This is a genomic window from Aquabacterium sp. A7-Y, assembly GCF_026153205.1.
GTDB lineage: Bacteria > Pseudomonadota > Gammaproteobacteria > Burkholderiales > Burkholderiaceae_C > Caldimonas.
Window position 1 is genome coordinate 1 of the sequence record NZ_JAPFBW010000021.1, and the last position, 56,280, is coordinate 56,280.

52 protein-coding genes and 1 pseudogene (1 of these 53 only partly in view) are annotated in these 56,280 nt (G+C 69.0%); 27 read left to right on the forward strand and 26 right to left on the reverse strand.

Features of this window, described 5'->3' with window-relative positions; translation table 11 throughout:
* Positions 1-142 precede the first annotated feature (142 nt).
* Complete coding sequence (ptsP, locus tag OOT46_RS18625) at positions 143-1,933, reverse strand: phosphoenolpyruvate--protein phosphotransferase (RefSeq protein WP_265405129.1); 1,791 nt, start codon at positions 1,931-1,933, stop codon at positions 143-145.
* A 176-nt stretch (positions 1,934-2,109) separates the two neighbouring features.
* Between ptsP and OOT46_RS18630 the strand changes: the two genes are divergently transcribed.
* The 6 genes and pseudogenes from OOT46_RS18630 (at position 2,110) to OOT46_RS18655 (ending at position 6,767) form a co-directional block, all read left to right on the forward strand.
* Entirely contained in the window at positions 2,110-3,345 is a 1,236-nt protein-coding gene (locus OOT46_RS18630) for a class I SAM-dependent methyltransferase (RefSeq protein WP_265405130.1), read from the forward strand.
* Positions 3,346-3,348: 3 nt separating this feature from the next.
* Positions 3,349-3,672, forward strand: coding sequence for a DUF1840 domain-containing protein (locus OOT46_RS18635; RefSeq protein ID WP_265405131.1), 324 nt, complete (start codon positions 3,349-3,351; stop codon positions 3,670-3,672).
* A gap of 52 nt (positions 3,673-3,724) precedes the next feature.
* Positions 3,725-4,351, forward strand: a complete 627-nt coding sequence (locus OOT46_RS18640) for a YbhB/YbcL family Raf kinase inhibitor-like protein (protein WP_265405132.1) — start codon at positions 3,725-3,727, stop codon at positions 4,349-4,351.
* A 70-nt stretch (positions 4,352-4,421) separates the two neighbouring features.
* Entirely contained in the window at positions 4,422-5,093 is a 672-nt protein-coding gene (locus OOT46_RS18645; RefSeq protein ID WP_265405133.1) for a histidine phosphatase family protein, read from the forward strand.
* A 111-nt stretch (positions 5,094-5,204) separates the two neighbouring features.
* Positions 5,205-6,209, forward strand: a pseudogene (locus OOT46_RS18650) (sterol desaturase family protein); the annotation flags it as partial.
* Positions 6,210-6,362: 153 nt separating this feature from the next.
* The gene (locus OOT46_RS18655) at positions 6,363-6,767 is read left to right on the forward strand and encodes a hypothetical protein (RefSeq protein WP_265405134.1); all 405 of its coding nucleotides are present in this window, start codon (positions 6,363-6,365) and stop codon (positions 6,765-6,767) included.
* Positions 6,768-6,799: 32 nt separating this feature from the next.
* Here the strand turns inward: OOT46_RS18655 and ruvB are convergent, their stop codons facing one another.
* From ruvB to OOT46_RS18675, 4 genes are all read right to left on the reverse strand, one after another.
* Positions 6,800-7,867: a Holliday junction branch migration DNA helicase RuvB gene (gene ruvB, locus OOT46_RS18660; RefSeq protein WP_265405135.1), complete on the reverse strand. Its 1,068-nt coding sequence runs from the start codon at positions 7,865-7,867 to the stop codon at positions 6,800-6,802.
* A 7-nt stretch (positions 7,868-7,874) separates the two neighbouring features.
* Positions 7,875-8,447 (reverse strand): Holliday junction branch migration protein RuvA, encoded by a 573-nt coding sequence (gene ruvA, locus OOT46_RS18665; RefSeq protein WP_265405136.1) that lies wholly within the window; start codon positions 8,445-8,447, stop codon positions 7,875-7,877.
* 73 nt (positions 8,448-8,520) lie between these two features.
* On the reverse strand, positions 8,521-9,186 hold the full coding sequence (locus tag OOT46_RS18670; RefSeq protein WP_265405137.1) for a response regulator: 666 nt from the start codon (positions 9,184-9,186) through the stop codon (positions 8,521-8,523).
* 144 nt (positions 9,187-9,330) lie between these two features.
* Complete coding sequence (locus OOT46_RS18675; protein ID WP_265405138.1) at positions 9,331-11,145, reverse strand: sensor histidine kinase; 1,815 nt, start codon at positions 11,143-11,145, stop codon at positions 9,331-9,333.
* Between the two features lie 154 nt (positions 11,146-11,299).
* Here OOT46_RS18675 and OOT46_RS18680 point away from each other — a divergent pair, with 154 nt between their 5' ends.
* From OOT46_RS18680 to OOT46_RS18690, 3 genes are all read left to right on the forward strand, one after another.
* Positions 11,300-12,262: a PhoH family protein gene (locus OOT46_RS18680; protein WP_265405139.1), complete on the forward strand. Its 963-nt coding sequence runs from the start codon at positions 11,300-11,302 to the stop codon at positions 12,260-12,262.
* Entirely contained in the window at positions 12,262-12,723 is a 462-nt protein-coding gene (gene ybeY / locus OOT46_RS18685; protein WP_265405140.1) for an rRNA maturation RNase YbeY, read from the forward strand. The genes OOT46_RS18680 and ybeY overlap by 1 nt, the downstream gene beginning before the upstream one ends.
* 214 nt (positions 12,724-12,937) lie before the next feature.
* Positions 12,938-14,641: a hypothetical protein gene (locus OOT46_RS18690; protein WP_265405141.1), complete on the forward strand. Its 1,704-nt coding sequence runs from the start codon at positions 12,938-12,940 to the stop codon at positions 14,639-14,641.
* Positions 14,642-15,581: 940 nt separating this feature from the next.
* Here the strand turns inward: OOT46_RS18690 and OOT46_RS18695 are convergent.
* From OOT46_RS18695 to OOT46_RS18730, 8 genes are all read right to left on the reverse strand, one after another.
* Positions 15,582-16,613, reverse strand: coding sequence for an ABC transporter ATP-binding protein (locus OOT46_RS18695; RefSeq protein ID WP_265405239.1), 1,032 nt, complete (start codon positions 16,611-16,613; stop codon positions 15,582-15,584).
* A gap of 38 nt (positions 16,614-16,651) precedes the next feature.
* Positions 16,652-17,641 carry an ABC transporter ATP-binding protein gene (locus OOT46_RS18700; RefSeq protein WP_265405142.1) on the reverse strand — a complete coding sequence of 330 codons (990 nt, stop codon included), beginning with the start codon at positions 17,639-17,641 and terminating at the stop codon, positions 16,652-16,654.
* A gap of 11 nt (positions 17,642-17,652) precedes the next feature.
* The gene (locus OOT46_RS18705) at positions 17,653-18,567 is read right to left on the reverse strand and encodes an ABC transporter permease (protein ID WP_265405143.1); all 915 of its coding nucleotides are present in this window, start codon (positions 18,565-18,567) and stop codon (positions 17,653-17,655) included.
* Between the two features lie 64 nt (positions 18,568-18,631).
* Positions 18,632-20,203, reverse strand: coding sequence for an ABC transporter substrate-binding protein (locus OOT46_RS18710; protein ID WP_265405144.1), 1,572 nt, complete (start codon positions 20,201-20,203; stop codon positions 18,632-18,634).
* Positions 20,200-21,435, reverse strand: a complete 1,236-nt coding sequence (locus OOT46_RS18715) for a M20 aminoacylase family protein (RefSeq protein WP_265405145.1) — start codon at positions 21,433-21,435, stop codon at positions 20,200-20,202. The genes OOT46_RS18710 and OOT46_RS18715 overlap by 4 nt, the downstream gene beginning before the upstream one ends.
* A gap of 5 nt (positions 21,436-21,440) precedes the next feature.
* Positions 21,441-22,424: an ABC transporter permease gene (locus tag OOT46_RS18720; RefSeq protein WP_265405146.1), complete on the reverse strand. Its 984-nt coding sequence runs from the start codon at positions 22,422-22,424 to the stop codon at positions 21,441-21,443.
* Positions 22,425-22,556: 132 nt separating this feature from the next.
* Positions 22,557-24,152, reverse strand: coding sequence for an ABC transporter substrate-binding protein (locus OOT46_RS18725; protein ID WP_416136224.1), 1,596 nt, complete (start codon positions 24,150-24,152; stop codon positions 22,557-22,559).
* Positions 24,153-24,425: 273 nt separating this feature from the next.
* Positions 24,426-25,520 carry a porin gene (locus OOT46_RS18730; protein ID WP_265405147.1) on the reverse strand — a complete coding sequence of 365 codons (1,095 nt, stop codon included), beginning with the start codon at positions 25,518-25,520 and terminating at the stop codon, positions 24,426-24,428.
* Between the two features lie 266 nt (positions 25,521-25,786).
* Here OOT46_RS18730 and coq7 point away from each other — a divergent pair, with 266 nt between their 5' ends.
* Positions 25,787-26,434, forward strand: coding sequence for a 2-polyprenyl-3-methyl-6-methoxy-1,4-benzoquinone monooxygenase (coq7, locus tag OOT46_RS18735; protein WP_265405148.1), 648 nt, complete (start codon positions 25,787-25,789; stop codon positions 26,432-26,434).
* A gap of 44 nt (positions 26,435-26,478) precedes the next feature.
* Here the strand turns inward: coq7 and OOT46_RS18740 are convergent, their stop codons facing one another.
* Positions 26,479-26,901: an OsmC family protein gene (locus OOT46_RS18740; protein WP_265405149.1), complete on the reverse strand. Its 423-nt coding sequence runs from the start codon at positions 26,899-26,901 to the stop codon at positions 26,479-26,481.
* Positions 26,902-27,249: 348 nt separating this feature from the next.
* On the opposite strand from OOT46_RS18740, the gene ilvA reads away from it, so the two are divergent.
* Complete coding sequence (gene ilvA / locus OOT46_RS18745) at positions 27,250-28,851, forward strand: threonine ammonia-lyase, biosynthetic (RefSeq protein ID WP_265405150.1); 1,602 nt, start codon at positions 27,250-27,252, stop codon at positions 28,849-28,851.
* 190 nt (positions 28,852-29,041) lie between these two features.
* A complete protein-coding gene (locus OOT46_RS18750; RefSeq protein ID WP_265405151.1) occupies positions 29,042-30,085 on the forward strand; it encodes a nicotinate-nucleotide--dimethylbenzimidazole phosphoribosyltransferase in 1,044 nt (347 codons plus the stop codon).
* Between the two features lie 22 nt (positions 30,086-30,107).
* Here the strand turns inward: OOT46_RS18750 and OOT46_RS18755 are convergent, their stop codons facing one another.
* Entirely contained in the window at positions 30,108-30,644 is a 537-nt protein-coding gene (locus OOT46_RS18755; protein WP_265405152.1) for a hypothetical protein, read from the reverse strand.
* A gap of 131 nt (positions 30,645-30,775) precedes the next feature.
* Here OOT46_RS18755 and gspG point away from each other — a divergent pair, with 131 nt between their 5' ends.
* The 12 genes from gspG to OOT46_RS18815 all read left to right on the forward strand — a co-directional run bounded on the left by gspG (position 30,776) and on the right by OOT46_RS18815 (position 42,744).
* Positions 30,776-31,228, forward strand: coding sequence for a type II secretion system major pseudopilin GspG (gspG, locus tag OOT46_RS18760; protein ID WP_265405153.1), 453 nt, complete (start codon positions 30,776-30,778; stop codon positions 31,226-31,228).
* 19 nt (positions 31,229-31,247) lie between these two features.
* Positions 31,248-31,706, forward strand: coding sequence for a prepilin-type N-terminal cleavage/methylation domain-containing protein (locus tag OOT46_RS18765; protein ID WP_265405154.1), 459 nt, complete (start codon positions 31,248-31,250; stop codon positions 31,704-31,706).
* Entirely contained in the window at positions 31,703-32,101 is a 399-nt protein-coding gene (gspI, locus tag OOT46_RS18770; RefSeq protein WP_265405155.1) for a type II secretion system minor pseudopilin GspI, read from the forward strand. Before OOT46_RS18765 ends, gspI begins: the two co-directional genes overlap by 4 nt.
* Positions 32,098-32,784: a PulJ/GspJ family protein gene (locus tag OOT46_RS18775; RefSeq protein ID WP_265405156.1), complete on the forward strand. Its 687-nt coding sequence runs from the start codon at positions 32,098-32,100 to the stop codon at positions 32,782-32,784. Before gspI ends, OOT46_RS18775 begins: the two co-directional genes overlap by 4 nt.
* Before the next feature lie 8 nt (positions 32,785-32,792).
* Positions 32,793-33,791 (forward strand): type II secretion system minor pseudopilin GspK, encoded by a 999-nt coding sequence (gene gspK / locus OOT46_RS18780; RefSeq protein WP_265405157.1) that lies wholly within the window; start codon positions 32,793-32,795, stop codon positions 33,789-33,791.
* Between the two features lie 97 nt (positions 33,792-33,888).
* Complete coding sequence (gene gspL / locus OOT46_RS18785; protein ID WP_265405158.1) at positions 33,889-35,136, forward strand: type II secretion system protein GspL; 1,248 nt, start codon at positions 33,889-33,891, stop codon at positions 35,134-35,136.
* The gene (gene gspM / locus OOT46_RS18790) at positions 35,133-35,636 is read left to right on the forward strand and encodes a type II secretion system protein GspM (protein ID WP_265405159.1); all 504 of its coding nucleotides are present in this window, start codon (positions 35,133-35,135) and stop codon (positions 35,634-35,636) included. Before gspL ends, gspM begins: the two co-directional genes overlap by 4 nt.
* Positions 35,633-36,496, forward strand: coding sequence for a type II secretion system protein N (gene gspN / locus OOT46_RS18795; protein WP_265405160.1), 864 nt, complete (start codon positions 35,633-35,635; stop codon positions 36,494-36,496). The genes gspM and gspN overlap by 4 nt, the downstream gene beginning before the upstream one ends.
* A 2-nt stretch (positions 36,497-36,498) precedes the next feature.
* Positions 36,499-38,817 (forward strand): type II secretion system secretin GspD, encoded by a 2,319-nt coding sequence (gene gspD / locus OOT46_RS18800; RefSeq protein ID WP_265405161.1) that lies wholly within the window; start codon positions 36,499-36,501, stop codon positions 38,815-38,817.
* A 15-nt stretch (positions 38,818-38,832) separates the two neighbouring features.
* Complete coding sequence (gspE, locus tag OOT46_RS18805; RefSeq protein WP_265405162.1) at positions 38,833-40,254, forward strand: type II secretion system ATPase GspE; 1,422 nt, start codon at positions 38,833-38,835, stop codon at positions 40,252-40,254.
* 31 nt (positions 40,255-40,285) lie between these two features.
* On the forward strand, positions 40,286-41,500 hold the full coding sequence (gene gspF / locus OOT46_RS18810; protein ID WP_265405163.1) for a type II secretion system inner membrane protein GspF: 1,215 nt from the start codon (positions 40,286-40,288) through the stop codon (positions 41,498-41,500).
* Between the two features lie 248 nt (positions 41,501-41,748).
* Complete coding sequence (locus OOT46_RS18815) at positions 41,749-42,744, forward strand: AAA family ATPase (protein WP_265405164.1); 996 nt, start codon at positions 41,749-41,751, stop codon at positions 42,742-42,744.
* 21 nt (positions 42,745-42,765) lie between these two features.
* Here the strand turns inward: OOT46_RS18815 and OOT46_RS18820 are convergent, their stop codons facing one another.
* Entirely contained in the window at positions 42,766-43,746 is a 981-nt protein-coding gene (locus OOT46_RS18820; RefSeq protein WP_265405165.1) for a hypothetical protein, read from the reverse strand.
* Positions 43,747-43,994: 248 nt separating this feature from the next.
* Here OOT46_RS18820 and OOT46_RS18825 point away from each other — a divergent pair, with 248 nt between their 5' ends.
* Complete coding sequence (locus tag OOT46_RS18825; RefSeq protein ID WP_265405166.1) at positions 43,995-44,900, forward strand: 5'-nucleotidase; 906 nt, start codon at positions 43,995-43,997, stop codon at positions 44,898-44,900.
* 2 nt (positions 44,901-44,902) lie between these two features.
* Here the strand turns inward: OOT46_RS18825 and OOT46_RS18830 are convergent, their stop codons facing one another.
* Positions 44,903-45,412 (reverse strand): hypothetical protein, encoded by a 510-nt coding sequence (locus OOT46_RS18830; RefSeq protein ID WP_265405167.1) that lies wholly within the window; start codon positions 45,410-45,412, stop codon positions 44,903-44,905.
* A 176-nt stretch (positions 45,413-45,588) separates the two neighbouring features.
* Here OOT46_RS18830 and OOT46_RS18835 point away from each other — a divergent pair, with 176 nt between their 5' ends.
* Positions 45,589-46,467 carry a response regulator gene (locus OOT46_RS18835; RefSeq protein WP_265405168.1) on the forward strand — a complete coding sequence of 293 codons (879 nt, stop codon included), beginning with the start codon at positions 45,589-45,591 and terminating at the stop codon, positions 46,465-46,467.
* Between the two features lie 65 nt (positions 46,468-46,532).
* Here the strand turns inward: OOT46_RS18835 and OOT46_RS18840 are convergent, their stop codons facing one another.
* The 9 genes from OOT46_RS18840 to OOT46_RS18880 all read right to left on the reverse strand — a co-directional run bounded on the left by OOT46_RS18840 (position 46,533) and on the right by OOT46_RS18880 (position 55,851).
* Positions 46,533-48,374, reverse strand: a complete 1,842-nt coding sequence (locus tag OOT46_RS18840) for a hybrid sensor histidine kinase/response regulator (RefSeq protein ID WP_265405169.1) — start codon at positions 48,372-48,374, stop codon at positions 46,533-46,535.
* Positions 48,371-48,880 carry a molybdopterin-dependent oxidoreductase gene (locus tag OOT46_RS18845; protein WP_265405170.1) on the reverse strand — a complete coding sequence of 170 codons (510 nt, stop codon included), beginning with the start codon at positions 48,878-48,880 and terminating at the stop codon, positions 48,371-48,373. The genes OOT46_RS18840 and OOT46_RS18845 overlap by 4 nt, the downstream gene beginning before the upstream one ends.
* 37 nt (positions 48,881-48,917) lie before the next feature.
* The gene (locus tag OOT46_RS18850; RefSeq protein ID WP_265405171.1) at positions 48,918-49,646 is read right to left on the reverse strand and encodes an SDR family oxidoreductase; all 729 of its coding nucleotides are present in this window, start codon (positions 49,644-49,646) and stop codon (positions 48,918-48,920) included.
* Positions 49,647-49,757: 111 nt separating this feature from the next.
* Positions 49,758-50,465 carry an SDR family NAD(P)-dependent oxidoreductase gene (locus OOT46_RS18855; RefSeq protein ID WP_265405172.1) on the reverse strand — a complete coding sequence of 236 codons (708 nt, stop codon included), beginning with the start codon at positions 50,463-50,465 and terminating at the stop codon, positions 49,758-49,760.
* A gap of 1 nt (position 50,466) precedes the next feature.
* Positions 50,467-51,348, reverse strand: a complete 882-nt coding sequence (gene phhA, locus OOT46_RS18860; RefSeq protein WP_265405173.1) for a phenylalanine 4-monooxygenase — start codon at positions 51,346-51,348, stop codon at positions 50,467-50,469.
* Positions 51,345-51,665, reverse strand: a complete 321-nt coding sequence (locus tag OOT46_RS18865) for a 4a-hydroxytetrahydrobiopterin dehydratase (protein WP_265405174.1) — start codon at positions 51,663-51,665, stop codon at positions 51,345-51,347. The genes phhA and OOT46_RS18865 overlap by 4 nt, the downstream gene beginning before the upstream one ends.
* 152 nt (positions 51,666-51,817) lie before the next feature.
* Positions 51,818-53,002: a GAF domain-containing sensor histidine kinase gene (locus tag OOT46_RS18870; protein WP_265405175.1), complete on the reverse strand. Its 1,185-nt coding sequence runs from the start codon at positions 53,000-53,002 to the stop codon at positions 51,818-51,820.
* A gap of 102 nt (positions 53,003-53,104) precedes the next feature.
* On the reverse strand, positions 53,105-54,967 hold the full coding sequence (locus tag OOT46_RS18875) for a M48 family metallopeptidase (RefSeq protein WP_265405176.1): 1,863 nt from the start codon (positions 54,965-54,967) through the stop codon (positions 53,105-53,107).
* Between the two features lie 161 nt (positions 54,968-55,128).
* The gene (locus tag OOT46_RS18880; protein ID WP_265405177.1) at positions 55,129-55,851 is read right to left on the reverse strand and encodes a Crp/Fnr family transcriptional regulator; all 723 of its coding nucleotides are present in this window, start codon (positions 55,849-55,851) and stop codon (positions 55,129-55,131) included.
* A 140-nt stretch (positions 55,852-55,991) separates the two neighbouring features.
* On the opposite strand from OOT46_RS18880, the gene OOT46_RS18885 reads away from it, so the two are divergent.
* Positions 55,992-56,280: the beginning of an AMP-dependent synthetase/ligase gene (locus tag OOT46_RS18885; RefSeq protein WP_265405178.1), read on the forward strand. Its footprint extends 1,646 nt past the window's final position; the window shows 289 of its 1,935 coding nt (coding positions 1-289); its start codon is at positions 55,992-55,994; its stop codon lies beyond the right edge, outside the window.

Below are 56,280 nucleotides of genomic sequence, written 5' to 3' on the forward strand. Positions count from 1 at the left end.
GGCTCGCTTATCTTTCCTCACCTCCCGCCTCAGAATCCCTTCGGATCCTCCGCCGCCCTCCCCCGTCACCGGTGGTTTGCAGCGCTGCGCTCAGCGAAGGGCGTGACTATAGCAACAAATCGCCAGGCCGCAAGAGATTTTTTCACGCCGCCAAGCTGGCCGGCCGCACACCGTCTCCCGCCACCAGTTCCCGATAGCGGGCCTGAGGGTCGTCGCTGTTCAGGATGTCGTTCAGGTAGTGCATCAGCTTCTGCGTGTCGGACCGAAGAATGCGTTGCTTCACCGAGGCGATCTGCGACGGGTGCATCGAGAATGAGCGCAGGCCCATCGCGAGCAGCAGCGGCGCGAAGCTGCTGTCGCCCGCCATTTCACCGCACACACAGACACCCTTGCCGGCAGCGCGCGCCTGCGAGATGGTGCCGGCCACCAGCCGCAGCACCGCCGGGTGCCACGGGTCGTAGAGATAGGACACGCTTTCGTCCGCCCGATCAATCGCCAGGGTGTACTGGATCAGATCGTTCGTGCCGATCGACACGAAGTCGAAGTGCCGCAGGAACAAGGGCATCAGCAAGGCGGCCGCCGGCACCTCGATCATGGCGCCGACCTGGATGTCGGCGAAGGGCACGCCCGCGTCCCGCAACTGCTGCTTCGCCCGCTCGATCATCTCGAAGGTTTGCCGGATCTCGCTGCGGTGAGCCAGCATGGGCACCAGCAGCTTGACCGGGCCGAAGACGCTTGCGCGCAGGATGGCGCGCAACTGCATCCGGAACATGTTGGGCTCCGACAGGCTCCAGCGGATGGCACGCAGACCCAGGGCAGGATTGAGCGTGTGTTCGTGCCGCAGTTCGTTGATGGACATGCGCTCCAGCGACTTGTCGGCGCCGATGTCCACGGTGCGTATCGTGACAGGCAGGCCTTGCATCGCCTGCACGGCGGCGCGGTAGGCTTCGAACTGCTCGTCCTCGCCGGGCAGCTCGCCGTTGCGGTTCATGAACAGAAACTCGCTGCGGAACAGTCCGACACCCACGGCACCTGACTCGAAGGCGCCCGGCGCATCCTGAGGCAACTCGATATTGGCCAGCAATTCCACCCGCTCGCCGTCGAGCGTCACCGCCGGCGTATGGCGCAGTCGCGCCAGGCGCTCGCGTTCCAATTCACTCTGGCGCTGACGGAAGCGGTATTCCTCCAGCACCATCGGCGAGGGATCGACGATGACGACACCGGCGTCGCCATCGATGATGACCCAGTCGTCCTGCCGGATCAGCCGGCTGGCCTCGCGGGCGCCGACGATCGCGGGGATGTCCATGCTGCGCGCCACGATGGCGGTGTGCGAGGTCTTGCCGCCGACGTCGGTGACAAAACCCTTGAACACGCTCTTTTTGAACTGCAGCATGTCGGCCGGGGCGATGTCATTGGCGATCAGCACCAGCGGCTCCTCGCCGCCCCAGTCCTCCGTGCTCTTGCCCGGCGCTGGCGCGAGCGCCGAGGTGGCGCCCCGCGCCAGCGCGCGCAGCAGGCGCTCGACCACCTGCTCGACGTCGGCCTTGCGCTCGCGCAGGTAGTCGTCCTCCATCTCGTCGAACTGGCGTGCCAGCACTTCCAGCTGGGCCGACAAGGCCCACTCGGCGTTGTAATGGCGGTCGATGATCCACTGCTTGGTGGCGCCGGTCAGCGCCTCGTCGTGCAGCAGGAGCAGGTGCACGTCGAGCAGGGCCGCGAGCTCGCCAGGCGCGTCGTCCGGCATGTCGCGCTTGAGCATTTCCAGCTCGCGAGCCACCACGTCGCGGCCCTCGCGCAGACGCACGATTTCGGACTCGACCTGATCGGCGTTGATGAAGTAATGGGCCACATCGACCCGGCTGGAAGAAACCAGGACCGCCTTGCCGATGGCCACCCCGCGAGAAACGGGCAATCCGAAGACCTGCAGTGTCATTCCCGGATGCTAGCGCGCAAACGCGATGCTTCCATCGGGTTTAACGCGCTGACTCGGGTGCCGGCCGGACGCGCCCGGGAACACCCCACCTCTGCTTACAAGAAAGCTCGTCAATCCACTCGGCTTAGGTTATAGCGCATATCCACGGCTTACTCACCGCAACGGAGGCATGACCGATGGATGCATGGACCGGAATCCTGGAACAGCGCCTGGCACAGTTGCCTTGCCGGGTCGCCCTCGAATGGCCGGGCGGCCGCGCGGGCCCGCTGCCGGCCGAAGTCAGGTTGACGCTGCGGGCCGCGCGCTGGGTCGGCTCGCTGGCACGAGGCCAGCTCGGCGCCCTGGGCGACGCCTATGTGCAGGGCCACCTGGACATCGAGGGCCGCATGCGCGATGTGATGCAGGTCGCCGCACGGCTGGTGCGCAACCCGGTGCGGCAGCAGGCCCCGCGACCCTGGCTGCGCTGTTGGCAGCATCTGCGCTCGCTGCGACGGCATCGCCAGGAGCAGGATGCGCGCCAGGTGCAGTTCCACTACGACGTGTCGGACGACTTCTACGCGCTGTGGCTCGATCCTCGACGGGTCTACTCCTGCGCCTACTACGCGGCTGCCGACATGTCCCTGGCCCAGGCGCAGGAAGCCAAGCTCGAGCACATTTGCCGCAAGCTGCAGCTGCGGCCCGGGCTGCGCTTGCTGGACATCGGGGCGGGCTGGGGCGGCCTGCTGCTGTGGGCGGCCGAACACCACGGGGTCGAGGCGGTCGGCATCACGCTGTCGCACAACCAGGCCGAGCATGTGCGCCGCCTGATCGACGCGCGCGGGCTCGCCGGCCGCGTGGAGGTCCACCTGATGGACTACCGCGACCTGCCCGAGACGCAGGGCTTCGACCGCATCGCCTCGGTGGGCATGTGCGAGCACGTGGGCCGGGCCAAGTTGCCGGGCTATTTCGCCAAGATCGCGCGGCTGCTCAAGCCGGGCGGCCTGCTGCTCAACCACGGCATCACCTCCGGCGGCCTGCACCACCACCAGCTCGACGCCGGCATGGGCGACTTCATCGAGCGGTATATCTTTCCCGGCGGCGAACTGGCGCATGTCTCCCGCCTGGCGCAATGCCTCGGCGGGGCCGGCCTGGAACTGCTCGATGCGGAAAACCTGCGACCGCATTACGCTCGCACCCTGTGGGACTGGTCCGATGGCCTTGAAGCGCACCTCGACGAGGCGCGCGCCGTGACGGACGAACGCACCGTGCGAGCCTACCGGCTCTATCTGGCCGGGTGCGCGATGTGCTTCGAGAGGGGCTGGATCTCGCTGTATCAACTGCTCGCGTCGCGCCCCAGCGGCTCGGAAACCGACGGGCCGATGCGCGGCGCACAATGCGACTTCCCGTTCAACCGCAGCTACATGTACGGATAAGGCATGCTCTACAAGTTCAAGTCCAAGGCCGCCGGCGACGTGATCATGACGGGCCCGGCAGGCGACCACATCGTGCGCCTGATCGGCAAGGAACCGGCCCCCAAGGGCATCATCGAACCGTCCCAGATGCCGGCCGCCACCGCCGCCCTCGAGCGCGCCGTGCTCGAGGACGAAGCGGCGCGCGAGCGCGCCGAGGAAGAAGCCCGCGCCGAGGGACGCACCCTGCCCCCGCGAGAAGGCGTGACCCTGAGGCAGCGCGTCTGGCCCCTCATCGAGATGATGCGGCGTGCCCACGCCGCCGACCAGGAGATCGTCTGGGGCGTGTGAGGTGGCTGAACCACCTGCGCCCCGTCCTGCAGCCAGAGAACCAGGAGACCCGATGAAACTCGTCAGCAACAGTTGGCCCAACGGCGGCCGCATTCCGCAGCGCTACGCCGCAGGTCGGCCCGATGAGCACGGCGGCGTGACTTTCGCCGACAACGTCAATCCGCAACTCGCCTGGGACGCCGCCCCCGAGGGCACGCGCTCCTTCGTGCTGATCTGCCACGACCCCGACGTGCCGAGCCGCGGCGACGACGTCAACCAGCCGGATCGCGAAGTGCCGGAATCGCTGCCCCGCGTCGACTTTTTCCATTGGGTGCTGGTCGACCTGCCGGCGACGTTGAGGGAGATCGCCGAAGGCGAATTCAGCCGGGGTTTCACCCCGCGTGGCAAACCCGGCCCAGCCAGCCTGCACGGCTCACGCCAGGGGCTCAACGACTACACCGGCTGGTTCGAGGGCGACCCGCAGAACGGTGGCCAGTATTTCGGCTACGACGGCCCATTCCCGCCCTTCAACGACGCCCGGGTGCACCGCTACGTGTTCACGCTCCATGCCCTGGACCTGCCGCACTGCCCGGTCGACGGCAGCTTCACCGGCTCGCAGGTGCGCGAAGCGATCCGGGGTCACGTGCTGGGCCAGGCCTCCTTCTCGGGAACTTACACGCTGAACCGCCGACTGCTGTAGCGCTTGGCGCCGGCCGCGGCGAAAATCGCCACGGGCGGGCCGCCGGCCCGCCGTCCTGGATCCCTCCCAAATGCCCCATCGCGACCTCACCCGCGTCATTGCCATCCGGCATGGCGAAACCGCCTGGAACGCCGACAGCCGCATCCAAGGCCACCTCGACATCCCGCTCAACGACAAGGGCCTGTGGCAGGCCGAGAGGCTGGCCGAGGCGCTGGCCGACGAACACATCGACGCGATCTACTCCAGCGACCTGACCCGTGCCCACCAAACGGCCCAGGCGGTCGCCGCGACCCGTGGCCTGTCCATCGAGCGCGACGCCGGTCTGCGCGAACGCGGCTTCGGCGAGTTCCAGGGCCAGAGCTTCCGTGAGATCGAGGCCCGCTGGCCGGAGCAGGCGCTGCGCTGGCGCAGGCGTGACCCGGCCTTCGGCCCGGCGGGCGGTGAGGCACTGCAGGTCTTCTACGACCGGGTCGTCACGACGGCCAGCCGCATTGCCGCTCGGCACCCCGGCCAGAACATCGCGCTGGTGGCGCACGGCGGGGTGCTGGACTGCCTCTATCGCGCCGCCACCCGGGTCGACCTGCAGGCTGCGCGCACCTGGGAACTGGGCAATGCCAGCATCAACCGCCTGCTCTACACCGGCGAGGGTTTCATGCTGGTCGGCTGGGCCGACACCTCGCACCTGAACGAAACCAGCCTGGACGAAAACTCGGACGGTGATCGCGTCGGCAGCGCCGCCTAGCAGTCCGGGCACGTCGATCACGAGTCGGGCAGACCCGCTCCACAAGCGCGCCCGCTTGCCGCAAGATGGAAGTCCCGCCCCGCCACCGCGCGAGCCTTCCTCTGCGACACCATGCAAGCCGCCCAGATCATCGTTCTTGCGACCCCCGTTTTCCTGCTGCTGATCGCCCTCGAATACGCAGTCGGCCTGGTCCGCGGCCGCAACACCTACCGCCTCAACGACGCGCTCAGCAGCATCGGGCTGGGCATGATGAGCCAGCTCACCGGGGTCTTCACGACGCTGATGACGGTGGGCATCTACAGCTTCGTCTATCACCATGCCGCACTCTGGCAGCTACCGGGCAACGTGTGGTGGATCTGGCCGCTGGCGCTGGTCTTCTACGATTTCTGCTACTACTGGCATCACCGCCTGGGTCATGAATGCGCGCTGTTCTGGGCCGCGCACGTGGTGCACCACCAGAGCGAAGACTACAACCTTTCGACGGCGCTGCGCCAGACCAGCACCGGCTGGATCGCCGGCTGGCTGTTCTATCTGCCGATGGCGCTGGTCGGCGTGCCGCCGCTGGTGTTCGGCGTGGTGGCCCTGGTCGACCTGCTCTACCAATACTGGGTCCACACCCGGCAGATCGGCCGCCTCGGATGGTTCGACCGGGTGTTCTGCTCGCCGAGCAACCACCGCGTCCACCACGCCGTCAACGACCCCTACCTCGACAAAAACTACGGCGGCATCCTGATGCTGTGGGACCGGTGGTTCGGGACCTTCCGGGACGAGGACGACGAGGAGCCCTGTGTCTGGGGCACGCGCGGTCCGCTGCGCAGCTGGAACCCCTTGTGGGCGAACCTGCAGGTCTATGCCGAGCTGGCCCGTGACAGCTGGCGCACCCGCCGCTGGTCCGACAAGCTGCGCATCTGGTTCAAGCCCCCCGGTTGGCGGCCCGCCGATCTGCAGCAGCTCGACCCCAAACCTCCCTTCGACGTTCGCCGCGTGCGCCGCTGGGACCCGCCGATGAGCCGGCGCGCGCAGTGGCTGGCGGGCGGGCTCTTCCTGGTGGTGCTGAACGCGACTGGCGCTTTCCTCTGGTTCGCCCACGAATTGGCGCCGAGCGCCAGCGCACTGGCGGCGCTGGGCATCGTCGCCAGCCTGGTGCTGATCGGAATGATCTGCAGCGGCGAGCCCAGTCCCCTGAGCTCAGAAGGGACACCGGCCCGCGGCTTGCCAGCGGAGCCACCCTCACTACACTGAAACGATCTCCTCACGGAGGATTTCGCCATGGCACTCAAGCGGATGGTCAAGGAGGACATGCCTTTGTCCTTCGGCGCATTCAATCCGGTCGGTCATATCGTCATCGGCTTCGACTCCGACGAGCGGGCCAGCGAAGCGGCCCAGGCCCTGCGGGAAGCCGGCTTCGATGCCGAAGACATCGTCCAGTACAGCTGCGAGGAAGGCGCACGCGAGATGGAGCAGCGACTGGCCAGGGCCGGCGGGGCGGCCGAGTTCGGTCACGAGATCCGGCTGATGCGGCGCTACAAGCAGCTGGCCGACGAAGGCTGCGGCTGGCTGGTGGTGTTCGCGCCCGACGCTACGCATGCGCAGCGGGTGTCGGACGTTGCGCTGCGCTTCCAGGCCCGCATCGCCGAGCGTTACGGCCGCCTGGTCATCGAAGACCTGATCTGAGCCGCGATCCGCCCGGTCCGCGCGGCTTCGGCTTATTCGGGAAACAGGTCACCGCCGGCCTCGGCCCGCCCCGGCGGGGCCATGCCCAGGTGCCGGTAGGCCGCGACCGTCGCGATGCGTCCGCGCGGTGTGCGCTGCAGGTAACCCTGCTGGATCAGATAGGGCTCGATCACGTCCTCGATCGTGTCGCGCTCTTCGCCGATGGCGGCCGCCAGGTTGTCCAAGCCCACCGGGCCACCGTCGAAGCGGTGGATCACGGCTTCCAGCAGCTTGCGGTCCATGACGTCGAACCCCTGCGGGTCGACGTCCAGCATCGCCAGTGCCTTGTCGGCGATGAGCTTCGTGATACGCCCGTCCCCCTTCACCTCGGCATAGTCGCGCACGCGCCGCAGCAGGCGGTTGGCGATGCGCGGGGTGCCCCGCGAACGGCGCGCGATTTCCATCGCCCCCAGCGCGTCGGTCGGCGCGTTGAGCAGCCCGGCCGAGCGCACTACGATGCGGGCCAGTTCCTCGGCGGTGTAGAACTCCAGCCGGGCCACGATGCCGAAGCGGTCGCGCAAGGGGTTGGTCAACATGCCGGCGCGTGTGGTCGCGCCGACCAGCGTGAAGGGCTGCAGGTCGAGCTTGATCGAACGTGCGGCCGGGCCTTCGCCGATCATGATGTCGATCTGGTAGTCCTCCAGCGCCGGGTAGAGGATCTCCTCGACCACCGGGGAAAGCCGGTGGATCTCGTCGATGAACAACACGTCGTTGCGTTCGAGGTTGGTCAGCAGCGCCGCCAGGTCCTTGGGCTTTTCCAGCACCGGACCGGAGGTCTGGCGCAGGTTGACGCCCAGTTCGTGCGCGATGATGTGGCTCAGGGTCGTCTTGCCCAGGCCCGGCGGACCGAACAGCAGCACGTGATCGAGCGCCTCGCCGCGCTTGCGCGCCGCGCCGATGAAAATCTCCAGCTGCTCGCGCGCCTTGGCCTGGCCGACATAGTCGTCCAGGCCCTTGGGACGCAATGCGCGCTCGATCGCCTCCTCGTTGGGCGAGCCGGGGGTCGCCGACACCACACGCTGGCGCGGCGGCGGGCTGAAGTCGTCGGTCTGGATGCTCATCGCGGATTCACTTGTTCAGTGAGCGCAGCGCCAGCTTGATGCCCTCGCTCACGCCCACGTCTGCCGGCAGGGCCTTGAGGGCCGCAGCGGCCTCTTTGTCGCTGTAGCCCAGCGCGACCAGGGCCTGCAGCACGTCGCCATGCGCTTCGCTGGTGATCGCCACGGGCTGGGCCAGATCAGGCCCCAGCTTGCCCTTGAGTTCCAGGAGCAGGCGCTCGGCGGTCTTCTTGCCGATGCCGGGCAGCTTCACCAGACGGCCGGCCTCCTGCAAGCTGACTGCCTGCGCCAGGTCGCCGACGCTCATGCCCGACAGGATGGCCAGCGCCGTACGCGGACCGACCCCCGAGATCTTGATGAGCTGGCGAAAGGTCTCGCGCTCCGGCGCGGTGGCGAAGCCGTAGAGGATCTGCGCGTCCTCGCGCACCACAAAATGCGTCAGCAGGCTGACCCGCTCGCCCAGGTTGGGCAGGTGGTAGAACGTGCTCATCGGCACGTCGACCTCGTAGCCGACGCCGTTGACATCGATCAACACCAGCGGAGGGGCCTTCTCCGCGATCACGCCCGTGAGCCGTCCTATCATCGGCCGCATTATCGCGGCCGGCGCCGCCCCGGTGCCGGGTCAACGCGGCGAAACGCGGAACTAACTCGCCGCGTCAGCGCGGCGATTTGCGGAACAGGCCGAGGCGCTGCGCCTCCAGCGCGGCTTCGGCACGCGAGGAGACGTTGAGCTTGCGGTAGATCTGCTTGACGTAGTCAGCGATGGTGTGGCGCGACAGCCCCAGCTGGACGCCGATTTCGGGCAGCGTGAAGCCCTTGGCGACGCGCAACAGCACCTCGTTCTCGCGGTCGGTCAGCGACACCGGCGGCAGCAGCGGCTCGGTCTGGGCCGGCTGGTGACGCGCCTGGGAAGCGAAGTAGGCGATCACACGGCGCGCAATTGAGGGTGACAGCGGCGGCTCGCCCTGGGTGATGCGCTGCAGCTGCTCGGCCAACTGGTCCTTGGCCTGCTCCTTCAGCAGGTAGCCGAAGGCACCAGCCTGCAGCGCGGGGAAAAGGTGGTCGTCGTCGTCGTGGATGGTCACCACCACCGACTGCGCCTCGGGCTGCGATTCACGCAGCGCGGCGACCACCTCGACGCCCGAACCGTCGGGCAGGCCCAGATCGATCAAGGCCAGGTCGAAGCGCAGCGCCGTGATTTGCTCCAGCGCGTCGTGGACGCGGGCGCTCTCCGAAACGCGCGCAGCGGGAAAGACCTGGGTCACCAGCGTCTTGAGCCACTGGCGGATTTCGGGAAGGTCTTCGAGCAGCAGGATATGCATGTGAACATTCACTCAGAAGCCAGCGTCCGCACCGGCGCGGGAGGCAATCGTGATGGTAACGCGCAATTGCCCCTTGCCACTCACTCCGGCGGGGGATCCGAGTGACTCTTTTGCGACGTTGTACCCCGTTCACGCCGGCCGGCATCACAGCGGCAGCGTCAGTCGGATCACCGTCCCATAGCCCGGCCCGGACTCGACCAGGCACTGACCGGCCAGTTGCTTCGCGCGGCGTTTCATGCTGGCCATGCCGTGCCCGCGGTCGAGCTTGCCGTCGAGCTCCAGCGGGATGCCGCGGCCATTGTCCTGGATCACCAGGTTGAAGTCGGTCGCATCGATCACGCAGCGTATCGTGCAGGCGCTCGCACCGCTGTGCTTGATGATGTTGCTGGTGGCCTCGCGCAGGATGCGGGTGGTCTGCACGTAGGCGCGCGCCGAGAGGTGCCGTTCATCACTCTCGTGCGCGGTCATCCAGTCGACCTGCACCGCCGCCTGGCCCAGCCGCGAGACGACCTCGGCGCGCCAGTCGGCCAGTGCGTCGGCGACCTTGACCGGCTTGCCGGTCAGGCCTCGCACCGACAGCCGCATCTCCTCCAGCGCTTCGCGCGCCAGCGTGGAGATGCGCTCGTCCCCGCTGGTGTGCACGATGGTCAGCAGCTTGGCGCCCAGGTCGTCGTGCAGGTCGCCGGCAATGCGCTTGCGCTCGGCCTCGGCCACCTGCTCGATGCGCGCCTCGGCCAGCTCGGCGTAGCTGCGCTCGATCTCCGCGGTCTTCTCGCTGATGCGCTGCTCCAGCTGGTAGCGCGCCACCTCGGCCGCCTGCAGGGCCTGCACGAAATGCTGCACCAGCCGGAGGCCGACGGCGAAAAACAGCAAGGGCATCGAAAAGTGGATCAGGTGCACGCTGGGCACGCCGATCCAGCCGTGCTGCACCGCCATCTCGACGGCGGCGAGCGCCACCAGCAGGATCAGCGCCCCGCTCATGATCCAGAACTCGGGGCGCCGCTCGTGCCACACGTGGCGCAGGTAGTGGCCGATGGCCCAGGTCACCTCCACCAGGTAGGCCGAGGACCAGAGCGCCATCACCGTGAAGAAGTGCTCCTCGCCGGCCAGCGCGATGGAGGCCGGCACCAGCAGGCACTGCATCATCATCGCGAGATTGACCGGCCGGTGGCTGTGCCCGCCGTAGCGCTGCAGGAACAGCACGGCCAGCGCGACCACCGGAGCGCTCAGCGTGCTGGTCAGGATCTCCACCGTCCAGTGGTCGAGGGGCATGTGCCGCACCCACATGCGGGAGCCGAGCACCGCCCACCCCACCAACAGCAGGCCGAAGTAGAGATAGGCCGGCTCGCTGCGCCGCGCCCACGCCAGGCCGAGCATGAACAGGCCCAGCACGACGATGGTGACGCCCACCACCTGGCCCATCGTGACGTTCCAGAACAGCTGGCGCTCGTAGCGGCTCAGCAGTTCGGCCTGAGGCGCCAGCACGACCTCGGACAGCCCGCCGGCGCGCTGGCGGGCCGCCACGTGCTCGAGCGCGTAGCCTGCCACCTTCAGCTCCAGGCGGTTGCCCTCGGCCTTGAAGAGCCCGGCGGGCAGCATCACCAGGTGAGGGTAGTAGCAGTTGCGTGTCACCGGGGGCGTCATGCTGCCGTGGCGCACCAGCAGCTGTCCGTTGAAATGCACCTCCACGTTGGAGCAGGCGCGCTCGATGTAGAGCGCCAGCAGCTGCTCCTTGGCCGGCGGGGTGGCCGGCAGCTCGATGCGGTAGGTCACGAAACCGTCAAAGCCCGGCCGGGTCTGCGACCAGGCGTCGGGCAGCTCGACCGGTCGGTTCACGCTGCGCGTCGGGCCGTCGAACGCAGCCTCCTCGACGACCACCGCCCGGCGCAAGGTCAGCTCGGCCGCCGCGGCGCGCTGCGGCGCCGCCCCCAGCGCGCTCAGCAGAAGCAGGAGCAGCAAGACCGTAAAGACGTTGAAAAACCGCGGTGAGCGAGCGTCGCAACACCGCATCGAAAGCAAGGAAGTCATGGGAGCGGATTCTCCGCGAGCCCCGCCCGGGGGACAATGCACCGGCGGCCCCCCCGGTTGAATGGGCTGCAGGAGTTCTCATTTCGTGATTCTTCGCCACGCATTCATCCCGCTGGACAACACCCGACTGGCCCATCTCTGCGGCACCCTGGACGAGCACCTGCGCACCATCGAGGCCGCCTTCGACGTCAGCATCACGCGCCGCAACGAGTCCTTCCGCATCGAGGGCGCCAAAAAACCGGCCGAGCGTGCCGTGGCCCTGCTGCAGTCGCTTTACGACCGGGCGCGCCGGCCCATTCCCGCCGACGAACTGCAGCTCGCGCTGATGGAGGCCATGCAGCCCGAGGGCGCGCGCGAGGCCAAGGCCTCCGAGGGCGAGGACGTGGTGCTGCGCACTCGGCGCAGCGACCTGCAGGGCCGCACGCCCAACCAGGACCACTACCTGCGCAACATCCTCGGCTACGACATCACCTTCGGCATCGGCCCGGCGGGCACCGGCAAGACCTTCCTGGCGGTGGCCTGCGCCGTCGACGCCCTGGAGCGCAGCGCGGTGCAGCGCATCATCCTGACGCGCCCGGCGGTGGAGGCCGGCGAACGGCTCGGTTTCTTGCCCGGCGACTTGTCGCAGAAAGTCGATCCCTACCTGCGCCCCCTGTACGACGCGCTGTACGACCTGATGGGCTTCGACCGCGTCACCAAGGCCTTCGAGAAAGGCAGCATCGAGATCGCGCCGCTGGCCTTCATGCGCGGGCGCACGCTCAACCACGCCTTCGTGATCCTCGACGAGGCGCAGAACACCACGCCGGAACAGATGAAGATGTTCCTGACCCGCATCGGCTTCGGCAGCAAGGCCGTGGTGACCGGCGACGTCAGCCAGATCGATCTGCCGCGCGGGCAGAAGAGCGGGCTGATCGATGCCGAGCGCATCCTGCGCCGGGTGCGCGGCATCGCGATGACCCGCTTCACCGCCAGCGACGTGGTGCGCCATCCGCTGGTGGCGCGCATCGTCGAGGCCTACGACGCCTACGAACACCAGGGCGAGGACTGATGCCGGCCGCCAAACCCGAACTGCAGCTCTCGCTGCAATTCGCCGATGCACGCCATCGCACCCACCTGCCCCGCCACAAGGTCGTGCGCTGGATGCGTGCCGCGCTCGAGGCACCCGCCGAGATCACAGTGCGTATCGTCGATGCCGAGGAAGGCCAGGCGCTCAACCGCGACTTCCGCAGCAAGGACTACGCGACCAACGTGTTGACCTTCGACTACACGCACGAGCCGGTGGTCGTCGCCGACCTGGTGCTGTGCGCCCCGGTGGTCGAGCGCGAGGCCGGGGAGCTCGGCAAGCCGCTGCAGGCGCACTACGCCCACCTGCTGGTGCACGGCACGCTGCACGCGCAGGGCTACGACCACGAGCTGGAGGACGAGGCCCAGGTGATGGAGGCGCGCGAGACCGAAATCCTGCTCGGACTGGGTTTCGACGATCCCTACCAACGCGACCTGGGCGCCTGATCGGAGGCGGGGCTGACCCGCCCCGGCGCGGCACCTCGGGCTCAGCACGGCCCCCTGCAAAGGCGGCCCTACCGGCGCTTGCAACTTCCCATGCGGCGCCTCTCCCGATCGCCGATTGTTGTCGCACATGGCGGCGCCGCCGAGGTGCTGTCATGGGCCGTGCCAGGCCGTCATGGCCGGCACGCGAACGATCTGGCTCTCCAAGGAGATCCGCATGACACCCTCCCCGGCCCGTTCCGGCCAGCCCACCCGCCACCTGCGAGGCCGCGCCGCAGCCACCCTGCTGGTCGCCGCCCCCGCCGCGCTGCACGCCAGTCTCGCGACCGCCGACGAGACACGCTGGAGCGGCGCGGCCGGCACGCCGTACTGGGACTCCGTCCTCAACTGGACCGCCGGCGCGCCGGTCCGCAGCAACACGCGAGCCCTACTGGGGGGCTTCGACACCGAGTTGCGCCACGGCAGTTTCCTCGCCCACTCCGTGCAGGGCAGCGGCCGGCTCCGCCTCAGCGGCGGCGAACTGGCGATCGGGGACGGCGGCGCCGCCCTCGGGCATCTCGATCTCAGCGGAGGCCGACTGTCGTCCAGCAGCCCGGTCACCGTGCAGAGTCTGCGCTGGAGCGGCGGCACCTTGGCCGGCAGCAGCCCCCGGACGGTGCGAGGCCGGGCCGTCTTCACCGGTTCCGGCTCCCGGAGCATCGAGGGGGGATCGACCGACACCCCCTTCCATCTGATGGGCGAGACCCTCTGGGAGGCCAGCGCCAGGTCCCTGGACAGCTTCGGACGCTTGCACGTCGGCGGCGGCGGGCACTTCCAGGACCGCGCCGGCACGCAGGGCCCGTACCGTCGACTCTGGGCCTGGGATCTGGTGGTCGAAGGCCGTTACACCAAAACCGGCGCCGCCACGACCCATCTCGTGACCGCCGCCTTCGAGAACCACGGCCGCTTCGACGTGCAGGAGGGCAGCGTGACCCAGGATCTCATGCCGGGCAGCGGGGGCTGGTTGAACCGGGGCACATTCGCGGTCGGCGCCGGTGCGAGCTACGCCGCCGATGTGCCACGCAGCACCCTCACGCACCGGGGCCACGGGGACGTCGGGCGCGGCGCCCGGGTGGAATTGGGCATCGGCGACAGCTCGCTGCAGAGTTCGGGAAGCTGGCGGATTGCCGAAGGCGGCCGGCTCGCCTTCCGGGGCTATGAGCAACACACGCCGCCCTTCACCAAGGTCATCTCCGGCTCCATCGTCAATGCGGGCACCGTGGCGCTGAACGGCGGTACCTACCGGATCGACGGCGGCGCTCGCATCAGCGGGCCGGGCTGGCTGGACATCAGGGGAGGGGCGCAGGTTCGCTTCGACGACCGGCGGCAAGGCGCCAGCCTGGGCGGCCTGCGCCTCACTTCGACGCAAAGGTTCGTGGACGACCCGCAGAGCCGGCTGCAGATCAACCGCCCGCTGACGCTGGAACGCGTGGACTGGGGCGACGCCGTGCTCTCGGCTGCGGGACCGGTGACGGTCCGTGGCCGCGCGGTGCTGCACCACGGCGCCTACCGCAACATTCCCAGTCAGTACGGGGTCGACGACACGACGGTCTACGACAAGCAGCTGACCAGCGATTTCCACTTCCAAGGCCGGGTCGCCTGGGGGGGAGACGCCGACTTGGCGGGCCCCGGCCGCCTCCACATCGGGCCCGGTGCCATTTCTCCGAACGGAGCATCCCGCAGGCCGACCCCACCGGCGCCACGCGCGACACCGTGGTCGGCGTCAGCGCCATCCACAACCAGGGCCGCTACCTGCGTACCCGGGCCGGCTCGACGACCGTGTCAAGCAGCTTCTACAACCAGGGCACGCTGCGTTCGGTGGGGGCCGGGCTGCTGCGCCTGGACGGCGCGGTCGACAACACCGGCTCGATCGAGGCGGTGAACGGCCGCGTCGAGGTGCATGGGCCGCTGACGCAGTGGGTCTCGCGCCGGCAGGAGCAGGAGACGCGCGACGAGCCGGCGCTGGTGCAGGCTCTGACCGGCGGCCGCTACGTGGCACGCCAGGGCACCTTGGCGCTGCGCCTCGGGGATCCCGAGGGTCGCGACGCGGGCCGCCTGATCGAGAACCAGGCCGCCATCGTGCTGGCCGGGCCCCAGGCCCGTTTCGTCAACCACTGGTCGGGCGCGGACGACAACGCCCTGGCCGGGATGGGACTCAACAGCGGCGACATCCAGGTGCTGGAAGGCGCCGCCCTGAGCGTGGAGCGTGCGGTCGTGAACCGCGGCAGCCTCCAGATCGGCGCCGGCAGCGAGCTGCACCTCACCAGCAGCGATGCCGACAGGCCGGCCGAGTACAAGCAGTACGACGAGCACGCCGAGACCTGGATCGGCGGCACCTTGCGCAGCGCCGGATTCGCGCTGTGGGGCGGTCGTTTCGGGGCGGGGCTGGAAGGCGAGGTGGGCCAGGCGCAGCTGCCGGGCGCAGGTGCGAGCTTCGAGCGCGGCATCTTCGATGTCGATGTCGCCGGGCCGGCCCGCTTCGACCGGGTCCACGTCGAGGGCACAGCGCGACTGGAGGACACCCGCCTGTGGGCGGAGTTCGACACGTCGACGCCCGTCGCCGGCAGCTACCGCATCCTGGACGCCGACGGCGGGATCGTCGGCAGCTTCGAGGCACTGGAGAGCAACCTCGACCCGGCCGCCTACACCCTGACCGCCCGCTACGGCCCGAAGTTCGTCGATCTCACTGTGATCGCGCTGTCGAACGCACCGGTGCCCGAAGCCTCCAGCGTGGCACTGACCAGCCTGGGTCTGGCTGCCGTGGTGCTGGCAGCCCGCCGGCGCAGGGCCGCGGGCGGCACTGGGCCGGGCAGCGACCGCTCTCAGATCCGCCCCTCCTCCACCGCGTGGCAGGCCACCTTCACACCGCGCAACTCTTTCAGCACGGGCCGCTCCTGCGAGCAGCGCGCGTTGGCATGCGGGCAGCGGGGATGGAAGGCGCAGCCCTGCGGCGGGTTGAGCGGGTTGGGCACCTCGCCCTGCACCGGCACACGCGAGCGCCCGGTCATGCGGATGTCGGGAATCGCGTCGAGCAGCATCCGCGTGTAGGGATGCTGGGGCCGCTCGAACAGCTCGCGCTTGGGCGCCAGCTCGACCAGCCGGCCCAGGTACATCACGCCGACCTCGTCGGCCACGTGGTGCACGACGGCGAGGTTGTGCGAGATGAAGAGATAGGTGAGCCCGCGCTCGCGCTGCAGGTTTTTCATGATGTTCAGCACCTGGGCCTGCACCGAGACGTCGAGCGCCGAGGTGGGCTCGTCGCAGACCAGGAACTCGGGCTCGGTTGCCAGCGCCCGCGCGATCGAGATGCGCTGGCGCTGCCCGCCGGAGAACTGGTGCGGGAACTTCTGCATGTCGGCGGCCGAGAGGCCCACCGACTCCAGCAGCTCGCCGACCCGCTGCCGCAACGCCTCGCCGCCCTTGAGCAGGCCGTGCTCCAGCAGCGGCTCCGCGATGATGTCCTGCACCTTCCAGCGCGGGTTGAGGCTGGCATAAGGGTCCTGGAAGATCATCTGCATGCGCCGACGCAGGATGCGCCCTTCGCGCGTGGCCAGCGCGGCCCCGGTGGCCTGCCCGTCGAAACGCACCTCGCCGCGGCTCGGCTCGTAGAGCCCGACCAGCAACCGGGCCACGGTGCTCTTGCCGCAGCCCGACTCGCCGACCAGTGCCAGCGTGCGGCCCCGTTCGATGGCGAAGCTGACGCCGTCGACGGCGTGGACGTACTGCTTCGGCTTGCGCTCGACCACCCGGTTGAGCCAGGGCGCCGAAACGTCGAAGATCTTGGCGAGGTCCGTGACCTGCACCAGGGCCGTTTTCGACGCGTCCGTCGTGCGAGGCGCCGCGTGCGGGTCCATCAGGGCAGCGGGCGTCGCGGTCATGCTCATGCTCGGGTTCATGCGGCCCTCCTCAGCGGTTGTTCGGCGTGCAGCCAGCAGGCGGCCCGGGTACGGCCGGCATCCAGCAGCTCGGGCCGTTCCACCCGGCAGCGGTCGAACACACGGGGGCAGCGCGGGTTGAAGGCGCAGCCCCGGGGAATGGCATTGAGCCGCGGCATCGAACCGTCGATCTGAGAGAGCCGCTCGCGGTCGTCCTCGATCGACGGGATGGAGCCCATGAGCCCGGCGGTGTAGGGATGCGCCGGGGCATGGATCACCTCCTGCACCGGTCCGATCTCGGCGATACGCCCGGCATACATCACGGCGACGCGGTCGCAGGTTTCGGCGATGACCCCCATGTCGTGCGTCACCAGCATCACGGCCGCGCCCTTCTCGCGGCACAGGCGCTTGAGCAGCGTGATGATCTGAGCCTGGATCGAGACATCGAGCGCGGTGGTCGGCTCGTCGGCGACGATCAGCTGCGGCTCGGCGGCCAGCGCCAGCGCGATCACCACCCGTTGGCGCATGCCGCCGGAGAACTGGTGGGGGTAGTGGTCGATGCGCGCCTCGGCCGCCGGAATGCCGGTGTCCTTGAGCAGCTGGATGGCGCGCCGGCGCGCCTCGGCGCCGCCCATCGGCAGGTGGGTCTGGATGGTCTCGACCAGCTGGCGGCCCACCGTGTAGAGCGGGTTCAGCGAGGTCAGCGGGTCCTGGAAGATCGCGCCGATGCGACGCCCCCGTACCTTGCGCAGGGCCGCGGGCGGCAGGTTGTCGATGCGCTGCCCGTCGAGCCGGATCTCGCCGCCGGCGATGCGCCCGGGCGGCTCCAGCAGCCCGATGATGGAGGCGCCGGTGAGGGACTTGCCCGCGCCCGACTCGCCCACCACGCCGAGGATCTCGCCGGCGGAGATGTCAAAGGAGATGTCGTCCAGCGCGAGCAGGGTGCCGTGCCGGGTCGGAAACTCGACGCGCAGGTTCTTGACTTGCAGCAGAGGTGTCGTGGTCATGCCCTTGCTCCTCAACGCAGACGGGGGTTCAGCGCGTCGCGCAGCCAGTCGCCCAGCAGGTTCACGCTGAGCGCGATCAGCACCAGCATGACACCCGGGAAGATCGTGATCCACCACTCGCCGCTGAACAGGAAGTCGTTGCCGACGCGGATCAGGGTGCCCAGCGAGGGTGAGGTCGGCGGCACGCCGACGCCCAGGAAGGACAGGGTCGCCTCGATGATGATGGCCTGCGCGACCTGGATGGTGGACAGCACCAGCACCGGCCCGAGCACGTTGGGCAGCACGTGCTTGCGCATGATGCGCAGCGGGCTGACACCAATGACGCGGGCGGCGTGCACATAGTCCTTGTTGCGCTCCACCAGGGTGGAGCCCCGCACGGTCCGGGCATAGTCGACCCACTTGGTGGCCCCGATCGAGACGATCAATACCGCAAAGGCCAGGGTCTCGTGGGCATCCGGGAACATCGCGCGGCCGACGCCGTCGATCAGCAGGGCCACCAGGATGGTCGGGAAGGACAGCATCACGTCGCACACCCGCATCAGGAAGGCGTCAAGCTTGCCGCCGACAAAACCCGACAGCAGCCCCAGGCTCACGCCGATCACCAGCGACAGCGCGACCGAGGCCAGGCCCACCAGCAGCGAGATGCGCGCACCGTACATCAGCGCCGAGAGGATGTCGCGGCCCTGGTCGTCGGTGCCCAGCAGGTAGGTGGCCTTGCCCTCCTCCATCCAGGCCGGCGGCAGGCGGGCGTCGCCCAGCTCCAGCGTGGCGAGGTCGAAGGGGTTGTGCGGCGCGACCAGCTCGGCGAACACCGCGCAGAAGATGCAGACCGCGGCGATCACCGCGGCCATGACGGCGACCGGCGAGGTCCGGAAGCTGAACCAGACGTCGCCGTCGAAAAAACGTTGCAAGGCAGTTGTTGTCATCACTCGGCAGGTGCTGAAAGACGGAACCCGGCTTGTGACCCGACCCCGTCGAGGGGAAAAACCATCACTTCACGACGATCCACTTGTAGAGCATGAAGTTGTCGGCCTGCTGGACCAGCTCGATGTTCTTCTTGGCCGCCCACGCCAGCGACTGCTGGTGCAGCGGGATGTGGCCCACGTCGTCCTGGTGGATCTTGAAGGCCTCGCGGATCATCTCGTTGCGCCGGGCGGCGTCCGTCTCGGCCTGGATCTTCAGCGTCAGCTCGTCCAGCCGGGGATTGCTGTAGCTGCCCAGGTTGAACTGGCCCTGGCCCTTCTCGCCCGGGGTGGCCATCAGCGCGTTGAGCGCGTTGTGGGCGTCGTAGGTGCCGGGCGTCCAGCCGAGCATGTAGAAGCTGGTGTTGCGGCTGAGGATCTTGGGGAAGTAGGTCGCCTTGGTCTCGGCCTGCAGGTTGACCTTGATGCCAACGCGCGCGAGATTGGCAGCCACCGCCTGGCAGACCTCGCCGTCGTTGACATAGCGGTCGTTGGGACAGTTCAGCGCGACCTCGAAGCCGTTCGGGTAGCCGGCTTCGGCCAGCAGCTTTTTCGCCGCCTCGGGATCGTGAGGCAGGCGCTTGTTGAGCTCCGGCGCGAAACCCCGGATGCCGGGGGCCACCATCAGCGCGGTGGGTGTCGCGGCGTTGCGCATCACCCGGCTCTTGATGGTCTCGATGTCGATCGCCTGGTAGACGGCCTGGCGCACCCGCTTGTCCTTGAACGGGTTCTTGCCCTTCACGCTGGAATACTGCAGCTCGTCGCGCTTCTGGTCCATGCCGAGGAAGATGGTGCGCAGCTCCGGGGCCAGCAGCACGCGCACCTGGGGCGAAGCCTTGAGGCGGTCGAGGTCCTGCAGCGGTACCGGCTCCATCACGTCGATCTCGCCGGACAGCATCGCCGCGACCCGGGTCGCGTCGTTGCCGATCGGCGTGAACACCACCTCGTCGACATTGGACTCGATCTTGTCCCAGTAGCCGGTGTGGCGCACCAGCACGGTCCGTGTCGAGGGCTGGCGCTCCTTGAGGCGGAACGGGCCGGTGCCGTTGGCACGGAAGCTGGCCGCGTTCTCGATACCCTTGCGGCGGTCGACCGGGTTCTCGGCCTTGTGGGTTTCGCACCAGCTGCGGCTCATCATGTAGACCAGCGAGATGACGTCCGGCAGGATGGGGAAAGGCGCCGTGGTCTCGATCTCGACGGTGTGCGGGTCGATCTTGCGCACCTCCTTGATCGAGGAGGTGTAGCTGCGCATGTCCGACCCCTCGCTGGCCGCACGCTTGAAGGAGAACACCACGTCGTCGGCGCTGAAGGGCGCGCCGTCGTGGAAGCTCACGCCGCGGCGCAGCTCGAAGCGCCACACCGTGGGCGAAGGCTGGCTCCAACGTGTCGCGAGGCCCGGCACCAGGCCCAGCTTCTTGTCGTGCGCCACCAGCGGCTCGTAGACATTGCCGGTGAAGCTGAGCTGGAAGGACTCGTTGAGCGAGTGCGGGTCCATCGAGGTCGCGTCGCCCTGGTTGGCGATGCGCACCGTCTTGGCGCCGGCCAGGCCGCAGGCCGCGGCCAGCGCCAGGGCGATCAGGGTGGGCTGGAGCTTCGTCATGGGGATCCTCCTCCTGGGTTGAGAGGCATCGCCTGTTCTGCAAGCGATGCAAACAGGGCCGACCCCAACGGCAGGATTTCGTCGTTGAAGTCGTAGCGCCCGCTGTGCAGGAAACAGCCCGGGTCGTTGGCCTCGCGGCCCTGTCCGATGCGCAGGTAGGCGCCCGGCTTGACCTGCAACATGAAAGAGAAGTCTTCCGCGCCCATGCTGGGCTGCAGGTCGCGCAGCACCTGCTCGGGCCCGACCAGCGACTCGGCGACACGTGCTGCGAACGTCGCCTCGGCCACGCTGTTGACGGTGGCCGGGTAGACCCGCTGGTAGTCCAGCGTCGCGGTCGCCCCCAGGCCCATCGCGACCGACTCGACCAGGCGCGCCAGGCGTTCCTCGATCATCTCCTGCACCTGGGGCCGGAAGGTCCGCACCGTGCCGACCAGCTTGGCCTGCCGCGGGATCACGCTCATCGCGCCAACGTCGCCCCCGTGCACCGCGCAGATGCTCAGCACCGCGTTGTCGAAGGGGCTGACGTTGCGCGACACCAGGCTCTGGGCGGCCGTGATGATGTGGGCCGACACCAGCACGGGGTCGACCGCGAGGTGGGGGTGAGCGCCGTGGCCGCCCTTGCCGGTGACGGTGATCTCGATGCGGTCGGCCGCCGCCATCATCGGGCCGGGCGCGACGCCGACCTGGCCCGCCGGCAGGTGGGGCCAGTTGTGCATCGCGTACACGGCCTGAGCCGGGAAACGCTCGAACAGGCCGTCGTCGATCATGGCCTTGGCGCCCGCGAACCCTTCCTCGCCGGGCTGGAACACCAGGTAGACGGTGCCGTCGAAGCGGCGCGTCTCGGCCAGGTAGCGCGCCGCGCCGACCAGCATCGTGACGTGGCCGTCGTGGCCGCAACCGTGCATCAGGCCGCTGCGTCCGGAGCGCCAGGCGAAGTCGTTCTCCTCGCGCATCGGCAGCGCGTCCATGTCGGCGCGCAGCGCGATGCTGCGACCGGACACATGCGAACGGCCACGGATGACCGCCACCACGCCGGTCTTGGCGATGCCGGTGTGCACCTCGTCGACGCGGGTCAGCTTCAGGGCCTCCACCACCCGGCTGGCGGTGCGGACCTCCTCGAAGCCGAGTTCGGGGTGGGCATGCAGGTCGCGCCGGAAGGCGGTGAGTTCCGGGTGAAAACGCGCGATGTGCGCGAACAGGCCCTGCTGGGCGGCGTGGGTCAGGGCACGCATGGTCGTCAGTGCGCTCCGGAAGCCTTGGTTATACGCAGCCGCGGGTCCACCGCGAAGTACAGCAGGTCCACGACCAGGTTGATCAGCACGAACAGCAAAGCGATCAGGCACAGGTAGGCTGCCATCACCGGGATGTCGGCGAAGGTCACCGCCTGAATGAACAGCAGGCCCATGCCCGGCCACTGGAACACCGTCTCGGTGATGATGGCAAAGGCGATCAGCGAGCCGATCTGCAGACCGGTGATGGTAATGACGGGCACCAGCGTGTTTTTCAGCGCATGCCCGAAATGCACTGCCCGGTCGGACAGCCCGCGGGCCCGCGCGAACTTGATGTAGTCGGTGCGCAGCACCTCCAGCATCTCGGCCCGCACGATGCGCATGATCAGCGTCAGCTGGAACACCGCCAGCGTGACCGCGGGCAGGACCAGATGCTTCCAGCCGTCCAGTGTCAGGAAACCGGTGCTCCAGGGGCCCAGCGACACGGTCTCGCCGCGGCCGAAACTCGGCAGCCAGCCCAGGGTCACGGAAAACACCAGGATCAGCAGGATGCCGATCAGGAAGGTCGGCAGCGAGACACCCAGCAGGGAGAGGGTCAGCAGCACCTGCGAGAGGAAGCTGCCGCGCCGCAGAGCGGTGTAGACCCCCATCGGGATACCGACCACGAGGGCCAGCACGCCGGCCACCATCGACAGCTCCAGGGTGGCGGGGAAGCGCTCGGCGATCAGACTCGAGACCTTGCGGCCCTGGCGCAGGCTGATGCCGAACTCCCCCTGTACGGCGTTGCCGACGAAACGCGCGAACTGCACCGGGAAAGGCTGATCCAGCCCGAGGTCGGCGCGCAGGCGCGCGCGGTCTTCCGGCGTCGCGTCCTGCCCGAGCAAGTTGGTGACGGGGTCGCCGACGAACTGGAACAGCGTGAAGGCGATGAAGGCCACCGTGAGCATCACGATGACCGCCTGCATCAGGCGGCGAAGAATGAAAACGAACATCTGCACAGTCCCTGTCAGCGGCAGCGAGGGGTCGCCAGCGCCGCCGCGCAAAAACCAGCCCTGCCGGCCGAGGTCCATCAGGCCAGCAAGGATCGCGCCGCCCTCACGGGCGGCGCACCCGGCGAAACGAGATCAGTTGATCTTGACGTTGCGGATGTCGACGCGATTGTCGGCGCGGTGGACCACGTCGACATTCTTTTTCATCGCCCAGGGGATGACCTGGTTGTGCAGCGGAATGTGGCTCACGTCCTCGCCCGACAGCAGCAGGGCCTGCTCGATCAGCTGGTTGCGGTTGGCCGGGTCGATCTCCTTCTTGATCCGCTCGACCAGTGCGTCGATGCGCGGATTGCTGTAGCGCCCGTTGTTGTAGTTGCCGTCGCCCTGCGCGCCGACGCTGCGCACCAGGGACTGCAGGGAGTACAGCGCATCGAAGGTCGGCACGCCCCAGCCCAGCATGTAGATGCTGGCTTCGTAGCGCTGGATCATCGGGAAGTAGGTCACCAGCGGCAGGGTGCGCAGCTTGGCTTTCACACCGATGCGGGCCCACATCGCGGTGACCGCCTGGCAGATCTCTTCGTCGTTGATGTAGCGGTTGTTGGGGCAGGCGAAGTCGACCTCGAAGCCGTTCGGATAGCCGGCCTCGGCCAGCAGCTTCTTGGCGCCAGCGACGTCATAGGGCAGGCGCGCGTCGGCCTTCTTGGTCCAGCCGTTGGCCTGCGGCGGGATCAAGGTGCCGGTGGGCTGGCTCAGGCCGCGCATCGTGTTCTTCTGGATCGCGGTGGCGTCGATGGCCTGGTAGAGCGCCTTGCGCACCCGCACATCCTTCAGCGGGTTCTTGCCCTTGACGTTGGAGCCGGGCAGTTCGTCGCGGAACTGGTCCATGCCGAAAAAGATGGTGCGGTTCTCGACACCGTCCACGACCTTGAGCGCCGGGTTGTTGCGCAGGCGGCCGAGGTCCGCGGGCGAGGGGTCGAGCACCAGGTCGACCTCGCCGGAGAGCAGCGCGGCGATGCGGGTGGCCTCGGACTTGATCGGCGTGTAGACGATCTCGGTCACGTTGCCGGGCATCTTGCCCCACCAGTTCGGGTTTTTCACCAGCACCATGCGCACGTCCTGGTCCCAGCTCTTGAGCATGAAGGGGCCGGTGCCGTTGGCGTTGCGGTGAGCGTGGTTCTCGTCCTTGCTCTTGATGTCCATCGGGGTGGTCGACTTGTTCTTCTCCGACCACTCCTTGTCCATCATGCGCAGCTCGGTCAGCTGGCGCAGCAGCACCGGGTTCGGCCCCTTGGTGAGGATGTCGATGGTGTAGTCGTCGACCTTCACCACCTTGTCGATGCCCTGCGTGAAGATGCCGTAGTTGGACGTCTTCTCCATCGCGCGCGTCAGCGAGTAGACCGCGTCGTCGGCCGTGAAGCTGGCGCCGTCGTGGAACTTGACGCCCTGCCGCAGGGTGACGCGCAGCTGGGTCGGGCTGATCTGCTTGCTGCCGGTCGCGAGGATGGGTTCAACCTCGAACTTGTGGTTGTAATAGAAGAGCGTCTCGTAGACCGCCGCGTGGATGCCGCTGCCGAGCGCGTTGTTCTGCGAATGGATGTCCCAGGTCGGGATATCGCTGGCGCTGGCCCATTTGAAGGTCTTGGCCTGGGCGGTCGACATGCCGCCCACGGTCAGGGCAGCGGCAGCGCACGTCGAAGCGACGGTGGCCGCAAGGGAGAGGCGATGCACCATGAAAGTGACTTCCGAATATAAAACCCGCATGATCAGCAAAAGGCTTGCCACTCGTCAAAGGGGTATGCCCGAGGGCCGCCGGGCATGGCGCGGCGTGCCTGGCTTCGAGTTGTAATTGATACAGGCGCTTGTGGTTGAACCGGGTCCGGTCCGTTTGTCGGCTTTGCGTCAAACGACAGCTTGATTCTGTACCTTCGGCCGCTGAAATAAAAAGAGCCGCCCGAGGGCGGCTCTTTGATCTTCCGGGTTCACTCGCGCAAGGCGAGCCAACGATCAGAAGTTGTGCTGGATGCCGAGGTCGAAGGCGGTGCGACGCTTCAGGCTCTCGTCGTCGAACTTGGTCTTCGCGGAGCCGACGTCAGCGTACACCTTGGTGCGCTTGCTCAGCGGATAGTGGTAGCCCAGACCGAACTTGGTGATACGCAGGCCGTCGAGGCCGTCCTTGCCGCGCAGTTGGGTAACCACACCGCGCAGGTCGCCGCCGCCCAGCGGTGCCGACACGGCGAAGAGGAAGTTACGAGCCTTCGCGTCCTCGGTATCTTCCAGGGCCGTCTCGGTCTTGGATTGCGCCACGCTACCGATGAGCTTGGCGACACCCAGGTCATAGGAAACGGTGAAGCCGAAGCTGCTGGCGGTGTGGTCGTCGTCCAGGCCCAGTTCAGCCAGTGCAGGGCCATAAGTCGGCGACGAGGTCGTCATGCCGGGATTGAGAGACAGGAGCATGCCCGTGAAGCCGGTGGCCGCACCGCCACGGTGATAACCGAAGCCGGCGTACAGCGGGCCGCCCTTGTACTGGACGTTGAAGCCGATGTTGTGCTCGGTGTCGTCCTTCTCGGCCAGGCCGATGGCGGCCTGCGCCGTCAAGCCGCCCATGTCGGGGGTACGGTAACTGATCATGTTGCCGTAACGGGACACGGCAATACCGGCCGAGGTGTGCAGCATGCCGGCTTGCGCGACGGTGTCATAGCCCCAGGGATCGGCGGCGATGTTGGTCCAGAAGTACGGAGAGTAGTCGCGGCCGAGGCGCAATTCACCGAAAGCACCGGACAGGCCGACCCAGGACATGCCGTCCCAGAAGGAGGCCGCGGAAGTGATATTGCCGCCGTCGGGCTGGAAACGGTGCTCGATCTGGAAGTTCGCTTTCAGGCCACCACCCAGGTCTTCCGTGCCACGGAAGCCCAGACGCGAACCCGCCTGCTCCCGGACCTGCAGCTTGTCGTTGCTGGGACCGCCGGTCAGGATGGACTCACCGTCGTTGGCCTTCGCCAGGCCCATGTCGATCTTGCCGTAGATGGTCACGGCAGACTGGGCCGAAGCGGCGCCAGCAAAAGCACCCAGAACGGCGAGAGCGAGAAGAGATTTTTTCATTGCAACTATCTCCAGGGTTGAACAAGAGGTCCTGAGCGCCTTTTTGGTGTGGCGCTTCAGGCCGACCTCCTAATCGGAAGCTGCACGTATTCCACCAGAGCCGTTCGGCGGCGACCAGCGGAGGAACCACAAAAGCAGTCCCCTTGTTGCCAATTCGCAACGAGACGTTCGAACCTTGCCAAGAGCTGCCACGGGTCAATGACCCGGTCAACCGATCGGCGTAGCGAGTTATCCTGATTGCCTGAACCATCTTCCGTGCTTCGACCATGAGCCCTTCCGCCCTCGACGTGATCCTCGGGACGGCCGACAAGGCCTTGCGTACCGTCTTCGGCAGCCACCACGCCTCGCGTCCCCGGCCCCTGCCCGGCACCCCGCACGACGCACCGGAGGCGCCGCTCAGCGATGCCGAGCGGCGCCTGGCCGGCGCCTTGATGCGGGTGAATCACGTCGGTGAAGTCTGCGCCCAGGCGCTTTACACCGGGCAGGCGCTGGTCACGCGCGATACGCAGCTCAAGGCCCACTTCGAGGCGGCCGCACGCGAGGAGACCGACCACCTGGCGTGGACCCGGCAGCGCCTGGACGAACTGGGGGACCGCGCCAGCCTGCTGAACCCGCTCTGGTATGCCGGGGCGCTGGGCATCGGCATCGCGGCCGGGCGCCTGGCCGGCGACCGGGTGAGCCTGGGTTTCGTGGTGGAGACGGAACGGCAGGTCGAGCGCCATCTCGACAGCCACCTGAAGCGCCTGCCCGAGCAAGACCGCGCCTCGCGCGCCATCGTCGAGCAGATGAAGGAAGACGAAGCGCGCCACGCCCGCGACGCCGAGCAGGCCGGCGCGGCCACCCTGCCGCTGCCGGTGCGGCTGCTGATGCGGGCTGCCGCCAAGGTGATGACGACGACCGCGCACTACCTCTGAGCGCCGGCGCCCGCGAGGCACCGCACCGACGTCGAGCAGCGCGCTCAGGCCTCGACAATCTCGAAGCTGGTCGTGATCTCGGCCGTCTTGCCCAGCATGATGCTCGCCGAGCAGTACTTGTCGTGCGACATCTGGATGGCACGCTGCACCGCCGCCTCCGGCACCCCCTTGCCAGTCACGACGAAATGCATCTGGATGCGGGTGAACACCTTGGGGTCGACCTCGGCCCGGTCGGCCTTGATCTGCACCTGACAGCCGCGCACGTCGTGGCGGCCGCGCTTGAGGATGAGCACGACGTCATAGGCCGTGCAGCCCCCCGTGCCGGCCAGCACGGTCTCCATCGGGCGCGGCGCGAGGTCGCGGCCGCCGCCGTCGGGCGCCCCGTCCATCGTCAGGAGGTGGCCACTGCCGGTCTCCGCCGAAAACGCCATGCCGGAGGCCGGCAGCCAGTTCACTGTGCATTCCATGAATGTGCTTCTTGCAAGGTGTGGAGAAAGTCGCGATTTTGTGCGGCGCGGCGCCCGGTGCCCAGCGCGCTGCGCCTTGAAAAAACGTTCGAACGTGATTTTTTTATTGCACTGCACCATCGAACCACGTTAAACTCCCATTCATCTGATGTAAGGCCATTGTCGAACATCACACCGACTTCGTTCAGTTTGTCTCCTCCACCCTCCTCTTTTGGTGGATTCGGCCCAGCGCCTCACGGCTCTGGGCCTTTTTCTTTGTGCCGCGCACCGTCTGCGGCGGCGCCGTCCCGGCGCCCGGCCCCGCCAGGGGCTGGCGGTATGATCGGCGCCCCCGTTGGAGAAACCCAGATGGCCCGCGCCACGAACCGCTCTTCTGCCTCCCCCGCCCCCCGAAAAAAGGCCGTCCGGCCTGCCACACGCAGCACCGCCCGCCAGCTCAAGCCGGCCGATTATCTGCAGAAGATCCTGACCGCCAAGGTCTACGACGTGGCAATCGAGTCCCAACTCGAAGTCGCACGCAACCTCTCCAAGCGCGTCGGCAACCGCGTGCTGCTCAAGCGCGAGGACAACCAGCCGGTGTTCAGCTTCAAGCTGCGCGGCGCCTACAACAAGATGGCCCACCTGAGCCCGGCGCAACTGAAGCGCGGAGTCATCTGCGCCTCGGCCGGCAACCATGCCGCGGGCGTCGCGCTGGCTGCCAGCCGGCTCGGCTGCCGCGCGGTCATTGCCATGCCGGTGACCACCCCGCAACTGAAGATCGACGGCGTGCGCGCCCTCGGCGGCGAGGTGGTGCTGCACGGCGACAGCTATTCCGACACCTACCTGCACGCCCTGGAGCTGGAGAAGAAACACGGCCTCACCTTCGTGCACCCCTTCGACGACCCCGACGTGATCGCCGGCCAGGGCACCATCGCGATGGAGATCCTGCGCCAGCATCCCGACCCCATCGACGCGATCTTCGTGGCCATCGGCGGCGGCGGACTGATCTCCGGCGTGGCGAACTATGTCAAGGCGGTGCGGCCCGAGATCCGGATCATCGGCGTGCAGATGAACGACTCGGACGCGATGCTGCGCTCGGTGCGCGGCAAGAAGCGCGTGCAGCTCAACGACGTCGGCCTGTTCTCAGACGGCACGGCCGTCAAGCTGGTCGGCGAGGAGACCTTCCGCATCTCGCGCCAGCTGGTGGACGACTTCGTCGTGGTCGACACCGACGCGGTGTGTGCCGCGATCAAGGACGTCTTCGAGGACACCCGCAGCATCGTCGAGCCGGCCGGTGCGCTCGCGGTGGCCGCGATCAAGCAATACGCCGAGGAGCACCGCTGCAAGGACCAGACCTTCGTCGCCATCACCTGCGGCGCCAACATGAACTTCGACCGGCTGCGTTTCGTCGCCGAGCGCGCCGAAGTGGGCGAGGAGCGCGAGGCGGTCTTCGCCGTGACGATGCCGGAGGAACGTGGCAGCTTCAAGCGCTTCTGCGAGCTGCTGCAGCAGCGCAGCGTCACCGAGTTCAACTACCGCATCTCGGATGCCCGTGCCGCGCACGTGTTCGTGGGCCTGGCGACCGCCAACCGCGGCGAGTCGGCCAAGATCGCCGCACTGTTCAAGAAAAACGGCTTCGCGACCCTGGACCTGACGCACGATGAACTGGCCAAGCAGCACCTGCGCCACATGGTGGGCGGACGCAGCGAACTGGCACGCGACGAGCTCCTCTACCGGTTCATCTTCCCCGAGCGGCCGGGCGCGCTGATGAAGTTCCTCTCCAGCATGCACCCGAACTGGAACATCAGCCTGTTCCACTACCGCAACCAGGGCGCCGATTACGGCCGCATCCTGGTCGGCATCCAGGTCCCCAAGGGTGACAAGAAGGCCTTCCAGCAATTCCTCGACACGCTGGCCTACCCGTACGTCGAAGAAACCGACAACCCGGCCTACCGACTTTTCCTGCGCTAAAACCTGAGGATCTTGACAGCTCAAAAGCGGCGGCGCACGGGCCAGCGGCCTGAACGGCGCCTGCCGATCCTCAAACGGGCTGCGACGGCGCTTGCAGCGCGGCGCACCGGCTGAAACAATCGCGCTCCGGGGCAGCGCCGATCTGTGGGGGGCGGCGCGAGGCCTCGGCTGGTCCACCAGGGTCCGACCCATGTCGCTCAATCGCTCGCTGATCGCGCCGACGTTTCACGCGCCGCTCGAACAAGCTCTCAAACAAAAACTCGAGCGCCGCCAGGCCCTGGCCGGCAGTCTGGGGGAACTCGAGCCCCTGGCCGTGCGCCTCGGGCTCATCCGCAACACACTCAAGCCGCGCCTGCACGATCCGCAGCTGCTGATCTTCGCCGCCGACCACGGTCTTGCCGTGGACGGCATCACGACACCCAGCGGCGCCTCCACGCTGAGCCTGGTCAACGACCTGGCGGCGGGACGGCTGCCGGTCGCGGCCTTCGCGCGCATCCACGGGATGGGCTTCACGGTGGTCGACAGCGGCCTGGCCGTCGCGACGCCGCGCCACCCGGGCGTGCTGCCCCGCAAGATCGCGCACGCGACCCGCAACACCCGGGTCGGCCCGGCCATGAGTGTGGATCAGGCCCAGGCCGCGATCCGCGCCGGCATGGAGATCGCCGACGGTCTGCCCGGCAATGTCCTGGCCTGCGCCGGCCTCGGCGAAGGCAGCGAGGAAAGCGCTGCGCTGGTCATCTCCCGACTGGGGCAGTTGCCGGTGCGCGATCTGGTGATGAGCAGCCCGCAGATGAACCCCGATCTGCTGGCCCGCCTGATGGTGGTGCTCGAAGGCGCCCAGGGCCGCCACCGCAATGTCACCGACCCGGTCGAGATCCTTGCCGCGCTGGGTGGCTTCGAGATTGCGATGATGGCAGGTGCCATGCTGGTCGCGGCCGGCAAGCGCCACCTCATCATCGTTGACGGCCTGCCTGCCTGCGCAGCGCTGATGGTGGCCTCGCGCATTGCCGCGCCGGCCACCGACTACTGCGTCTACGCCCGCAGCCACAACCGCCAGGGACTCAGCTTCGCGCTGCAGCATCTGCGGGTCGGCCCGCTGCTGGAACTGGGCCTGGAAAGCGTGGACGGCGCGGGGGCTGCCTTGGCCTGGCCCCTGGTGCACAGCGCGGCGGCGCTGCTCAGCGAAGTCGCCGAAGGCGAGGAGCTCGAGGCCTCGCAGCCGGCGGCCCTGTAACACCGCGCTCGCGGCCCCGGGCTTACTGGGGCTGCTCGCCAGGCGGGGGCTGGGAGCCCTCGGGCGGCATGGAGTCCGCCGCGGCGGCACCCTGGTCCGGCGGGATGGCGGGCAGGTCGCCGGTCTGGGCCGGGGCCGGCGGGGGCAGCTCCAGCGTGAAGGAGCTGCCGCTTTCGCCGCGGCCGATGGTCGCGGCGCGCAGGCTGAGCGACTGCACGGTCAGGTCGCCTTCGATGCGTCCGCCGAGAGCGAAGGCCTTGGGCGGTTTGCCGTCGATCGACAGCAGCGCCACACCCGGGCCGGTGCTGCCGCTGCGTGGCGCCATGACACCAATCAGCTTGAACCGGGCGCTCTCGGGCGGCGGGGCGGCCTGCTCGGGCGCGCGCTCCGGCCCGCCGCCGAGCATGCGCGACACCGCCGCCGGGCTGCCCATCTGGGCGACCACCGGAGCGGCATGTGCCGGAACGCTCAACGGCTGCGCGCTCAGGCGCAGTGTCCAGAACACTGCGCCGCCTGCCACCAGCGCCCATACTACAAATGCAATCAGTCGGGAGACCATGGGGCGATTATGATTCAAGCCCCGCGGTTTCGAGCCAGGCCCTTGCACAGGTGCTTTGTCTCCGAATGCTTCACCGAAGACGAAAGAATGCATCGGCAGCGGGACCTCTTACAGCCAACAACCGAGTGACCATGATCCGCCTGCACACGCGTCGTCCCTCATCGCCCTCTTCGCCGCGCCAGCGCGGCTTCACGCTGATCGAACTGATGGTGGTGCTGGTCATCATCGGCATCCTGGGCGCGCTGATCGTGCCCAATGTGCTCGACCGCGCCAGCGATGCCCGGGTCACCGCCGCCCGCACCGACATCAACAACTTGATGCAGGCTCTCAAGCTCTACAAGCTCGACAACCAGCGCTACCCCACCAGCGAACAAGGCCTGCAGGCACTGATTGCCCGGCCCAGCGCAAGCCCGATCCCGCCGAATTGGAAACCCTATCTGGACAAGCTGCCCAACGATCCCTGGGGGCAGCCCTATCAGTATGTGAGTCCCGGGGTCAAAGGCGAGGTCGATGTGTTCAGCTACGGCGCCGACGGGCAGACCGGTGGTGAAGGCAACAACGCCGACGTCGGCTCCTGGCAGTAATCGGCGCCGGGACCACACGATGGCTCCCCGCGAGCGCGCCCGCGGCTTCACGCTGCTGGAGCTGCTGGTCGTGCTGGCCCTGTTCGCGATGGTGGTGTCGACCGTGAGCCTGGCGATACGCGACCCCTCGGCGACTCAGCTCGAGCGCGAAGCCGAACGACTGTCGGCACTGCTCGAATCAGCCCGCGCACAGGCGCGCGCACAAGGCCTGGCGGTGCGCTGGCAGACGGCGAAGATCCAGGACAACAGCGCCGGACAGGATTTTCAGTTCGTCGGCCTGCCCGATGCCGAAGCGCTGCCCACCCGCTGGCTCAACCCCGAGGTGCGCGCCGAGGTCATCGGTGCGCCCTTCCTGCAGCTCGGCCCCGATCCCATCATCGGCGCCCAGCGCCTCACCCTGCTGCTGGGCGACCGCCGCGTCACGCTGGCGACCGACGGTCTGCAACCTTTCACCATCGTCGCCGAGCCCGTCCAGTGAAGCCCCTGCCCCGACTCTCCCGGCCGCGCGGCCGCTGCAGCCGCGTGCGCGGCTTCACGCTCATCGAGGTGCTGGTGGCGCTGGCCATCGTGGCCATCGCCCTGGGCGCCGGGGCCAAGGCCGGCGGCGCGCTGACGCGCAATGCCGAACGCCTCACCGACATGATGGCGGCCCAGTGGTGCGCCGAGAACCAGATCAGCGGCATGATATTGGCCAAACAATGGCCTTCGGTCGGCGACGCGACCTTCGCCTGCGAGCAGGGCGGCCGCCAATACGGCGGGCAGCTGGTGGTGCGTCCGACCCCCAACCCCAATTTCCGGCGCGTCGATGCGCGCATCCTCACCGAGACCGGCGAACCGCTGCTGGTGCTCTCGACCATCCTGGGGCGCCGATGAACCCGCAGCGCAGATCGAAAAGCGCCCGCTCCACCCGCCGCGGCTTCACGCTGATCGAGGTGCTGGTCACCATCACCATCCTCGCCGTGCTCGCCGGCATGGCGTGGCGCGGCGTCGACAGCCTGGTGCGCACCAAGACGATCAGCGAGGAGCGACTGGACCACGTGCTGCGGCTCAACACCGTGCTGGCGCAGTGGGAGGCCGACCTCACCACCCTGCACGACACCGACCAGGTACCGGCCATCGAGTTCGATGGTGCTTCGCTGCGCCTGACCCGGCGCACCGAGGACGGGGTGCAGATGGTGGTGTGGACGCTGCGCGACGGCAGCTGGAACCGCTGGGCCGCCAAGCCGGTGGTGCGCCGGGCCGAGCTGCAGGAGCAGTGGATGCGTTCGCAGCAACTGCTCGGCAACGAGGCCGGCACCGTGCGCGCGCTCCCGGGCGTGTTGCAGTGGCAGGTCTATTTCTGGCGCAACAACGCCTGGACCAACCCGCAGTCCACCGGCGACGCCGAGAACCCGGCCGGCGCCCCGGGCGCCCCCCCGGGAAGCGGTGGCAAACCCGTTTCGGCGGTGGCCCAGCAACTGCCCCAGGGTGTGCGGCTGGTACTGACCGCCGCCCCCGATTCCGGGCTCAACGGCAGCTACACGCGCGACACGGTCTTGCGCGTGCGCTCGGAGTGACCGATACGATGCCCGCCCTCCGACCCGCTCAACGGGGCGCTGCCCTGCTCACGGCCATGATCATCGTGACCCTGGTTGCCACCCTGGCCAGCGCGATGTACTGGCGGCAATGGCGCTCGGTACAGATCGAAGTGGCCGAGCGGGCCCGATCGCAGTCGGCCTGGATCCTGACCGGCGCGCTGTCCTGGTCGCGCCTGATCCTGGCCGAGGACGCCCGCACAGGCGGCCCGGACCACCTCTCCGAACCCTGGGCGATCCCGCTCGCCGAGGCCCGCCTCTCGACCTTCCTCGCGGCCGACAACGCGAACGCCGAGGACGGGCCCGAGGCCTTCCTGGCCGGGCAGATCACCGACGCGCAAGCCCGTTTCAACCTGCGCAACCTGGTGCAGGCCGACGGCCAGCTGTCGGAGCCCAACGTCAAGGTCCTGCAACGCCTGTGCGAGCAACTCAACATCGACTCCAGCGTGCCGCAGGCGCTGGCCAATGCCCTGCGGCTGGCCTTGCCGGCATCCGCGGCTCCCGAGACACCCGGTGCTCCCGGGCCGGCCGACGGCACCGCGGGCCAGGATGCCCCCCTGCTGCCGCCCACGGTCGAGCAGTTGCACTGGCTGGGCATCGATGTACAGAGCTCGAAACGGTTGGCGCCGTATGTGACCTTGCTGCCCAAGATCACCAAGGTGAACCTCAACACGGCGCCCCGGGAAGTGCTCGCCGCCGTGCTGGGCGATCCGGCCAGCGCCGACCGCGTGATGCAGGTCCGCCAGCGCACCCCCTTCAAGAACGTGGAGGACGCCATCAATCAACTGGGCCAAGGCAGCCCGGCGGCCGGCGGGAACCTCGGGGACCGCGTCAGCATCTCGTCCGAATTCTTCGAGGTCCGGGGCCGCATGCGCATCGAACAGAAGGTGGTCGAGGAGCGCTCCGTGGTCGAACGCCGAGGCAACAACGTCGCCGTTGTCCAGCGCGAAAGGGCCAGTTTTACCTCGGGCAACCCCCTTACACCTTGATGCATGGTCAACCATCCCATCACCGCTAAAGCGGGTGTTTCCTGAGCGCTGATCACACTTCGCTTCATACAATCGCCCATCCTTATATGCAGGCTGCATGAGCGTCCTTCTCATCCTCTTCGCGCCCCGCCCTCATCTGGGCCCCCGTGCTGCTCCCGGAGCAGACGGTGGCCTGCGCACGCCTGCCGAGTTCGACTACGTGCTGAGCAAGGACGGTGCCCAGGTCCACGCCCAGGGGCGCTGCGGCCCGGCCCTGCTGCCCAAGGCCGACAGCGTCGTCGCCGTGTTGCCCGCCAGCGACCTGGCCTGGCACCGGCTCACCATCCCCAAGGCGCCGGCAGGCAAGCTGCGTGCCGCACTCGCCGGCCTGCTCGAAGACGCGCTGCTCGAAGACAGCGAGGACGTGCACTACGCGATCGCGCCCCAGGCCCAGCCGGGCCAGGAAGGCTGGGTCGCGGTCACGCAGCGCGCCTGGCTGCGCCTGCAGATCGACACGCTGGAGAGTGCCAACGTTTTTATCGACCGCATCGTGCCCCAGGCCGAGCCGGCCGATCCGCCGCGCGGTCACTTTGAACACGATCCTGCCGCCGAGGAGAGCCGCGCACTGCGCTTGATCTGGGCCCGTCCCGACGGGGTGATGGTCCTGCATCCGGGCGGCACGCTGGCGCGCACTTGGCTGCCGCAGCCTGCGCCGCAGGGCATGCGCTGGTCGGCCGAGCCGGGCGCCGCCGAGGCCGCCGAGCACTGGCTGGGTCAGCCGGTGGCGGTGCTGCCGCGCGCCGACACGGCGCTGCGTGCGGCCGATTCGGCGTGGAACCTGCGCCAGTTCGACTTCGCCTTGCGCCACCGTGGCGTGCGCGCCTTGCGTGACACGCTGCGCCAGCTCGGCGGCCCCGAATGGCGCCCGATGCGCTGGGGCCTGATCGCGCTGGTGGTGGTCAACCTGATCGGCCTCAATGCCTGGGCCTGGCACCAGCGCAGTGCGGTCGACGAACGGCGTCAGGCCCAGCTCGACGTGCTGCGGCAAGCCTTCCCCCATGTCAGCGCGGTGCTCGACGCGCCGGTGCAGATGCAGCGCGAGGCCGAACAACTGCGCGCCAAGGCCGGCAAGCCGGGCGACACCGATCTGGAGCCCATGCTCCAGGCGGCCGCCAGCGCCTGGCCGGCCGACCGCGTGCTGGAAGGCCTGCGTTTCGAAACCGGCGTCCTGACGCTGTCGGTGCAGGGCTGGCGCGACGACGAGATCGAGACCTTCCGCGGCAGCCTGCAACCGGCCGGCTGGCGCGTCGAGCGCGACGGCAGCCGGCTCACCCTGCGCCGCAACCCCGCCGGAGGAGGCGCATGAAGCTCCAGGCCGACAAGCTGCAGGAACTGCGCAAGCAACTGAGCACGCGCTGGGCCGCGATGGACCTGCGCGAGCGCCGCCTGGTGATGGCGGCAGCCGCACTGGTGGCGCTGGCCTTGCTGTGGTGGGTGGGCCTGGCGCCGGCGCTGCGCACCTTGCGCGAGACGCCGGCCCGGCTGGCCGCCTTGGACCAGCAGCTCTTGCAGATGCGCGCGCTGGCCGCCGAGAGCCGCGCCCTGAAGGACCTGCCCAGCGTCGGCGCAACGCAGGCCAGCACGGCGCTGCAAGCCTCGGTCGCCCGCTTCGAAGGCAAGATCAAGCTCAGCCTGCAGGGCGAGCGCGCCACGCTGACGCTGACCGGTGTCAAGGGCGACCCGCTGTGGGCCCTGCTCAACGAAATCCGCAACACGGCCCGTGCCCGCCCCGTCGATGCCCAGCTGACGCACGGCGCGGAAGGCTACAGCGGCACGCTGGTGTTGAGCCTGCCGTCCGGGTCATGAAACTGCGCACCTCCCTGATCAAACCCAGGGCGCCTTCCCTGCGCGCCGCCCCCGCCCGCTCGATGCGCGCCGCGGCGGCCGCGGCGCGTCGCTGGGGCTGGCTCGGCGGGCTGCTCGGGGCAATGGTCGCCGTGGTCGCCTGTGCGCCGGCCAGCTGGCTGGCCGGCGCGGTGGCCCAGGGGACCGGGCAGCGCGTGCTGCTGGCCGAGGCGCAAGGCACGGTCTGGGCCGGCAGCGCGATGCTGATCCTCACCGGCGGCAGCGGCAGCCAGGACGCCGCGACGCTGCCGGGCCGCGTCGCCTGGGACCTGGGGCTCGCCGGTCGGGCCTTGCAATTGAACTTGCGGCAGGATTGTTGCCTCAATGGCACAGTGTCGCTGCAGATCCGGCCCGGGCTGGGTCGAACGGAGGTCAAATTGCTGCCACAGGGCGGCTGGGTCGGGCAGTGGCCGAGTGGCCTGCTGAGTGGACTGGGCACCCCCTGGAACACACTGAGGCTGGGCGGCGCGATCCGCTTCAGCGCCCCCGAAGGACTGACGCTGCAGCAGGCCGCAGGCCGCTGGCAGATGCAAGGCAGTGCGGACATCGAGGTACTCAACGCCTCGTCGCCGCTGACCACGCTGGAGCAGTTGGGCAGCTACCGGCTGCGGCTGTCCAGCAATCCCGAAGGACAGGTGCAGACGCAGTTGAGCACGAGCGAAGGCGCCCTGCAGTTGACGGGCGAGGGCATGGTGGGGCCGAAGGGCCTGCGTTTCCGCGGTGAAGCACGCGCAAGCGAAGGCAACGAAGCCGCCCTGAACAACCTGTTGAACATCATCGGGCGGCGCGACGGCGAGCGCTCGGTCATCTCGATCGGATAAGCATGAAGGTGAAGTCGCAGGGCCGGATGGGTTCCAAAGCGCTGTGTACGGCGGTCTCGGCCGCGGTCCTGGTCATGAGCCTGCCCGCCGCGCTGGCGCAGCAGGCCCCGGTGGAGCGCGCTGACGCGCCGGTCTCCAACCAGGTGACGCTGAATTTCGTCAACGCCGACATCGAAGGCGTCGCGCGCGCGATGGGAGTGATCCTGAAGCGCCAGTTTGTGGTCGACCCGCGGGTCAAGGGCACCATGACGCTCTACAGCGAGCAGCCCATGACCCGGGCCGACGCCTACCTGAGCTTCCTGGCCGCGCTGCGCGGTCTGGGTTTCGCGCTGGTGCAGGTCGACGGCCTCTACAAGATCGTGCCCGAGGCCGACGCCAAGCTGCAGACCGGCAGCGTCTCGGCCGGCGCCGTGACGCCGCAGCGCGGCGACCAGGTGATCACGCAGATCTTCCGCATCAACTACGAGAACGCCAACAACCTCGTGACGGTGTTGCGCCCGCTGATCAGCCCCAACAACACCATCAACGTCAACGCCGGCAACAACTCGCTGGTCATCACCGACTACGCCGACAACCTGCGCCGGCTGGCCAAGATCATCGCCGCCCTCGACATCCCCGGCAGCACCGACGTCGAGGTGATCCCCCTGCAGCATGCTGTCGTGACCGACCTGCTGCCCGTCGTGCAGCGACTGGCGGACCAGGCCGGCGGGGGCGTTCCCGGCCTGCCGCCCGGAGCACCGGTGGGCCAGGGCGGCGCCAGCGGCGGCGGCTCGATCATGGCGGACGCGCGCACCAACTCGCTGCTCGTCAAGGCCCCGAACCCGGCCCGGATGAACGCGATCAAGTCGCTGGTGGCGCGCCTGGATCGGCCCGGCGCCAACGGGGCGGCCGGCAGCGGCATCCACGTGGTCTACCTGAAAAATGCCGACGCGGTGCGCCTCGCCCAGGTGCTGCGCGCGGCCTTCGCGAGCCAGGCACAGGCGGCCCAGCAGGCCGCCGGCGGCACCGGCGCCGGCAATGTCGGCGGGCTCGGCAACATCCAGGGCGGCGGCAACCAGCCCGGCAATCTGCAGAACAGTTATGCCGGCGCGCTGGGCGGCGGCAACGGCACCAGCGGCGTCTCGCCGCAGGCGGCCTCGCCGGTCAACGCCGCGGCCCAGCCCTCGACAGGCGGCTTCATCCAGGCCGACCCGGCCAGCAACTCGCTGATCATCACCGCCGCCGAGCCGCTCTACCGGCAGCTGCGTGCCGTGATCGAGCAGCTCGACTCGCGCCGGGCCCAGGTTTATGTCGAGACCATGATCGTCGAGGTCAATGCCACCAAGATGGCCGAGGCGGGCTTCCAGTGGCAGGGCCTGCTGGGCAAGGACGGCGACAAGTACGGACTGGTCGGGGGCACCAACTTCGGCGGCGGCGGCAACAACATCATCAACCTGTCGCTGGCGGCCGCGGGTCGAAGCACCGGCACCGAGGGCGGCCCGCCCGTCCCCGGGGGAGGCCTGAACGTCGGCCTGATCAAGAAGTTCGGCAACGTCTACAACCTGGCGGCGCTGGCGCGTTTCCTCGAAACCAACGTCGGCGGCAACGTCCTGTCCACGCCCAACCTGGTGACCCTGGACAACGAGGAAGCCAAGATCACCGTGGGTCAGAACGTGCCGTTCGTGACCGGCCAGTACACCAACACCGGCACCGGCACGACCAGCCCCTTCCAGACCATCGAGCGCAAGGACGTGGGCATCACCTTGCGCGTCAAGCCGCAGATCGGCGAGAACGGCACGGTGCGCATGCAGATCTACCAGGAGGTCTCGAGCGTCCAGGACAGCTCGGCCTCCGGCATCATCACCAACAAGCGCGCGGTCGAGTCCAACGTGGTGGTCGACGATGGCGCCATCGTGGTCCTTGGCGGCCTCATCGAGGACAAGTTCGAGGACAACCGCGACAAGGTGCCTCTGCTGGGTGACGCACCGGTGATCGGCGGGCTGTTCCGAAGTGAGCGCCGCAAGCGCGAAAAGACCAACCTGATGATCTTCCTGCGTCCCATCGTGATGCGCGACCAGGATGCCCTGAACCGCATGTCGATGGACCGCTACGACATCATCCGCGCGCAGCAGAAGGACAACCAGCCCGAACACCGCGTGCTGATCCCCGTCAACGAGGCACCGGTGCTGCCCGCGCTGGGCAGGCCCCAAGCGCCCGACGCCGCGACGGCGCCGAAGCCGCCCGCGACTCCGGCGACCCCTGCACCTGCGCCGACGCAGCCCATCGCCCCGGGCCCCGCCACCCCGGCAGCGCCGAGCGCGCCCGCCGCCCCGGTGAACTGAGCAGGAGGCCGCAGCATGGGCGCCCGCCATCCCCTGCCTTACGCCTTCGCGAAAGCCCACACCGTCCTGCTCGAGGACGACGGCGAACGCCTGGTGCTGTGGGCCGACGAAAGCGTCTCGCCCCAGGCCATCTCGGAGGTGCTGCGGCACTTCGAGGTGCATGCCTTCGAACGCGAGGCCGCGGCCACCTTGTCGCAGCGCATCGCCGCTGCCTACGCCGGCGGCGAGTCGAGCGCGGCCGCGGTGGTCGGCGAGGTCGAGAGCGCGGTCGACCTGTCGCGCATGATGCAGGACCTGCCGGCCGTCGAGGACCTGCTGGAGGCCGCCAACGACGCGCCCATCATCCGCATGCTCAACGCCCTGCTGACGCAGGCGGCCAAGGACGGCGCGTCCGACATCCACATCGAGCCCTACGAGCGCAGCTCCTCGGTGCGCTTCCGCGTCGACGGCGGGCTGCGCGAGGTGGTGCAGCCCAACAAGGCCCTGCACGCCGCGCTGATCTCGCGCCTGAAGATCATGGCCGAGCTCGACATCTCGGAGAAGCGCCTGCCGCAGGACGGCCGCATCTCGCTGCGCATCGGCGGCCGCGCGATCGACGTGCGGGTTTCGACATTACCCTCGGCCCATGGCGAGCGTGCGGTGCTGCGTCTGCTCGACAAGGGCGAGACCAAGTTCACGCTCGAAGGCCTGGGCATGGGCGGCGACACCCTGGTGCGCTTCAACAAGCTGGTCAAGCAGCCTCACGGCATCGTGCTGGTCACCGGCCCCACCGGCTCCGGCAAGACCACCACGCTCTACGCCGGGCTGGGCCGCATCGACACCTCCACCACCAACATCCTGACGGTGGAGGACCCGGTCGAGTACGAGCTGCCCGGCATCGGCCAGACCCAGGTCAACGCCAAGATCGACCTGACCTTCGCCAAGGCCCTGCGCGCCATCCTGCGCCAGGACCCGGACGTCATCATGATCGGCGAAATCCGCGACTTCGAGACCGCGCAGATCGCCATCCAGGCCTCGCTGACCGGCCACCTGGTGCTCGCCACCCTGCACACCAACGATGCGCCCAGCGCGGTCACCCGCCTAACCGACATGGGGGTCGAGCCCTTCCTGCTGTCTTCCTCGCTGCTCGGCGTGCTGGCGCAGCGTCTGGTGCGCAAGCTCTGCATCGTCTGCAAGCGCCAGGACGCCAACGGTCGCTGGCACCCGGTGGGCTGCCCCGAATGCGGCAACACCGGCTACAAGGGCCGCACCGGCGTCTACGAGCTGATGGTGGCCGACGACAAGGTGCGCGCGCTGATCCACAGCCGCGCCGCCGAGTCGCAGCTGTTCGTCGCGGCCGAGCAGGCCGGCATGCGCACCATGCGCGAGGACGGCGAGCGCCTGGTGCGTGCCGGCCTCACCTCGCTCGAGGAAGTGCTGCGCGTGACACGCGACTGAGCCCCCGACCCGCTGACTCCGCCCGACATCCATGCCCGCCTACCGTTTTGAAGCGCTCGACGCCGCCGGCAACAGCAGCACCGGACTGATCGAAGCCGACAACGCCAAGGCCGCGCGCGCCCAGCTGCGCGCCCAGAAGCTGGTGCCGCTGGAGGTCCACGCGGTCGCCGCCGAGGCCGACAAGCCCGGCAACGTCAACCTGCGCCGCAAGGCCTTCAGCTCCACCGGCCTGGCGATCTGGACCCGTCAGCTCTCGGGCCTGGTCACCTCCGGCCTGCCGCTGGAGCGTGCCCTCACTGCGCTCGGCGACGAAGCCGAGGACGAGCGCCAGCGCGAACTGCTGGCCCACCTGCGCAGCGAGGTCAACGCCGGCTCCAGCTTCGCCAAGGCCCTGGGCAGCGCGCCGCGCGAGTTCGACGAGATCTACCGCGCGGTGGTCGCCGCCGGTGAACAGAGCGGCGGCCTGGGCCTGGTGCTGGAGAAGCTGGCCGACGACCTGGAGGAGCGCCAGGCGCTGCGCAGCAAGCTGATCGGCGCCGCGCTCTACCCGGCCATCGTCTCCCTGGTGGCCGTCGTGATCGTCATCTTCCTGGTGACCTATGTCGTGCCGCAGGTCGCCTCGGTGTTCTCCAGCAGCAAGCAGGCATTGCCCTTCCTGACCGTGGCGATGCTCGCCATCAGCGCCTTCGTGCGCCAGTGGGGCTGGCTGGTGGCGCTGCTGCTGGCCGCGGGCGGCGGCATGCTGTCGTGGTCGCTGCGCAACGAGGCCTTCCGCGAGCGTTTCGACGCGGCCTGGCTCACGCTGCCGCTGGTCGGGCGGCTGGCGCGCGGCTACAACGCGGCGCGTTTCGCCGGCACGCTGGCGATGCTGGCCGGCGCCGGCGTGCCCATCCTGAAGGCGCTGCAGGCCGCAGCCGAAACCCTCAACAACCGCGCCATGCGCGTCGACGCGCTGGACGCCCTGGTGCAGGTGCGGGAAGGCGCGCCGCTGGCCTCGGCACTGGCCGGGAAAAAGCGCTTCCCCGGTCTGATCGCGATGTTTTCGCGCCTGGGCGAGCAGACCGGGCGCCTGCCCCACATGCTCGGCCGCGCCGCCGACCAGCTCGGCCAGGAGGTGCAGCGTCGCGCGATGGCGCTGGCCACTATCCTCGAGCCGCTGCTCATCGTCGTGATGGGCCTGGTGGTGATGATGATCGTGCTGGCCGTGCTGATGCCCATCATCCAGCTCAACTCCTGGGTGCGCTGAGCGCCTGCCCCGCGAAGGCCAGCGCCGACGCGCCTTGTCGGCGACGGTCCGACACACGAAAAACCGGGCACAGGTCATGCTTAAGCCCTCGGTGACGGCGGCGGGCGGCCCAGCGCTTCCGGCCGGACGTCACGGTGCTGCAGCGGACGAGTGAACAGGCGGGGTTTTCCCCGTTTGTTCCCCGGCCCGCGGCAGGCAGGCTCTGCTTGAATCCATCTCACCTGCGGTGTCCCCTGGAGGTTCATCCGATGAGTGCCAATGACCTGGTTCCCGTGCGCGGCGGTCACCATATCCCGATCGCCCACATGCGTGCCGTCTACCGGCTCACCGATGTCGAGCGGCGGCTGGACAAGCTGCCGCAGAAGGAACATGAAAACCTGCGCTCGACCTACGAGCGCATGCTGGAGCGTGGTCCCGAACGTTTCCAAGTCAAGCCTTCGGGGCTGCCGGCGATGGACGCGCTCTACGACGAGCTGCCCAACTTCAGCGAGGTGCTGGATGACGTGAAGCGCCAGCTGGCGCTGTGCGAGGACAGCCGGGACGCCCTCGAGATCACGCCCATGCTGCTGCTCGGCTCACCCGGCATCGGCAAGACCCACTTCGCGCGCCGCCTCTCGCAGCTGCTGGGCACCGGCATGGGTTTCGTCGCGATGAGCTCGCTGACCGCCGGCTGGGTGCTCTCGGGCGCCTCCTCGCAGTGGAAGGGCGCCCGCCCGGGCAAGGTCTTCGAGACCCTGGTGGACGGCCAGTATGCCAACCCGGTGATGGTGGTCGACGAGATCGACAAGGCCGGCGCCGAGGCCACGTACGACCCGCTGGGCGCGCTCTACAGCCTGCTCGAGCACGACACCGCGCAGGCCTTCACCGACGAGTTCGCGGAAGTGCCCATCGACGCCAGCCAGCTCATCTGGGTCGCCACCGCCAACGACGAACGCGCCATCCCCGACCCCATCCTGAACCGGATGAACGTCTACACCGTGCCCGCGCCGGACCGCGATGCCGCGCGCCGCATCGCGCTGCGCCTCTACCAGGCCATCCGCGGCGAGCACGACTGGGGCTCGCGCTTCGACCCCGAGCCCGGCGAGGCGGTGCTGGAGCGCATGAGCGGGCTCGCGCCGCGCGAGATGCGCCGCGCCTGGATGACCGCCTTCGGCAACGCCAAGCTCGACCAGCGCGGGCGCATCGAGGAAAAGGACCTGCCCGACACGGGCGTCAAAAAGCAGGCCATCGGCTTCGTGCAATGAAGCTGCGGCGCGGGGGCCGCCTCACCACAGCGGCGCGGTTCTGCGCGCGCTCGCGTCGGGCCGGCTGCCGGCGTTCCTGGCCAGGAACAGGCGGTAGCTGAGCCAGCTGCCCTCGGCCTGCACCTCGAGCCGGTCGCCGTCGGCGTCGCGCATGCGCAGCAGCCCGCGGGTCGGGAACTCCTCCTCGCCCAGTTCGAAGGCCTGCTCCTGGCTCACCTCGTAACGCCGGCCGTCGATCAGCACCGTGCCTGCAAAGCTCATCGTCGTCGCTTCCGCCTGGTACAGGTAGCTGAGGGTGACGCGGTGCCGCCACGTCCTCGCGGCCGGCCCGGCGCCGATGCGGAAGTCCTCGTAGGCCAGCACGAAGTGGCTGTCGCCGTTCTCCGGGTAGCTGAGGTCCACGATGGTGCGGCCATCGGCCCGGAACTGACCGTGCCCGAAGGCGGCAAAATCGACGTTGACCGTCGCCTGCACGCTGTTGTTGCTGCCTTTGCGGAAAGCCGTCAGCGTCCCGGTGATGCGGCCCACCACCGGGTTTCCGTTGACGACACACGCGTCGGAAGTCACGGTGGTGTGGTCGCCGACGGTATGCCCGGTGTCGCTGCCGTACTCGACGGCGATCAGCAGCCGTCCGCTGTCGCAATAGCTCTCGTCATAATCGGTGAAGCTGCCCACCGCTTGTTTGCGCGCGACACGGCCGGCCAGTGGGTCGGCGACCAGTCGGTGCAGTGCATAAAGCGGGTGGCGACGCGCGGTACGCCGACTCACCGTGCCGACGGTCGCCGGCGAGGCCGACAGCACCAGGCTCGACAGGGACGCACTCGACTGCAGCGTTTCCATCGCGGTGTCGGCCGTCGCGATGAAGCTTTCCGCCCTGAGATCGCCGTCGACACCGCCGTTGGGCTCCCGGGCGTCGCCGCCGCGGTCGTCGCCCCCGCCACACGCGGCCAAGCAGGCCGCCGCCGCGCCGCACACCAGCCGGTGCATCAATTTTTCGAGCATGGGGTTCCCTCAAACTGCCTCGTTACTGCTGCGCCCGCGACACAGGAGGCCTCGCGGGGCGGCGGATGATGACATGGAAATGCGGGGCCTTCCGCCCCGCGGAGACAGCGGCGTTTCGATGGTCGGGCGACACCACTATCATCGCGGCCCATGGAAGCTTCACTGTCTTGCCGGCCGCTGATGCCGGAGCCCCCGGCCGCAGCCCTCCCGGAGGCTGGCTTGCCGTCCCCGGTGAGCGGGGTGCTCTCATGAGCATCACTCTCGCCGGTCAGTTGGTGGTGGCGATCTCCTCGCGCGCGCTGTTCGACTTCGAGGAAGAGAACCAGCTTTTCGAGGCCACCGACGACCACGCCTACATGCAGCTGCAGATGCAGCGACTGGAGGTGCCCGCCAAGCCGGGCGTCGCCTTTTCGCTGGTGCACAAGCTGCTCGCCTTCAACCGCGAAACCGCCGACGGCAAGCCGCGCGTGGAAGTGGTGATCCTGTCCCGCAACGACCCCTATTCGGGACTGCGCGTGTTCCGCTCGGCGCAGCACTACGGCCTGCCGATCCAGCGCGGCGTCTTCACGCGCGGGCAGTCGCCCTACCGCTACCTGCGGCCGCTCAACGCCAACCTGTTCCTGTCGGCCAACGACCTGGACGTGCGCTCGGCGCTGGAAGTCGGCTTTCCCGCCGCGCGGGTCTATCCGCATTCCGCACGAGCCTCCGACGCCCACCCGCACGAGGTGCGCATTGCCTTCGACGGCGACGCGGTGCTGTTCTCCGACGAGGCCGAGCAGGTGTTCCAGTCCGGCGGGCTGGACGCCTTCCAGCAGCACGAGACCAGCCGGGTCGACAACCCGCTGCCGGCGGGGCCCTTCAAGCCCTTGCTCGAAGCCCTGCACCGCCTGCAGCACAGCGGCAGCCCGCTGATGCGCATCCGCACGGCGCTGGTCACGGCGCGCAGCGCACCGGCCCACGAACGGGCCATCCGCACGCTGATGAATTGGAAGATCGAGGTCGACGAAGCGCTGTTCCTCGGCGGTCTGCCCAAGGGGGAGTTCCTGCGCGAGTTCGAGCCCGACTTCTTTTTCGACGACCAGATGCGCCATATCGAAAACGCCGCCGCCCATGTGCCGGCCGGTCACGTCGCCGCCGGCGTCAGCAACCCCTGAGCTCAACACCGGCGTGCCCCTCCCGGCTCAGCGACCGGCAGGCGGTCGACGTGCAGCGGGGTCGCGGCAGACACCCCCAGGCGGGCGCGCAGCTGCTGCTCCACATCCGCCTGCAGACGCCGCTGCCGGCTCGTCGCTTCGTCCGCGGCCAGGGCATGGCGCAAGGTCGCGAACAGGCAGGACAAGGACAGCGACAAAAACAGCGCCGGCTGCAACACGGCCGGTTGCAGCAAGGGCATGCCGGCCGGGCCGGGCTGCCACAGGGCACTGTCCCATGTCGCGCAGGCCACCAGCACCCAGAACATCAGCAGCGGCGTGAGGCGCAGCAGGTCCCAGAGCCATTTCAGCACCGCAGCCGCGAACTGCGAACCGCGCAGCAGCAACACGCGTGAACGCGTCTCCAGGCGCCGGCGTGCGCCCTCGTACATGGCCAGGTACTGCTCCCAGGGAACCTGGCGGGCCTCGCCACCCCCGATGTGAACTCGAACGTCCAGTTGCTTGATGCTCGGCATGTCTGCCTCTTCTCCCTGGGCCCGGCGAGCCGCTTCCACTCCGCCGCGAACCGCGCGAATTTTGCGCACCTTGAAAAACCAGCCACCGCGTATGTGCAACTGCATGTTTGCCAAGCGCACAAAACGCGCACAAAACGCGCGCTTGGCGAGAATAATCCCCGAGAACGGGGACATGCATGGACACATCAGACGAGGGACCAGCGGCTCGCACGGCCGGAGAGCTCCACGACGAGGCACGCGAAGTCGGCCGCCTGGTGGCCGCGCTGCTGAGTCGCCACGGCGTGCCCGAGCGCTCGCACGCCAGCCGCGTCGCAGAGGTGCTGGGCCTGAATGACGCGACCGCGCGCAAGAAACTCAGGGGCGCGGTCGGATGGCGCCTGCTGGAGGTGCAGACGCTCGCCGCGCATTTCGATGAAGGCCTGCACACGGTCTTCGCCGAAGCGGTCCGTCCGCCCGTCCCGGCGGCGCCGGCCGCGGCACCTGCGACCTTCCTGCTGGGCGGCCGTCAGCTGGCCTGCATGGCGCGCATCGGTGCGCCGCTGGGCTACCGCGCGGCCGCCGCGATCGCCGCGGTCCAGACCCACACGGGTTGGTGGCTGGGTGTGCCGCGCGAGCTGCCCGACGGTCCCCGCCATGCGGTGCTGCAGGTCGAACTCGCGCCCACCGAGGCCGAGACCCAGCCGCGCATCGCGGTGCTCGACGACGACGCGCTGCTGGCCGACACGGTGGCCGACTTTTTCCTCGCGGCCGGCTATGCCTGCGAGGCTTTCTACACCTCGCGAGCACTGGTGCAGGCGTGCAGCGAGAGGCGTTACGACGGCTTCGTGGTCGACTGGCTGCTGGGCGGCGGCGAGACCGCGCAGCAGGTCTGCCGCGAGATCCGCCAGGCCCACCCGACGGCCCCGCTGCTGTTGTTGACCGGGCAGTTGCGCGACGGCACCGCGAACGAAAGCGAACTCGCGGCGACCATGCGCCAGCATGACGTGCTGCTGTTCGAGAAACCGGTCTACCCGCGGGTGCTGGCCGCGGCCATCGACAACCGCCTGAGGATGTGAGACCGCGCCCCTCGTGCGACCAGTCCGTGGGCCGGGCCCCGCGGGGTCGCCGGCCGGCTCGCCGGTCAGCTCGTCGGCGGGCCGCCCACATGGAGCCGGTCGCGCACCGCGTCCAGCAGCGCGCTGCGCACGATGGGTTTCTGCAGGCAGGCGTCGAAGCGCTCGGCACCGGCACGTGAGCGGTCCACGGCACCCGCGCTCATCGCCAGCAACAGGGTGTGGCGGTTGGCCGGCGCATCGCGCAAGGCCTGGGCCACCTGGTAGCCATCGGGCAGCGGCATCTGCAGGTCCAGCAGGATCAGGTCGAAGGGCTGCTCCCGCAACAGCGCCATCGCCCGGGCACCGCCCTCGGCCCCGACGCATTCGGCGCAGCCCAGCGCCAGCAGCAGCTCGGTCAGCGCCAAGCGGACCTGCGGCGCGTCGTCCACCACCAGCGCCCGACCCAGCCCCAGCAGGCGCTCCCCGCCGGTCGGTGCGGCGCAGGCGGCCGTCCCGGCCTCGGCCACCCGCGCCGGCAGCACGACACGGAAACGGCTGCCGCGGCCAGGCTGGCTCTGCACCTCGATGCGCCCGCCCAGCAGGTCGACCAGGCGGTGCACCACCGCCAGCCCGATGCCCGAGCCCTCGATGCTGGCCTCGTCCTTGCCGCGCAGGCGCACGAAGGGCAGGAAGATCTCGGACGTCTTGTCCGGCGGGATGCCGCGCCCGCTGTCCTCGACCAGGATGGCGTAGAGACCGCTCGGCAGCTGGGTCCGATCCAGCCGCAGGTGCACGTGGCCGCTGGCGGTGTACTTGATCGCGTTGCTGAGCAGGTTGGCGAGGATCTGCCGAATCCGCGCGCCGTCGTCGATCAGCCACAACGGGCCCTCGCCGGCATCGACATCCAGGACCAGCCCTTTGTCGGCCGCCATGGTGGTGAAGGGCTCGGCCGCTTCGCGCACCAGGGCCGCCGCATCGAAGCGACCGGGGTGCAGCGCGATGGGCCCCGACTCGAGCCGGGCGAAATCGGTCAGGTCGCGCATCTGCGCTTCCAGCTGTGCGGCGGAGGCCCGCATGCGCTGCAGCGGCCGCCCGAGCTCGGGCAGGCTCGCGGCGTGCAGTTCGAACAGGTCGACCGAGGCCAGCAGGGTCTGCAGCGGCGTGCGGATCTCGTGCGAGATCATGCCCAGGAAAGCCTCCTTGGCCTGGTTGGCCGAGGCCACCGCCGCCATCGCCATGCGCTCGGCTTCCAGCAACCCTTCCAGCCGGCGCACCATCTCGCGGGCGCGCAGCCGGTTGCCATAGACGAAGGCCGCCCACAGGAACAGCACGGCCATCAGCGCCAGGGTCTGCCAGAAGCGTGCCGCCTGGTGCTGGGCGAAGCGGGCGGCGGTGCGGTCGCGGTAGGCCATCTCCTCGGCGCGCACCGCATTGGACAGCCGCGAGGCGGTCCGCACCGCCTCCTGCAGTTGCAGCAGCAGCGCCTCCCGCGCCGCCTGGCCGTTTCGGGCAGCGGAGAGCCGGTGCTCGAGTTCGGCCATGAAACGGCCCAGGACATCGACGCTGGGCCGGTAGTCCTCCACGCCCTCGAAGTAGTGCTGCAACTCGGCCGAGCCACTCAGCAGCCGGAACTTGGAGTGCAGCACGTCGGCGCGCCGCCGCACCTCACGCTCGGCGTCGGCCCCGCCTGCCTGTTGCTGCTGCAGCAGGGCCAGCGCGAGTGACTGCAGGGCCAGCTGATACTGCGCGGCAGTCCAGTAGAGCCCTTCGTGCGGCCCGCTCCACTCGGGCTGCTGCCGGTCCTTGAGGAACCAGTGCCAGGCCAGCGCGACGACGGCGGCGCCGATCAGGCCGCAGGCCAGCACGAAGGGCAGCCAGGTGCGCCACAGCGACCAGGCGCGCGCCAGTCGGGAGGCGCCACGCCTCATGCCACCTCGATCGCGTCGACCTGCCAGATGAACTTGGCCACCGTCGCCGGGGTGTCCAGTTCGCGCGGGTACTCGTCGCGCGGATAGACCAGCCAGAGCGGGCCGAAATCGCGCGAGGACAGGCGCTTGCCGTCCATGCTGTGCGCGAGGATCACGCCCCAGCGCTCGGCGTCGGAGGCCGGCACGCTCACTTCGTAGTCGTCCACCGCGCGGCAGCGCAAGGTGCTGCCGGTGCCGCCCACGAGCTGCAGCAGGTGGCTGAGCAGCGGTCCCTCGAAGCGGGCCGGCGGAGTCCAGCTGGTGCCGGTGCGGATGGTGCGCCGGGGCATCGCGAGCAGCGCCGCCTCGGAGATCTCGTACACCTTGCGCCCGCTGTCGGTGTAGCGGGTGATGCGGCCCGAGAAGGTCAGCATGGGTCGCTCGCCGGCCGGCGTCGCGGCCGGCAACAGCGATGGCACCAGCGCGCCCAGCAGCGCGACACAGGCCCTGCGTCGATGGGTTGTCATGATCGCCCTCCCTGCGGTTCTGCCGGCACCGGCCGGCTCACCGCATCCAGCGCGAGCGCCCCCCGTCCAAGGGCACCACGCTGCCGTTGACATAGCTCGCGTCGAGCGCCAGCCAGGTCACCACCTGGCCCAGCTCCTCGAAGCTGCCGGTCCGGCCGAGCGGAATGGTCTGCTGTACTTCTCGGATGCGCTCGGCCTCCAGGTGATTGTCGGCTGGCCAGGGCAAGGCCCCGGGAGCGACCACGTTGCAGCGCGTGGCCGGCGCCAGCTCGACGCTCAGGGTCAGGATCAGCGACTCCAGGGCCGCCTTGCTCACGTGGTACCACAGGTGACCGCGGTGCGGCACGTGCACATGGATGTCGGTGACGCCCACCAGCGCCCGCAGGCCGCCGCGCAGCCGCTCGATCAGGGTGGCGTGGCTGAGCAGGTGCACCTGCAGGTCGGCGTCGCGCACCGCGTGGTCGTGCAGATCGCTGGGCCGGTAGAGCGAGGCGTTGCACACCAGCACCGAGATCGAGGCGTCCGGCTGCGGCAGCGCCGGCAGGGCCGGCAGCTCGCGGGCCGTGAAGTCGGCCGCCCAGGCGAGCGCCGAACCGGGACGCGAGGCGTTGAGCAGATCGACCAGCCGGGCCGCATCCGGCGCCGAGCCGGCCCGGCTGTGGTGCACGATCACGCCCAGCCCGCGCCGGTGGAGTTCCTTGCAGATGGCTTCGCCTCCGCGGCGTGGCGCCCCGGTCACGAGCGCCCACTGTGCTGCCCTTGTCATGCCGAAATCAAAGTCTGTGCCAGAGCCGGGCTGGCGATAAACGGTCCGAAGCCGACCGGCTGCGGATGATTATCCCCGGCTCGGCCAAGCGCGTCCCGGCCGGCCCGCGAATCAGCTCAGGCCCGACACCGGCAGCGCCGCACCGTGCACCGCGCGTGCGGCGGGCGACGCGAGGAAAACGATGACCTCGGCGAGGTCGGCCGGCGCCACCCAGCGGCCCGGGTCGGCATCCGGCATCGCGGCGCGGTTGTCCGGCGTGTCGATGATGGTGGGCAGCACGCAGTTGACGTTGATGCCCTGCTCGCGCAGTTCGGCCGCCATGGACTCGGTGAGGCGGATCACTGCGCTCTTGGACGCACAGTAGGCGCCCATCTGCGCCATGCCGCGCTGCGCCGCGCCAGCCGCCACATTGACAATGCGACCCTGTCCGGCCTTTTGCATCCAGGGCACCGCAGCGGCCACCGCGTGCAGCACGGTGCGGGCATTGATGTCCATCAGGAAGTCCCAGGTGCGAGCCGAGGTTTCGTGCACCGCCTCGCCCATGCGGAAGCCGCCGGCCAGGTTGCAGAGCACGTCGATGCGGCCATGACGCTCGTGCGCGCTGCGCAAGGCGCTCTCCACCTGGGCGGCGTCGAGCAGGTCGGCCGCGACGAACAGGCGTCGCGGCGTCTCCCCGCCGTAGACCTGCTGCAGCGCGGCGCGCTCGCGGTCCAGCAGCACCAGCTGGGCCCCGCGGGCGTCGAAGGCCGCAGCCACCGCACGTCCGAGATGGCCGGCCGCGCCGGTGACGACCACGGTCTGTTCACGCAGATCACTCACTTCACATCCCCTGGCGCTTGGCGCGGTGGTAGGTGCCGGTGCCCCGGCCGATGACACGGTCGCCCGGCAGCACGTCGCCGGGCTCCAGCTCGCTCGCCTGTTTCACGCGCTCGTAGAGCGGCGCGAAGTCGATGTGCGCCAGCTCCAGCAGCTGGTCCAGGTGGTCGAGCACGAAGTAGGTCTCCTGGAAGTCGTCGATGCGGTAGCGGGTGCGCATCACCCGCTCCAGGTCGAAGCCCAGGCGGTTGGGCGAGGCATCGTCGAGGCAGAACACGCTCTCGGTGAAGGACGAGGCGATCCCGGCGCCGTAGAGCCGCAGCCCATCGCGCTGCTGCACCAGGCCGAATTCCACCGTGTACCAGTAGACGCGCGCCAGCTGCGGCAGCACGCCCAGCTGCCGGGCCCGCAGGCCGCCGACGCCGTAGGCCTGGATGTAGTCGGCCATCACCGGGTTCACCAGCATCGGCACGTGGCCGAACACGTCGTGGAACACATCCGGCTCTTCGAGGTAGTCGAGCTGCCCGGGCTTGCGGATGAACTGGCCGGCCGGGAAGCGGCGGTTCGCGAGGTGCTCGAAAAACACCTCGTCGGGCACCAGACCGGGCACCGCGACGATCTGCCAGCCGGTGCGTTTCATCAGCACCTCGCTCAAGCGGCGGAAGTCGGGGATCCGGTCGGCGTCGAGGGTCAGGTCGCTCATGCCCCGGACGAATTCGTCGCAGGCCCGCCCCGGCAACAGCTTGCACTGGCGCTCGAACAAGGTTTTCCAGACGCCGTGCTCGGCCTCGCTGTACTGCTCCCAGCCCTGGTCGATGGTCCAGTCGGCGCGCGCCGGACGGCCGGCCTCGCCGGCCGCGGCGCCGTGTTTCTCCGCGACCTTCATGAAGCCCCCGGCCCGCCGAAGCGCGCGAAGGCCTCGTCGGCCTTCAGCGCCAGCTCGATATCGCGCGCCGAGAGGCCGTCGACGTCGTGGGTGGTGAGCGTGATCTCGACCCGGTTGTAGACGTTGAACCACTCCGGATGGTGGTTGCGCTGCTCGGCCAGCAGCGCCAGGTGCGTCATGAAGGCGAAGGCATGGCTGAAGTCGGCGAACTTGAAAGTGCGCCGGATCGCGCCGCGCTGCTCGTCGAGCTGCCAGTGCGGCAGCCGCTGCAGTTCCTGGCGCGCGGCATCGGGGCTCAGGCGTTCGAGGGTGGGCATGTCGGTCTCCTTGTCGGGCCGCTCCCGGCGACCCCTTGGCAACCAGAACTTTATGCGGTGGCACGCACAATGTGTGATCGTTGCGGCACACGACACACTCGCCGTGTGCAGAATTCGTGCACGCGCGCGAGAAGAGATGCAGGATTCGGGCCTCACCCCGCCGCGGCTTGCATGCGGAAGATGAATCGCGTCTCTTCCACCGAGGAGGCGACCTCCAGAGAACCGCCGTGCGCCCGGGCGATCTCCGAGGCGATGTAGAGACCCAGCCCCAGCCCCTGATCGCCCGGCCGCGCGGACTCCTCGCGGGAGAAGGGCTGGAACAGGCCGTCCAGCGTCTGCGGCGGGATCGGCTCGCCGCGGTTGGCGACCGACAGCGTGAAGCCTTGCTGGTCGCTGCAGGCTTCGACCGACACCGGCCCTGCCGGGTCGCCGTGGGTGAGTGCGTTGGCCAGCAGGTTGGAAAACAGCTGCGCGATGCGCGCACTGTCGCACACGACCGGGGCCTGCAGCGACAGCTCGGTCCGGATGACCCGGTCCGGCCAAACCGCCTGCAACTCGGCGACCACCTGCTCCAGCATGGGCGCCAGCGCCGGGTCCGCCACCCGGGTGACGCCCAAGCCGCCGCCGAGCCGGCCGCGCGCGAAATCCAGCACGTTGTTGATGATGCCCGCCATGCGCGTCGCGCTGCCCTGGATGAGCCCGGCCGCCTGGCTGACCTTGGCGTCGGGCGCCGACTTCTGCAGCAGGCGGGACGTCATCGCGATCGCCATGAGGGGGTTGCGCAGGTCGTGGCCCAGCACCGCGATGAACTGTTCGCGCAGCTCGGCGGCCCGGCGCTCGTCGAGCAGTTCGGCCTCGCTGGCGGCCAGGCGCTCCTGGGCATCGAGATGAAAGCCGATCAGGTCGGCGAACAGCTCGAACATGCCGATGGTCTCGGGGGTGTTGAGGCGAATCGGCCGGGGATCGATGGCGCACAGCGTGCCGAAAAAGCGCCGGTCCGGCCGGTAGATGGGCACCGCGATGTAGCTCTGGAAGCCATACCGCCTCGGCGTGTGGTGTTCGCAGTAGCGCGGGTCTTCCTGCACGTGCTCGATCACGACCCGTTGGCCGCTGGCGCGGATCTCGTTGCAGAGCGTCGTCTCCACCTGCAGTTCGCCGCCCGGCTCCAGGCCGAAGCCGATCTCGTCGCGCACCGCGCATGCGATCCAGCGGTCTTCGGTGACGCGCGCCACGGCGGCGAAGCCCAGCCCGGTGCTGCGGCAGACCACCTCCAGGATCCGGGGCACCGCCACGATGCGGCCCGCGGCAGCGACCTCGGCGTTCAAAGACTGGCTCACGATGGCTCCTTCGACCGCGTGTTCCGATGCCAGGCACTGTAGCGGATGGACCTCCCGGCTGTCGCCCCGTCGGCCGCAGGCGCCTAGGTGCGTGCAGGGGCTTCAGCGCTGGCGGCGCTGGTAGACCGGCTGCGCTCCCGCGGCCTTCATGTCGCTCTCGGACACATACAGGTCCACCACGGTGACCAGCAACTGCCCGGTGTAGGGCAGCTGCTGCATCAGCCGCCGCACCAGGTCGCTCCCGAGCGCTTCGTCGGGGCGCTTGAGCCGCACGAACAGCACGAAGTAGGCGCGCCCCGGCAAGGCCGCAACCTGCTTGCCGCCCAGCCAGGCAGCCTGGACCTCGGGGGTGCGGATCAGCTCGCCCGTGAGCTGCTTGCGTTCCTCGCGTCCGAGCTGCGGCGGCACCGCGCCCTGGCAGGGGTGGGTGGAGGTGAACTCCTGCCAGGCGCGCGCTTCCAGCGCCTCGAAGGCCTCGAGCCGTTCGCGCCAGCCGCGCCGCGTTTTCGGCGCCACCTCGCAGCCGCCGTGCTGGAGCCGGTCCAGCCAGTCCAGCGCGATCGAGCAGGCGGCCCAGCCGTGCTCGGGATGCTGGGCCTGCAGGCGCTCCAGCAGCTCCGGCGTTTCGGGGTGCAGCTGGCGTGAACGGCGCTCCGCCAGCGCGCGCAACGCGCCGCCATGCTGGGGGTCACGCTGCAGGGCCTGCTCGTAGAAGGGCGTGCTGTCGGCCTCGCTGAGCGCTTCGAAACACTCGGCCCATTCCAGCCATTCCTCGGCCGTGAGCGAGGCCGCGCGCGGCTTGAGCTCGGCGATGCGCGCACGGCACTGCTGCAGGTGCTCCCGGTGGCGGCCCCAGTCGCGCCGCATCTCCTGCCACCACTGCGCATCGAAATGCTGCGCGACGCGCCGGGCGGCCCGCCCCAGCAGCTCCAGCGAGCCCTGGGGTGACCAGGCCGGCATGGCGGGCTTGAGGCCCAGGGCCGCGAGCCGGTCGCGCGGCACCGGGTGGGTGTCGTCGTAGCCCGGCAGCCGCTGCATCGCCTGGCGCAGCGCTTCGCAGGCGAAGTCCTCGGGCGGCGGCTCCAGCAGGCCCTCGCCCATGCCGGCGTGCGGCATCGGCTCGGGCACCGCCTCCTTCAGCGCGCGCCGCCACAGCCGCCGCCAGTAGGCCTCGGCATACCAGCTCGACTTGATCTCGATCTCGCTCCAGGCCTGCGCCACCACCTCGGCGCCGCAGAGGGCTGCGGCGATGCGGTCGGCCTCGTACTCGTCCTGCCGGGCCAGCGCGAAGGTGCGCGCGTTGAAGCGCGGGATGTACCAGGAGAAAAAGCGCCGGAACAGCCAGGACAGCGGGCTCTCGTCGTCCTGGTAGGCGTTGTACATGCGCCACCAGGCGGTGCGGGTGCGGTAAACCCAGGCCGAGAACTTGCCGTGCTCGCCGCGCAGGTGGCCGTATTCGTGCGCGACCACCGCGAGCAGCCGGCGCGGCTCCAGCGCGCACAGCATGGGCCAGCCGATGACGAGGTAGTTGGTGTGCCCGAACAGGCCCCAGCGCGGCCGCTGCAGGATGGCCGCATTGAACTCGGCGTCGACCAGCACGACGTCGATGCGCGGGCCCTTGACCTTGTGGCGGATGCGCTCCAGCGCCTTGAACAGCTCGGGCGACTCGGCCGGCTCGATGCGGCAGCCGTCGGGCGGGTCGAAGCGCGTCACCACGGCGCGCACGCAGACCACCCCCAAGGCCGCCGCGGCGGCACCGGCCCAGGCCATCCAGCCGGCGAAGCCGCGCTGCTGCCAGGCCAGAGCCACCCCGGCCAGCGCGGCCAGCGCCCCCAGGCCGAACAGGACCACGACGGCATACCCCAGCAGCGCGAACCACCAGACGCTGCGGCGATAGGCGCGTGCATCGCTCTCGCAGGCCTGCTCGCTGAGGCGCAGCAGGTGCATGAAGTCGACGTGTTGCATCCAACGCCCCTCTCCCCCGCGCAGCGCGGCGCAGGCCCATTTTTTTCGGTGGTTTTCTTGTTCTGTGCGGGCTCGTCTTGTACGCGGGGCGCCGAACGCCCTCGCTCCGGCGACCCGCCCTGGCCGTCGGTAGAGGTCAGTATATCGACGCGCTGCGCAGCTCAGCTGTGGAAGACTTGGCGCTGCAGGCCGTCCAGATCCAGCACACGCACGCCGCCGTACTCGATGCGGATGAGCCCGCTGCGCTGCAAGGTGTGCAAGGCCTCGTTGACCCGCTGGCGCGACAGCCCCACCAGCATGCCCAGCTCCTGCTGCGTGATGCGCAGCAAAGAGCCGACGCCCGGGTAGAGCACCGGATGGAACAGCGCGGCGAGGCTGCGCGCCACCCGCAGGTCCGGGTCGTTGAGGCGGTCGATCTCGCGCGCGGCAATGAACTGGCCCAGGCGCTCGTTGAGCTGGCGCATCACGAAGCGGTTGAAGGGGATGCTGTTGTCGAGCAGACGATGGAAGCTGGCCATCGGCAGCCCCGCGACCGTGCTTTTGCGCAGGGCCTGCACGTTGTAGCGGTAGGCCTCGTGCTTGAGCAGCGTGCCCTCGCCGAACCAGGCGCCGGGCGGGATGCCGGTGAAGGTCACCGGTGCCCCCACCGAGGAGTCGTTGTTCATCTTGAGCAGGCCGCTGACCACCCCCAGCCAGTAGCTCGGGGTGCGACCGATGCGGCACAGCAGCTCGCCGGGGTGGGCCTCGGCGACCTGGAGCTCCTCGGCCACACGGTCGCGGTCGGCGGGCTCCAGCGTCTGCAGCCACACGATGTCGGCCAGCTCGGCCGGTGTCGCGTGGCGAGCCCGGCGGTGCAGCGGAGTGACGGCAGCGGCTTCGGCCATGGGCTCACACTCGGGGTAATTCCCCTGGGGATGGACCCTAGGATTGTCGTCACAACGACAACCTGGCGTCAAACTCCTGCCTAGCATCTGCCCCAACTTCCCTCGCCGCCCGGCTCGGGAGGCCCCTAAGGAGACCGACGGTGCCCAGCACGTTTCCGCGTCTGTTGCTCGAGCACGCCAGACGCCGCCCCGACCGGCCGGCGCTGCGCGAGAAGGAATACGGCATCTGGCAAACCCTCAGCTGGGCCGCGCTGGCGCAGCTGGTGCGCGAGCTGGCCGGCGGCCTGGCGGAGGCCGGCCTGCGGCGCGGCGAGCACATCGTGGTGGTCGGCGAGAACCGGCCCCGGCTCTACGCGACGATGCTGGCGGCCCAGTCGCTCGGGGCCATCCCGGTGCCGCTGTACCAGGACGCGGCGGCCGCCGAGTTCG

Bases quoted from the DNA above. Each gene is read 5' to 3' on its own strand.
- ptsP (WP_265405129.1), bottom strand. From the start codon at position 1,933: ATGACACTGCAGGTCTTCGGATTGCCCGTTTCTCGCGGGGTGGCCATC.
- OOT46_RS18630 (WP_265405130.1), top strand. From the start codon at position 2,110: ATGGATGCATGGACCGGAATCCTGGAACAGCGCCTGGCACAGTTGCCT.
- OOT46_RS18635 (WP_265405131.1), top strand. From the start codon at position 3,349: ATGCTCTACAAGTTCAAGTCCAAGGCCGCCGGCGACGTGATCATGACG.
- OOT46_RS18640 (WP_265405132.1), top strand. From the start codon at position 3,725: ATGAAACTCGTCAGCAACAGTTGGCCCAACGGCGGCCGCATTCCGCAG.
- OOT46_RS18645 (WP_265405133.1), top strand. From the start codon at position 4,422: ATGCCCCATCGCGACCTCACCCGCGTCATTGCCATCCGGCATGGCGAA.
- OOT46_RS18655 (WP_265405134.1), top strand. From the start codon at position 6,363: ATGGCACTCAAGCGGATGGTCAAGGAGGACATGCCTTTGTCCTTCGGC.
- ruvB (WP_265405135.1), bottom strand. From the start codon at position 7,867: ATGAGCATCCAGACCGACGACTTCAGCCCGCCGCCGCGCCAGCGTGTG.
- ruvA (WP_265405136.1), bottom strand. From the start codon at position 8,447: ATGATAGGACGGCTCACGGGCGTGATCGCGGAGAAGGCCCCTCCGCTG.
- OOT46_RS18670 (WP_265405137.1), bottom strand. From the start codon at position 9,186: ATGCATATCCTGCTGCTCGAAGACCTTCCCGAAATCCGCCAGTGGCTC.
- ybeY (WP_265405140.1), top strand. From the start codon at position 12,262: ATGCCGGCCGCCAAACCCGAACTGCAGCTCTCGCTGCAATTCGCCGAT.
- OOT46_RS18690 (WP_265405141.1), top strand. From the start codon at position 12,938: ATGACACCCTCCCCGGCCCGTTCCGGCCAGCCCACCCGCCACCTGCGA.
- OOT46_RS18695 (WP_265405239.1), bottom strand. From the start codon at position 16,613: ATGGACCCGCACGCGGCGCCTCGCACGACGGACGCGTCGAAAACGGCC.
- OOT46_RS18700 (WP_265405142.1), bottom strand. From the start codon at position 17,641: ATGACCACGACACCTCTGCTGCAAGTCAAGAACCTGCGCGTCGAGTTT.
- OOT46_RS18705 (WP_265405143.1), bottom strand. From the start codon at position 18,567: ATGACAACAACTGCCTTGCAACGTTTTTTCGACGGCGACGTCTGGTTC.
- OOT46_RS18710 (WP_265405144.1), bottom strand. From the start codon at position 20,203: ATGACGAAGCTCCAGCCCACCCTGATCGCCCTGGCGCTGGCCGCGGCC.
- OOT46_RS18715 (WP_265405145.1), bottom strand. From the start codon at position 21,435: ATGCGTGCCCTGACCCACGCCGCCCAGCAGGGCCTGTTCGCGCACATC.
- OOT46_RS18720 (WP_265405146.1), bottom strand. From the start codon at position 22,424: ATGTTCGTTTTCATTCTTCGCCGCCTGATGCAGGCGGTCATCGTGATG.
- OOT46_RS18725 (WP_416136224.1), bottom strand. From the start codon at position 24,152: ATGGTGCATCGCCTCTCCCTTGCGGCCACCGTCGCTTCGACGTGCGCT.
- OOT46_RS18730 (WP_265405147.1), bottom strand. From the start codon at position 25,520: ATGAAAAAATCTCTTCTCGCTCTCGCCGTTCTGGGTGCTTTTGCTGGC.
- coq7 (WP_265405148.1), top strand. From the start codon at position 25,787: ATGAGCCCTTCCGCCCTCGACGTGATCCTCGGGACGGCCGACAAGGCC.
- OOT46_RS18740 (WP_265405149.1), bottom strand. From the start codon at position 26,901: ATGGAATGCACAGTGAACTGGCTGCCGGCCTCCGGCATGGCGTTTTCG.
- ilvA (WP_265405150.1), top strand. From the start codon at position 27,250: ATGGCCCGCGCCACGAACCGCTCTTCTGCCTCCCCCGCCCCCCGAAAA.
- OOT46_RS18750 (WP_265405151.1), top strand. From the start codon at position 29,042: ATGTCGCTCAATCGCTCGCTGATCGCGCCGACGTTTCACGCGCCGCTC.
- OOT46_RS18755 (WP_265405152.1), bottom strand. From the start codon at position 30,644: ATGGTCTCCCGACTGATTGCATTTGTAGTATGGGCGCTGGTGGCAGGC.
- gspG (WP_265405153.1), top strand. From the start codon at position 30,776: ATGATCCGCCTGCACACGCGTCGTCCCTCATCGCCCTCTTCGCCGCGC.
- OOT46_RS18765 (WP_265405154.1), top strand. From the start codon at position 31,248: ATGGCTCCCCGCGAGCGCGCCCGCGGCTTCACGCTGCTGGAGCTGCTG.
- OOT46_RS18775 (WP_265405156.1), top strand. From the start codon at position 32,098: ATGAACCCGCAGCGCAGATCGAAAAGCGCCCGCTCCACCCGCCGCGGC.
- gspK (WP_265405157.1), top strand. From the start codon at position 32,793: ATGCCCGCCCTCCGACCCGCTCAACGGGGCGCTGCCCTGCTCACGGCC.
- gspL (WP_265405158.1), top strand. From the start codon at position 33,889: ATGAGCGTCCTTCTCATCCTCTTCGCGCCCCGCCCTCATCTGGGCCCC.
- gspM (WP_265405159.1), top strand. From the start codon at position 35,133: ATGAAGCTCCAGGCCGACAAGCTGCAGGAACTGCGCAAGCAACTGAGC.
- gspN (WP_265405160.1), top strand. From the start codon at position 35,633: ATGAAACTGCGCACCTCCCTGATCAAACCCAGGGCGCCTTCCCTGCGC.
- gspD (WP_265405161.1), top strand. From the start codon at position 36,499: ATGAAGGTGAAGTCGCAGGGCCGGATGGGTTCCAAAGCGCTGTGTACG.
- gspE (WP_265405162.1), top strand. From the start codon at position 38,833: ATGGGCGCCCGCCATCCCCTGCCTTACGCCTTCGCGAAAGCCCACACC.
- gspF (WP_265405163.1), top strand. From the start codon at position 40,286: ATGCCCGCCTACCGTTTTGAAGCGCTCGACGCCGCCGGCAACAGCAGC.
- OOT46_RS18815 (WP_265405164.1), top strand. From the start codon at position 41,749: ATGAGTGCCAATGACCTGGTTCCCGTGCGCGGCGGTCACCATATCCCG.
- OOT46_RS18820 (WP_265405165.1), bottom strand. From the start codon at position 43,746: ATGCTCGAAAAATTGATGCACCGGCTGGTGTGCGGCGCGGCGGCGGCC.
- OOT46_RS18825 (WP_265405166.1), top strand. From the start codon at position 43,995: ATGAGCATCACTCTCGCCGGTCAGTTGGTGGTGGCGATCTCCTCGCGC.
- OOT46_RS18830 (WP_265405167.1), bottom strand. From the start codon at position 45,412: ATGCCGAGCATCAAGCAACTGGACGTTCGAGTTCACATCGGGGGTGGC.
- OOT46_RS18835 (WP_265405168.1), top strand. From the start codon at position 45,589: ATGGACACATCAGACGAGGGACCAGCGGCTCGCACGGCCGGAGAGCTC.
- OOT46_RS18840 (WP_265405169.1), bottom strand. From the start codon at position 48,374: ATGAGGCGTGGCGCCTCCCGACTGGCGCGCGCCTGGTCGCTGTGGCGC.
- OOT46_RS18845 (WP_265405170.1), bottom strand. From the start codon at position 48,880: ATGACAACCCATCGACGCAGGGCCTGTGTCGCGCTGCTGGGCGCGCTG.
- OOT46_RS18850 (WP_265405171.1), bottom strand. From the start codon at position 49,646: ATGACAAGGGCAGCACAGTGGGCGCTCGTGACCGGGGCGCCACGCCGC.
- phhA (WP_265405173.1), bottom strand. From the start codon at position 51,348: ATGAAGGTCGCGGAGAAACACGGCGCCGCGGCCGGCGAGGCCGGCCGT.
- OOT46_RS18865 (WP_265405174.1), bottom strand. From the start codon at position 51,665: ATGCCCACCCTCGAACGCCTGAGCCCCGATGCCGCGCGCCAGGAACTG.
- OOT46_RS18875 (WP_265405176.1), bottom strand. From the start codon at position 54,967: ATGCAACACGTCGACTTCATGCACCTGCTGCGCCTCAGCGAGCAGGCC.
- OOT46_RS18880 (WP_265405177.1), bottom strand. From the start codon at position 55,851: ATGGCCGAAGCCGCTGCCGTCACTCCGCTGCACCGCCGGGCTCGCCAC.